This is a genomic window from Pseudomonas fluvialis (assembly GCF_002234375.1).
GTDB lineage: Bacteria > Pseudomonadota > Gammaproteobacteria > Pseudomonadales > Pseudomonadaceae > Aquipseudomonas > Aquipseudomonas fluvialis.
Genome location: NZ_NMQV01000027.1, coordinates 1 through 55765, shown reverse-complemented (window position 1 = coordinate 55765; position 55765 = coordinate 1). Strand labels below are relative to the sequence as shown.

The 55765-nt window shown below is 61.5% G+C and carries 58 protein-coding genes and 1 tRNA gene (1 of these 59 cut by a window edge); 40 read left to right on the top strand and 19 right to left on the bottom strand.

The window, feature by feature from the left end:
• The 6 genes from CFY91_RS14085 to CFY91_RS14060 form a co-directional block, all read left to right on the top strand.
• Positions 1–248, top strand: partial view of a hypothetical protein gene (locus tag CFY91_RS14085; RefSeq protein ID WP_093987020.1) — the 3' portion only. It extends 121 nt beyond the left edge of the window; the window shows 248 of its 369 coding nt (coding positions 122–369); the start codon falls outside the window, past its left edge; its stop codon occupies positions 246–248.
• A gap of 399 nt (positions 249–647) precedes the next feature.
• Entirely contained in the window at positions 648–905 is a 258-nt protein-coding gene (locus tag CFY91_RS14080) for a type II toxin-antitoxin system Phd/YefM family antitoxin (protein WP_093987018.1), read from the top strand.
• Positions 893–1195 carry a type II toxin-antitoxin system RelE/ParE family toxin gene (locus tag CFY91_RS14075; protein ID WP_093987016.1) on the top strand — a complete coding sequence of 101 codons (303 nt, stop codon included), beginning with the start codon at positions 893–895 and terminating at the stop codon, positions 1193–1195. The genes CFY91_RS14080 and CFY91_RS14075 overlap by 13 nt, the downstream gene beginning before the upstream one ends.
• Positions 1196–1343: 148 nt before the next feature.
• Positions 1344–1715, top strand: coding sequence for a hypothetical protein (locus tag CFY91_RS14070; protein ID WP_133063694.1), 372 nt, complete (start codon positions 1344–1346; stop codon positions 1713–1715).
• Positions 1716–1867: 152 nt separating this feature from the next.
• Positions 1868–2323: a nucleoside deaminase gene (locus tag CFY91_RS14065; protein ID WP_093987013.1), complete on the top strand. Its 456-nt coding sequence runs from the start codon at positions 1868–1870 to the stop codon at positions 2321–2323.
• A 256-nt stretch (positions 2324–2579) separates the two neighbouring features.
• Positions 2580–4028, top strand: coding sequence for a diguanylate cyclase domain-containing protein (locus CFY91_RS14060; RefSeq protein WP_093987012.1), 1449 nt, complete (start codon positions 2580–2582; stop codon positions 4026–4028).
• Between the two features lie 35 nt (positions 4029–4063).
• Here CFY91_RS14060 and CFY91_RS14055 read toward each other — a convergent pair whose 3' ends face one another.
• Positions 4064–4633, bottom strand: a complete 570-nt coding sequence (locus CFY91_RS14055) for a YqaA family protein (protein ID WP_093987011.1) — start codon at positions 4631–4633, stop codon at positions 4064–4066.
• 272 nt (positions 4634–4905) lie between these two features.
• Here CFY91_RS14055 and CFY91_RS14050 point away from each other — a divergent pair, with 272 nt between their 5' ends.
• From CFY91_RS14050 to CFY91_RS14035, 4 genes are all read left to right on the top strand, one after another.
• Positions 4906–5193, top strand: a complete 288-nt coding sequence (locus CFY91_RS14050; protein ID WP_165765331.1) for a YceK/YidQ family lipoprotein — start codon at positions 4906–4908, stop codon at positions 5191–5193.
• 129 nt (positions 5194–5322) lie between these two features.
• Positions 5323–5925: a hypothetical protein gene (locus CFY91_RS16120; RefSeq protein ID WP_207759397.1), complete on the top strand. Its 603-nt coding sequence runs from the start codon at positions 5323–5325 to the stop codon at positions 5923–5925.
• Positions 5926–6034: 109 nt separating this feature from the next.
• Positions 6035–7462 (top strand): hypothetical protein, encoded by a 1428-nt coding sequence (locus tag CFY91_RS14040; RefSeq protein WP_133063693.1) that lies wholly within the window; start codon positions 6035–6037, stop codon positions 7460–7462.
• Between the two features lie 12 nt (positions 7463–7474).
• Positions 7475–7780 (top strand): hypothetical protein, encoded by a 306-nt coding sequence (locus CFY91_RS14035; RefSeq protein ID WP_133063692.1) that lies wholly within the window; start codon positions 7475–7477, stop codon positions 7778–7780.
• Here CFY91_RS14035 and CFY91_RS14030 read toward each other — a convergent pair.
• The 10 genes from CFY91_RS14030 to CFY91_RS13985 form a co-directional block, all read right to left on the bottom strand.
• Positions 7777–8946 (bottom strand): ABC transporter substrate-binding protein, encoded by a 1170-nt coding sequence (locus tag CFY91_RS14030; protein WP_093987004.1) that lies wholly within the window; start codon positions 8944–8946, stop codon positions 7777–7779. The two genes, CFY91_RS14035 and CFY91_RS14030, sit on opposite strands and share 4 nt — an antisense overlap.
• An 18-nt stretch (positions 8947–8964) precedes the next feature.
• Complete coding sequence (locus CFY91_RS14025; protein ID WP_093987003.1) at positions 8965–9750, bottom strand: substrate-binding periplasmic protein; 786 nt, start codon at positions 9748–9750, stop codon at positions 8965–8967.
• 70 nt (positions 9751–9820) lie between these two features.
• Positions 9821–10801, bottom strand: a complete 981-nt coding sequence (rlmF, locus tag CFY91_RS14020; RefSeq protein WP_093987001.1) for a 23S rRNA (adenine(1618)-N(6))-methyltransferase RlmF — start codon at positions 10799–10801, stop codon at positions 9821–9823.
• A gap of 71 nt (positions 10802–10872) precedes the next feature.
• Positions 10873–12708, bottom strand: a complete 1836-nt coding sequence (locus CFY91_RS14015; protein WP_093987000.1) for an SLC13 family permease — start codon at positions 12706–12708, stop codon at positions 10873–10875.
• Complete coding sequence (locus CFY91_RS14010) at positions 12708–13004, bottom strand: winged helix-turn-helix domain-containing protein (protein ID WP_093986999.1); 297 nt, start codon at positions 13002–13004, stop codon at positions 12708–12710. The genes CFY91_RS14015 and CFY91_RS14010 overlap by 1 nt, the downstream gene beginning before the upstream one ends.
• Positions 13005–13072: 68 nt before the next feature.
• The gene (gene nhaD, locus CFY91_RS14005; RefSeq protein WP_093986998.1) at positions 13073–14428 is read right to left on the bottom strand and encodes a sodium:proton antiporter NhaD; all 1356 of its coding nucleotides are present in this window, start codon (positions 14426–14428) and stop codon (positions 13073–13075) included.
• A 213-nt stretch (positions 14429–14641) separates the two neighbouring features.
• On the bottom strand, positions 14642–17473 hold the full coding sequence (locus tag CFY91_RS14000; RefSeq protein WP_093986996.1) for a valine--tRNA ligase: 2832 nt from the start codon (positions 17471–17473) through the stop codon (positions 14642–14644).
• Between the two features lie 84 nt (positions 17474–17557).
• Positions 17558–17896: a DNA polymerase III subunit chi gene (locus tag CFY91_RS13995; RefSeq protein WP_093986994.1), complete on the bottom strand. Its 339-nt coding sequence runs from the start codon at positions 17894–17896 to the stop codon at positions 17558–17560.
• A gap of 8 nt (positions 17897–17904) precedes the next feature.
• A complete protein-coding gene (locus tag CFY91_RS13990) occupies positions 17905–18348 on the bottom strand; it encodes a DNA polymerase III subunit chi (protein WP_093986993.1) in 444 nt (147 codons plus the stop codon).
• Positions 18348–19835, bottom strand: coding sequence for a leucyl aminopeptidase (locus tag CFY91_RS13985; RefSeq protein WP_093986992.1), 1488 nt, complete (start codon positions 19833–19835; stop codon positions 18348–18350). Before CFY91_RS13985 ends, CFY91_RS13990 begins: the two co-directional genes overlap by 1 nt.
• Positions 19836–20055: 220 nt before the next feature.
• On the opposite strand from CFY91_RS13985, the gene lptF reads away from it, so the two are divergent.
• Positions 20056–21174: an LPS export ABC transporter permease LptF gene (lptF, locus tag CFY91_RS13980; protein ID WP_093986991.1), complete on the top strand. Its 1119-nt coding sequence runs from the start codon at positions 20056–20058 to the stop codon at positions 21172–21174.
• Positions 21167–22228: an LPS export ABC transporter permease LptG gene (lptG, locus tag CFY91_RS13975; protein WP_093986990.1), complete on the top strand. Its 1062-nt coding sequence runs from the start codon at positions 21167–21169 to the stop codon at positions 22226–22228. The genes lptF and lptG overlap by 8 nt, the downstream gene beginning before the upstream one ends.
• A 9-nt stretch (positions 22229–22237) precedes the next feature.
• Here the strand turns inward: lptG and CFY91_RS13970 are convergent, their stop codons facing one another.
• Complete coding sequence (locus tag CFY91_RS13970; protein ID WP_093986989.1) at positions 22238–22735, bottom strand: RDD family protein; 498 nt, start codon at positions 22733–22735, stop codon at positions 22238–22240.
• 97 nt (positions 22736–22832) lie between these two features.
• Positions 22833–23045 (bottom strand): cold-shock protein, encoded by a 213-nt coding sequence (locus tag CFY91_RS13965; RefSeq protein ID WP_084335705.1) that lies wholly within the window; start codon positions 23043–23045, stop codon positions 22833–22835.
• Between the two features lie 707 nt (positions 23046–23752).
• Here CFY91_RS13965 and CFY91_RS13960 point away from each other — a divergent pair.
• Together CFY91_RS13960 and CFY91_RS13955 are read left to right on the top strand one after the other, a co-directional pair.
• The gene (locus CFY91_RS13960) at positions 23753–25906 is read left to right on the top strand and encodes an adenosylcobalamin-dependent ribonucleoside-diphosphate reductase (protein WP_093986988.1); all 2154 of its coding nucleotides are present in this window, start codon (positions 23753–23755) and stop codon (positions 25904–25906) included.
• A 62-nt stretch (positions 25907–25968) separates the two neighbouring features.
• Positions 25969–26673 (top strand): TSCPD domain-containing protein, encoded by a 705-nt coding sequence (locus CFY91_RS13955; RefSeq protein WP_093986987.1) that lies wholly within the window; start codon positions 25969–25971, stop codon positions 26671–26673.
• 117 nt (positions 26674–26790) lie between these two features.
• On the opposite strand, the gene CFY91_RS13950 is transcribed toward CFY91_RS13955, so the two are convergent.
• Positions 26791–26877: transfer RNA gene (locus tag CFY91_RS13950), tRNA-Leu, on the bottom strand.
• A gap of 141 nt (positions 26878–27018) precedes the next feature.
• On the opposite strand from CFY91_RS13950, the gene CFY91_RS13945 reads away from it, so the two are divergent.
• The 7 genes from CFY91_RS13945 (at position 27019) to CFY91_RS13915 (ending at position 33967) form a co-directional block, all read left to right on the top strand.
• Complete coding sequence (locus tag CFY91_RS13945) at positions 27019–27771, top strand: substrate-binding periplasmic protein (protein WP_229727114.1); 753 nt, start codon at positions 27019–27021, stop codon at positions 27769–27771.
• A 66-nt stretch (positions 27772–27837) separates the two neighbouring features.
• Positions 27838–28881 carry a tRNA preQ1(34) S-adenosylmethionine ribosyltransferase-isomerase QueA gene (gene queA, locus CFY91_RS13940; RefSeq protein WP_093986986.1) on the top strand — a complete coding sequence of 348 codons (1044 nt, stop codon included), beginning with the start codon at positions 27838–27840 and terminating at the stop codon, positions 28879–28881.
• 20 nt (positions 28882–28901) lie between these two features.
• Positions 28902–30017, top strand: coding sequence for a tRNA guanosine(34) transglycosylase Tgt (gene tgt / locus CFY91_RS13935; protein ID WP_165765333.1), 1116 nt, complete (start codon positions 28902–28904; stop codon positions 30015–30017).
• 41 nt (positions 30018–30058) lie between these two features.
• Positions 30059–30397 (top strand): preprotein translocase subunit YajC, encoded by a 339-nt coding sequence (gene yajC, locus CFY91_RS13930; protein ID WP_093986984.1) that lies wholly within the window; start codon positions 30059–30061, stop codon positions 30395–30397.
• 78 nt (positions 30398–30475) lie between these two features.
• Entirely contained in the window at positions 30476–32338 is a 1863-nt protein-coding gene (gene secD / locus CFY91_RS13925) for a protein translocase subunit SecD (protein WP_093986983.1), read from the top strand.
• An 11-nt stretch (positions 32339–32349) separates the two neighbouring features.
• On the top strand, positions 32350–33258 hold the full coding sequence (gene secF / locus CFY91_RS13920) for a protein translocase subunit SecF (RefSeq protein WP_093987033.1): 909 nt from the start codon (positions 32350–32352) through the stop codon (positions 33256–33258).
• Positions 33259–33424: 166 nt separating this feature from the next.
• Positions 33425–33967, top strand: coding sequence for a glycine zipper 2TM domain-containing protein (locus tag CFY91_RS13915; RefSeq protein WP_093986982.1), 543 nt, complete (start codon positions 33425–33427; stop codon positions 33965–33967).
• A gap of 53 nt (positions 33968–34020) precedes the next feature.
• Here CFY91_RS13915 and suhB read toward each other — a convergent pair whose 3' ends face one another.
• On the bottom strand, positions 34021–34836 hold the full coding sequence (gene suhB / locus CFY91_RS13910) for a type III secretion system regulator SuhB (RefSeq protein ID WP_093986981.1): 816 nt from the start codon (positions 34834–34836) through the stop codon (positions 34021–34023).
• Between the two features lie 143 nt (positions 34837–34979).
• Here suhB and trmJ point away from each other — a divergent pair, with 143 nt between their 5' ends.
• The 19 genes from trmJ (at position 34980) to der (ending at position 51608) form a co-directional block, all read left to right on the top strand.
• A complete protein-coding gene (gene trmJ / locus CFY91_RS13905) occupies positions 34980–35753 on the top strand; it encodes a tRNA (cytosine(32)/uridine(32)-2'-O)-methyltransferase TrmJ (protein ID WP_093986980.1) in 774 nt (257 codons plus the stop codon).
• Complete coding sequence (gene cysE, locus CFY91_RS13900) at positions 35753–36535, top strand: serine O-acetyltransferase (RefSeq protein WP_093986979.1); 783 nt, start codon at positions 35753–35755, stop codon at positions 36533–36535. Before trmJ ends, cysE begins: the two co-directional genes overlap by 1 nt.
• Before the next feature lie 169 nt (positions 36536–36704).
• Positions 36705–37196 (top strand): Fe-S cluster assembly transcriptional regulator IscR, encoded by a 492-nt coding sequence (gene iscR / locus CFY91_RS13895; RefSeq protein WP_093986978.1) that lies wholly within the window; start codon positions 36705–36707, stop codon positions 37194–37196.
• A 30-nt stretch (positions 37197–37226) separates the two neighbouring features.
• On the top strand, positions 37227–38441 hold the full coding sequence (locus CFY91_RS13890) for an IscS subfamily cysteine desulfurase (RefSeq protein ID WP_093986977.1): 1215 nt from the start codon (positions 37227–37229) through the stop codon (positions 38439–38441).
• 48 nt (positions 38442–38489) lie between these two features.
• Entirely contained in the window at positions 38490–38876 is a 387-nt protein-coding gene (gene iscU / locus CFY91_RS13885) for a Fe-S cluster assembly scaffold IscU (RefSeq protein WP_093986976.1), read from the top strand.
• Between the two features lie 15 nt (positions 38877–38891).
• Positions 38892–39215 carry an iron-sulfur cluster assembly protein IscA gene (iscA, locus tag CFY91_RS13880; RefSeq protein WP_093986975.1) on the top strand — a complete coding sequence of 108 codons (324 nt, stop codon included), beginning with the start codon at positions 38892–38894 and terminating at the stop codon, positions 39213–39215.
• Positions 39216–39222: 7 nt separating this feature from the next.
• Positions 39223–39744 (top strand): co-chaperone HscB, encoded by a 522-nt coding sequence (gene hscB / locus CFY91_RS13875; protein ID WP_093986974.1) that lies wholly within the window; start codon positions 39223–39225, stop codon positions 39742–39744.
• A gap of 42 nt (positions 39745–39786) precedes the next feature.
• Entirely contained in the window at positions 39787–41649 is a 1863-nt protein-coding gene (gene hscA, locus CFY91_RS13870) for a Fe-S protein assembly chaperone HscA (protein WP_093986973.1), read from the top strand.
• A gap of 2 nt (positions 41650–41651) precedes the next feature.
• Positions 41652–41990, top strand: coding sequence for an ISC system 2Fe-2S type ferredoxin (fdx, locus tag CFY91_RS13865; RefSeq protein WP_093986972.1), 339 nt, complete (start codon positions 41652–41654; stop codon positions 41988–41990).
• Between the two features lie 9 nt (positions 41991–41999).
• Positions 42000–42200 carry a Fe-S cluster assembly protein IscX gene (gene iscX, locus CFY91_RS13860; RefSeq protein WP_093986971.1) on the top strand — a complete coding sequence of 67 codons (201 nt, stop codon included), beginning with the start codon at positions 42000–42002 and terminating at the stop codon, positions 42198–42200.
• 141 nt (positions 42201–42341) lie between these two features.
• Positions 42342–42773, top strand: a complete 432-nt coding sequence (gene ndk / locus CFY91_RS13855) for a nucleoside-diphosphate kinase (protein WP_093986970.1) — start codon at positions 42342–42344, stop codon at positions 42771–42773.
• A 21-nt stretch (positions 42774–42794) separates the two neighbouring features.
• A complete protein-coding gene (rlmN, locus tag CFY91_RS13850) occupies positions 42795–43943 on the top strand; it encodes a dual-specificity RNA methyltransferase RlmN (protein WP_093986969.1) in 1149 nt (382 codons plus the stop codon).
• 17 nt (positions 43944–43960) lie between these two features.
• Positions 43961–44719, top strand: a complete 759-nt coding sequence (gene pilW / locus CFY91_RS13845) for a type IV pilus biogenesis/stability protein PilW (protein ID WP_093986968.1) — start codon at positions 43961–43963, stop codon at positions 44717–44719.
• Complete coding sequence (locus tag CFY91_RS13840; protein ID WP_093986967.1) at positions 44716–45813, top strand: RodZ domain-containing protein; 1098 nt, start codon at positions 44716–44718, stop codon at positions 45811–45813. Before pilW ends, CFY91_RS13840 begins: the two co-directional genes overlap by 4 nt.
• Before the next feature lie 2 nt (positions 45814–45815).
• Positions 45816–46925 carry a flavodoxin-dependent (E)-4-hydroxy-3-methylbut-2-enyl-diphosphate synthase gene (gene ispG, locus CFY91_RS13835; protein ID WP_093986966.1) on the top strand — a complete coding sequence of 370 codons (1110 nt, stop codon included), beginning with the start codon at positions 45816–45818 and terminating at the stop codon, positions 46923–46925.
• A gap of 16 nt (positions 46926–46941) precedes the next feature.
• Positions 46942–48234, top strand: coding sequence for a histidine--tRNA ligase (gene hisS / locus CFY91_RS13830; protein ID WP_093986965.1), 1293 nt, complete (start codon positions 46942–46944; stop codon positions 48232–48234).
• Between the two features lie 23 nt (positions 48235–48257).
• The gene (locus tag CFY91_RS13825) at positions 48258–48896 is read left to right on the top strand and encodes a YfgM family protein (RefSeq protein ID WP_093986964.1); all 639 of its coding nucleotides are present in this window, start codon (positions 48258–48260) and stop codon (positions 48894–48896) included.
• Position 48897: 1 nt separating this feature from the next.
• On the top strand, positions 48898–50040 hold the full coding sequence (bamB, locus tag CFY91_RS13820; protein WP_195807304.1) for an outer membrane protein assembly factor BamB: 1143 nt from the start codon (positions 48898–48900) through the stop codon (positions 50038–50040).
• Positions 50041–50132: 92 nt separating this feature from the next.
• The gene (gene der / locus CFY91_RS13815) at positions 50133–51608 is read left to right on the top strand and encodes a ribosome biogenesis GTPase Der (RefSeq protein WP_093986962.1); all 1476 of its coding nucleotides are present in this window, start codon (positions 50133–50135) and stop codon (positions 51606–51608) included.
• 41 nt (positions 51609–51649) lie between these two features.
• Here the strand turns inward: der and CFY91_RS13810 are convergent, their stop codons facing one another.
• From CFY91_RS13810 to xseA, 4 genes are all read right to left on the bottom strand, one after another.
• Entirely contained in the window at positions 51650–52021 is a 372-nt protein-coding gene (locus CFY91_RS13810; RefSeq protein WP_093986961.1) for a YidH family protein, read from the bottom strand.
• Positions 52022–52026: 5 nt separating this feature from the next.
• A complete protein-coding gene (gene leuA / locus CFY91_RS13805; protein ID WP_093986960.1) occupies positions 52027–53697 on the bottom strand; it encodes a 2-isopropylmalate synthase in 1671 nt (556 codons plus the stop codon).
• A gap of 270 nt (positions 53698–53967) precedes the next feature.
• Positions 53968–54789, bottom strand: coding sequence for a peptidoglycan DD-metalloendopeptidase family protein (locus CFY91_RS13800; protein WP_093986959.1), 822 nt, complete (start codon positions 54787–54789; stop codon positions 53968–53970).
• 16 nt (positions 54790–54805) lie between these two features.
• Positions 54806–55765 (bottom strand): exodeoxyribonuclease VII large subunit (gene xseA, locus CFY91_RS13795; RefSeq protein WP_093986958.1); only part of this gene is annotated, 960 nt, incomplete at its 5' end.

Below are 55765 nucleotides of genomic sequence, written 5' to 3'. Positions count from 1 at the left end.
AGGCGGTTTCGCGACTAGATGATCCAAGTGAGTATTGCCAAGACGACTATGATGATAAAACTGTCACAGGCTTTTTCCTCTACATCGATTTCATAAGTGCATTGCTAATTAACTTGGGAGAGCCAGCTACAAAATTGCTCTCTAAATATGCCGGATATAAACATCCGTACATTCCATGGATAATAAAATACGCCGAAGACTCCAGATTTCATAATGATATTATGGCAAAATTTAGTGATGTTTTCTGAGCGTCATTTTTTTGCTAACAACTGTATATGAACTCTCCCCACAAGTAGTGAGCAAAGCATTGCTTGTGCACCTGTCGTCAGCGCGGTTGCATTCGTATATCCGGCCTGTTGTGGGCTTTTCCGCCCTGGCCAATCTGTAGTTCGCGCAGCGGGGGCCAAGCGTTCAATCGATCACGCGGATCATGATTGTTATCGGCCTTATTCCGCTGCAGGACTCGCCTGTTCCGACAGTGCTGCTGTTCACCACAACCACCAGAAAACCATCTTGCCGTTCTGACAAATCGCTCGCTTCACTCACTGGGAGCGGCTAAAACCCGCCCCTTGACCAAGCTTGGCTCTGCTTGCGTCGCCCGAAAAGTGACACTATAGTGTCACTTTGATCTGGTCTAGGGTGCCACCATGAAAGTTGAGCTCGTCACCAATCTCAAGCGCCAAGCCACGAAAATCCTGGCAGACCTCCATGTTTCAAAAGAGCCGGTACTGATCACCGAGCATGGCCAACCCTCTGCGTATCTCGTCGATGTAGAGGATTACGAGTTCATGCAGCGTCGACTGGCACTGCTTGACGGGCTATCACGTGGAGAGCGCGCTGTACTTGAAGGAAGAACGTACAGCCACAGTGAGGCCAAGGAGAAAATGAGCAAATGGCTGAAGTAATCTGGACGGAGCCCGCCCTCCAAGAGCTGGATGCCATTGCTGAGTACATTGCCCTAGATAATTTCACAGCAGCAAGTCAGTTAGTCAGCGCTGTTTTCGAAAAAACCAAGCGCCTAGAAAGCTTTCCCCAATCGGGGCGAACTCCGCCAGAGCTTCCGAACTCCGTTTATAGAGAGCTGGTGGCACCACCCTGCCGAGTTATTTATCGTGAAGATGACAAACACGTTTTCATCCTCTTTGTTATGAGAGAAGAACGGCAGCTTCGCGCTTATATGCTTGGAAATAGCTAACACCTATATGGACCTTCCTCACAAGCAGTGAGTAAAACGTTGCTTTTGCACTTGTCGTCAGCGCGGTTGCATTTGACTATCCGGCCTGTTGTGGACTGCTCGCCCTGGCCACTTTGTAGTTCGCGCAGTGGGGAAGGCTTTTTTCACCATGTATAGAGATAAGCGGAACAGGTCTTTCCTGTCGGCGCTTGCTGCGTTGGCGCGTGGCCTGGGTGTCACCCTGCTTTATAGCCTGGTGTTTACGGTGGCGTTAACGGCTGCCTGCATGGCCTGGCTGTCTGGCGCCGGAGGCGAGCATCTGTGGGTAGACCTGCTGGCCATGCTGGCGGGGTTTGTTCTCACCTGGAAAAGCAGCTATGCCATGTATTTGCTGGCGCGTTATGCGCTGAGCGAGTCGGAGGACTGGGCGCTGAGCATTCGCTGGCAGCCGCAAGGGCGGATGCTGCGTGACATTGTCCTGAGCATCGCGGTTATTTGGCCGTGCAAGGTAGCCCTCAATGCCCTTGTGGGGTTTTTCTAGCGTGCTGGGCGACGGCGCATGCTGGCGCGACTCACCGGGGGCAGCCGGGTGTTGGGCGGTTTTCCAGTTATACGCTTTGCCCGGTCACGCGCAGCCATGCCGTTCTTGGGCGCTGCTGGGGACGTCGGGCAGGTCTTGCAGGAGGGAGCAATGTGAGCAGCACACTTGATTATCCGGCCATGTTGCAGGTAGCGCTGGATGAGGCGCGCCAGGGGCTTGCGGAAGGTGGCATTCCGATTGGCGCGGCACTGTTCAACCGTGCTGGCGTGCTGCTCGGCGCTGGCCACAATCGGCGTGTGCAGGAAGGTGATCCGTCCGTGCATGCGGAAACGGATGCCTTCAGGAAGGCGGGTCGGCAGCGTACCTACAAAGACACGATCATGGTGACCACGCTGGCGCCCTGCTGGTATTGCAGCGGCTTGATTCGCCAGTTCGGCATTGGTGCTGTGGTGGTGGGGGAGTCGGCGACCTTCTCCGGGGGGATCGACTGGTTGCGCGAGTGCGGCGTTGAGGTGATTGACATGAACTCTGCCGATTGCGCCCGACTGCTGACCGATTACATTCACCGCCATCCCGAGGTCTGGCACGAGGATATCGGCGAGGACTGATCGTCGCCGTGTGCTTTGCGGAGTGGGCTCGGCGCAGTGCGGTGTGCGGACGGGTAATACGGCTGTTAGCTGCTGGATAGGCGCGAACGTGTCGGTAATACGCGGTAAAACTCGATAGGTCTGCTGGCCGTGCCTAGGGTTGACGCGGCGCTGTGCAGCACTCATGGCGATGCGGCATCATGCGTGCTATTCACCCTTGCCGAGGGGCTGCTGACGCTGACCCCTGCTATCGCCCCGACCAGGATGTATCCGCACCATGCAGCAGGACCGCCAGCGCCTCATCCGTGAGCTGTTCGACGAGTACATCGAGATGTACGCCGCCCGCGATGAGCGGCTGACCCGGCGTTTTAGCCAGAACTTCACCGGCTACGCCGGCAGTGGGCAGAATCTGGTGCGTGACCATGATGAGTGGGTGCGTATCACCCGCCAGGATTTTGCCCAGGTGCCGGGGCGCATTGGTATCGAGATGCTCGACCTGGCTCTGCAAGACCTGGCCGATGACCTGGTGCTGGCGCTCGGCTTTTTCCATATCCATCTGCCCGAGGATGGCCAGCAGTTGTCGCAGGAGGTGGCGCGGCTGGTGTTGGTGTTTCGCCTGGAAGGCACGGCATGGATGATCGCCCACAGCAGTATTTCCATCCCGTATCGCAGTGTGCAGCACAGTGAGGTCTATCCGCTGCAAAGCCTCAGGGAGCAGAACAATGCCTTGCAGGCGCTGGTGGTGGAGCGTACCCGCGCGTTGCATGAGAGCCAGGCGTTTTACCGCATGCTCACCGAGGATGCCGAGGATGTGCACTGGCGCATGGACAGCCATTTCATCATTACCTACATCAGCCCGGCCGATGAGCGGCTGCGCGGTTTCCCGGCTGACGAGGTGATCGGTCGGCCGGTGTTTGAGCTGCTGACCGACGAAGCCAGTGCGCGTGTCCGCGCGGTGTTGAATGCCTCGTTGCTGGATGAGTCGGGCGCAGGTTCCACGCAGTTTCGTACGTTCGAGATACAGCAGCGCTGCAAGGATGGCCGGCTGGTGTGGGGCGAGGTGCTGGCCAAGGTTGATCGTAACGAACAGGGCGTGATTGTCGGTTATCACGGGATTACCCGGAATATCACCGAGCGCAAGCGCCTGGAGGCGCAGATCCGCCAGTTGGCCTTCCATGACACGCTGACCCAGTTGGCTAACCGGCGCTTGTTGCTGGAGCATCTCGACCAGGCAATGGGGGCCAGCAAGCGCAGCGGTCACTTTGGCGCATTGCTGTATCTGGACCTGGATAACTTCAAACCCCTTAACGATACCCATGGGCATGGCGCCGGTGACCTGTTGCTGATGGAGGTGGCGCTGCGTCTGAAAGGCTGTGTGCGCGAAGCCGATACGGTGGCACGTATAGGGGGTGACGAATTCGTGGTGTTGCTGCGTGCGCTGGATACACACGCGGAGTGCGCGGCACAGCAGGCGCTGGGCGTGGCGGAGAAGATTCGTCTGCGTCTGGCTGAATGCTATGTGCTGCAGGCTGCGGCGGGGGTGGCGCCGATCGAGCACCGTTGCACGGCGAGTATCGGTGTGGCGCTGTTTCAGGGGCATGCCGAGAGCCAGAACAGCCTGATGAGTCGGGCCGACCAGGCGATGTACCAGGCCAAGGAGCAAGGGCGCAATCGGGTGCGCCTTGTGGAGGCCGCCCTGGCCGATGCGTTGACTGGCCGACGTTAAGTACAGCGATTACCGTGCGGGCTGTGCGGCGCCGTTCAGGCGACCGACAAGAGCTTGCCGGTGCTGGAGAGCAGCCAGTAGAACAGGTACAGGCGCGGAATGCGGAAGAGCAGGGAGGCGGCCAGGACGACGCTCCAGCGCAGGTTGAGTACGCCGGCTGTCCAGCAGGTGACGGAGTAGGGCAGGGGCGTTACCGCCCCAATGACGATGGCCCAGAAGCCATATTTGCGAATGAACGCATGGTGTTCTTCCTTGAAGCGTCCGAACAGGCGCTGCGCCCAGGCAAAATGTCCGAGCCAGCGGCCAATGCCGTAGCCGGTCATCCCGGCCAGTACGGAAATCCCGCCCAGAATGCCCACATAGACAGGCCAGTGCTCCGCCAGCGGGCTGTTGGCGATCACCACCAGGAGGATGTCTGGCGGAAACGGCGTAACCAGGGTGTCGGTCACCATGAGGATCGCTGCCAGCCCGGCAAAGCCGATGCGTTCGACAATCCAGGTGGTGATGACCACCAGCTCTTCTTCCAGCGCCATACCCAGCAGGCCCATGGCGACGATAAACAGCATGAGTCCAATGAGGGCTTTGATCAGGTTTTGCTTAATCATGCGGGGGGCTTCTGTTGCAAAAGGCTATGCAGCTTGCGCGGGGCTGAACGGACGCTGTCGCGTTGCGGGGCGGCTGCCCTGTGGCGAGTGCCGGCCAGCATGCCACAGTGCGCACGGATTATGAGTCTGGTTTTGTTGCAATAATCGTCTGGCCGATTGCCGTGGAGGCTGGCCGCATGCGCTCCGGCGAGGGCGCCGTCTGGCAATGCCCGGCGGGCTGGTGTGGGGGAAGATGGCTGCTATGGAGAAGCGCTATGCGCAGGATAGGTGGGATGCTCAGGCTGGTGGGACTGGTAGCGCTATTGAACGGTTGTGCAACGACCCTGACCACCGCGTCGGGTGTCGCGCCCGATGGGCACCTGATGTATGCCGGTACGCGGCTCAACAGCAGCATTATCAGTCAGGCGTCCTGTGAGTCAGGGGTTCCTGACAATCATGGCTGTGCCTACGACAAGGTACTGGCGCCCCTGAGCGTGGTGGATTTCCTGCCCAGCCTGCTGCTCGACACGTTGCTGCTGCCATTCACGGCGCTGCATGCGCTGCTGCAGGCGGATGGCTAGTGCAGGCTGTTGTGTGCTGTTTCACAGGCTGCTCGGGCTGGCTCGACCGTTTGCCGGCACTCGGGTATATATCCGCGCCGCTGGCGAAATGCCCACTACCCTGGGGCGCAGCCCTGGCAGGAGAAACGCATGACGCTGGCGAGTGCCGAGGATGTGTATGTACGGCTGCTGGGGCTGCCCAGCGAGCAATGGCGTATCGTCGCGGCGCAGCGTCTGGGCGATGACCACTACCTGTTGCAGGGTGAGGTACCGGCCGGCGAGCGTTGGGAGTTTCAGCCCGGTGAGCGGGTGTGGGTAGAGGAGTGTGTGTTGACGCTGGGAGGTTATGGCCTGTTGGCGGTGGCGCGCATGGATACGCCGGAAGTGCCGGCACAAGCGGCTCATTCAACCAAGGAAAAGGCCATGCAAGAACTGAAACACTCGGGATTGGGTATCGCGTCGTTTGCCAGCAGTATCGCTGCGGCTGTGCTGATCTTCATCCTGGTCATGGCGGCGGGCTTCATGGAACTGTCCACGCCGGGCGGTATTGATGAGGAGTCGGCCGAGGCGCTGCTGATCGGCCTGCTGCTGTTTACCTTCATGGGGCTGACCCTGGTGGCTTTTGGATTGGGAGTGGGCGGGCTGTTCCAGGCGCAGCGCAAGAAGGTATTCGCGGTCCTCGGTACGGTATTTTCCGTGTTGGTACTGCTGGGGACCGGCCTGCTCCTGCTGATGGGCATGGCTATGGACTGAACCTGGCCCTGCCTGGTGGGATGACTGAGGGAGCGGGCGTCCGATGAAGCGAGGATCAACAGCCAGGCCCTGGCTGAGTGTGACAGGTGGCGTTGCAGGGCTCGTGGGCGTGGCACTGCTTGCGCTGGTGCTCGGCTACCTGCTGCCACTGCTGCGTGGCGTGGGCGTGCTGGAGGGGGCGTCGCTGCCCAGCCAGCCACTCGGTCGGCTGCTGTTTGCCGAGCAGATGGCCCGCGAGTTCGACTGTCAGGGGGTGCAGCATACGCGGCACGGCACCTGGCTGGTGGCTAGCCAGAATGATGCGGGCTATGCGGTCGATTTGCCGCATGACGAAGCGCCGCCGTTGGCGCTGGAGAGCCTGCTGCCGCAGCCGCCGCAGAACACGGCTGCCTTTGCCGCGCGTCGCGCGCGCAGTTTTGTATCCCGTCTGGATGAGCAGGGGGTATTCCGTCTGTTGGCCAGTGTGCCGGCCACGGCGTGCCTGCTGGCCAGTACGGCGGATGACACCTTGTGGCTGCTGACCGACCTGCCGCGTCCGGCGAACAGCCCTGTTGATCAGACGGTGATCTTCCGCTCGGTTGACCAGGGGCGTACCTGGCATTGGCTGGAGCGTGGGCTGTTTCCCGGTGTGAGCGCATTTGCCCTGGACCTGGCACCGCAGCAGGTTGGCCAGGCGCTCTGGCAGTGGGGCGATGCCATGTCGATGAGCATGCGCCATGCCACGGCCGAGCTGATGGCCGAGATGGGCGGCGAGCAACCGGAAGCCTTCAGTGTGCCGCTGTATTACTCGCCGGATGCGGGAGAAACGGTGGAGCAGCTGGCCTTGCCAGAAGAGTTGTTCGTTGACGAGGCATACGCGCGCAGCCGTTTGCCTGCCGGAGCGCAGCTGGCTAGCGCCGGCTATGACGATATCCGCCTGTACACGGTGCCCTTGGCGAACGATCGTGCCGTGGCTTGGGTCAGCCAGCGCTTTCCCTACGGCTATCCCGACGAGCCATACATCCGGGGGGTGGTGGCGCTGAGCAGTGCATTGCCTGTGCAGCGCCAGGATGGTCGTTGGCAGGTGCAGGCGCTGCGCCGTTATGAGGGGGTGTTCATCGAACGTCTGGCACAGGCTGAGGGGCGTCGTCTGGCGATTCTCGGGGAAAGCAGCCTGATGGGCGAAGCGCAACTGGTCGAGTTGACGGCCAGTGGCCTGGATTGGCGCACCTTGAGTGCGTTGCCGCGGCCCTTTGCCGACTTGCCGGCGCGCAATGGGGTGGCTTCGCTGCAGGTGGGCAAACGGGCCATCGTGCTCGGCATGCGTGCCTCCCATCAGGTGCCGCGCTGGCTGCAGCCCTGGCGGCGTCAGGCAGCGAGTATTTCCGGTGGTGGCGACTACCTGTCGCTGGATGGCGGGATGAGCTGGACGCGTGTGGCGCTGCCCTATGTGCTGGGGCATGTGGCAAACAGCGATCAGTTGGTGGCCAGCGATGCGCCCTGGTTCAGTTCGCGTGATCTGACCCTGCGGCAGATTACCCTGGCCCCTGAGCAGTAGAGGCCCATGCCCATGGCGCGTCGTAGAGAGGTTGTGTGGCGTGTGGCGGTCGGCTTGCTGTGCCTGCTGGCCGGGGTGCTGGTGGGGCTGGCCTGCCTGTTGCTGCTGGGCGCGCTGTGCCTGTGGGGCCTGGGCTGGCTGGCTGAGCAGTGGCGGCTGGACACGGCCAATGGCTATTACCTGATGTATCTGGCGGTGCCGCTGGGCCTGGCCTTGCTGGCGCTGGGCCTGGCCTTGTTGGCGGCGGCGCTGGGCAGCGGCCTGGGTACGGGGCGTTGGCTGTGGCGGCGCCTGTCGCGGCTATTGCCGCTTGCTTAGGGCAGCGGCAGGGCGCGCCCCTGGCTGACTCGCGTGAGGTAGACGGTGCTGGAGGCCTGGTGGCTGTCTGCTGCGAAGCTCACGGTAAAACCGCCAAAGTCCTTATGTAGCGTGCTGAGTTCGCGGATGAAACGTTGGCGCTGCAGCTGTGGGCCGCTGCGGCGCAGGGCTTCTACCAGCACTTGGGCGGCCAGGTAGCCTTCCAGCGACGCATAGCCTGGGGCGCTGTCGCCCATGTCGCGCTGGTAGCGGCGCACCAGCGGCAGGCGGGTGTCGTAGGGCGAGGGCATCACCTGGCTGATATACACCCCTTCGGCCAGCGCACCGGCGTGTTCGATGAACGGTTCGGTACCCACGAAGGAAACCGTCAGGAAGGGGGCTTGCAGGCGCTGCGCACGCGCACTGGCGATTGCCTTGGCCAGCTGTCGGTAGGTGCCGATGAAGACGATGGCGTCCGGCTGTCCCTGGGCCAGTTGCGTGATGGCCGGTTCGATACCGTCCAGCGCATTGCGGCGAATACGCGCTTCCACGGCAAGGCCCTGTTGCTGCCCTTGCAGTGCGGCGACCAGGCCGCTTTTCACGGTTTCACCAAAGGAGTCGTCCTGCATCAGCAGGCCGATGCGTTGTGCCTGCAGGGCTTGCTGTAGGTGTTTGGCGAGTGCGGCTGTTTCGTCAAAGTAGGCTGCGCGCAGGTTGAATACGCCAGGACGTAGCGGGGTGCGCAGGAACTGTGCGCCACTGAATGGGAACAGGTAGGGCACCTGGTGGGCTTCGGCGATAGGCACGGCGGCCCGCGAGGTGGGGGTGCCGACGTAGCCGAACAGGGCAAACACCTGTGCCTGTTCGATCAGCTCGCGGGTGTGTTGCGCGGTGCGTACCGGCTCATAGCCGTCGTCGCGGCTCAATAGCAGCAGCTGGCGGCCATGTATGCCGCCGGCGGCATTGATGCGCCGCAGGTAGGCTTCGGCACCCTGGCGCATGCCCATGCCGATCTCGGCGGCGTTGCCGCTCTGCGCGTTGACCATGCCCAGCTTGATCACTTGCGCGCTGACGCCCTGTTCGGCCTGCAGGGGAGCGGCCAGCAGGAGCAGGCCCAGACTGCCGAGCAGGCTGTGCCAGAGACGCCGTGCCAGGCGTTGCGGGACGTGGAGTGGGGTTGCCTGCATAACAATCGGCCTCTGCAATTACGGCAGGTTCAGTGTGGCCTGGGGCGCACTGTATTTGCCTTGGTCCAGGTCATCGAAATAGCGTTGATAACGCCCGCTGTCGCGGTATTGCTGCAGACGCTGGTCGAAGCGCTGCCGCAACAGCTCACTGCCGGGCAGGCTTTTCGGAAACAGCAGGTAGCTCTGGTTGACCAGCAGGGGGCGCGGGTGGTGGGTGATCTGCGCCGCAGCGCCTGGCAGGTTGCGCAAGGCGGCCAGTCCGACGTTGCGTTCCTGGGGGTAGAGCTGGATGCGCCCCTTGAGGAGTTTCTCGAAATTCTGCTGGTCGCTGGAAACGCGCTCCATAGGCACCTCGCCGCGTTCGAGAAAGGCATCGAATGCCGGGCCGTAGCTGTATTCCAGACCACCGCCGAGGGTCAAGCCGCGTAAGTCTGAGAACGTTTGCCAGTCAAAGCGCACCTCGCGCAGGTGGAAGAATACGAATTGCTCATCGAGTACCGGGTCGCTGTAGAGGAAGTCCTGCTCGCGCTCGCTTTTGTGCATCCACACCGCCGTGGCGGCAAAGCGTCCGGCGGCGGCCGCCGCATAGGCGCGTGGCCAGGGCAGGAAGCGAAACTCCACCTGATAGCCTTCGTCGGCCAGGACGTCACGCAGCAGATGCGCCATTACGCCTTGCTGCGGCAACTGGCTGGACAGGTAAGGCGGCCATTCGCCGGCGCTGATGTGCAGCGTCTGGCGGGTTTCCTGGGCTGGCAGGGTCAGGCTGCAAGTCAGCAGCAGACAGAAGAGGAAACGACGTGGCATGCAACTCCCAGGCAACTACGGATGAACCTGTGTGAAGGTTTAGCAGGCCGCACGCTGCTTCGCCTGTCACTTACACGCGGCGCCAGGCGGCCTGCTGATCGTTGTCGAGAAAGCTCCAGGCGAGGAAGCGGCTTTGCTTCTGCCCCTGTGCCATATCGACCTGGCGAATCTGCCGTGCGCCGACCTGGCGCAGGCGCGCGTGCAGCATCGGCAGGTTGCCGGCCTTGGAAACCAGGCAACTGAACCACAGCACTTGCGCGGCATGCTCACGGCTTTCTTCGATCATCTGTTGGATGAAGGCCAACTCGCCGCCGGGGCACCAGAGTTCGTTATGTTGTCCGCCGAAGTTGAGGGCGGGCAGCTGCCGGCTGGGGTCGAGCTTGCCAAGGTTGCGCCATTTGCGCCGGCTGCCGCTGTGCGCTTCGCTGGCACTGGCATGGAAGGGGGGGTTGCACAGGGTCAGGTGGAAACGCTCATCGGCACGCAGCAGCCCCCGGAAGATCTGGGTGCGCTGGCTTTGCAGACGCAGCTCGATGGCCTGGTCGAGGCCGTTGGCCACCAGGTTGCGTTGGGCGGCTGCCAGCGCCTGGGGGTCGATATCGCTGCCGACGAACTGCCAGCCATAGTCGATATGCCCGAGCAGTGGGTAGATGCAGTTGGCCCCGGTGCCGATGTCCAGCACCCGGACCTGTTCGCCGCGCGGGATGATGCCGGCATTGCTGGTTGCGAGTACGTCGGCCAGGCCATGCAGGTAGTCGGCACGCCCTGGTACTGGCGGGCACAGGTAGCCTTCGGGAATGTCCCAGTGGTGCAGGCCGTAGAGCTGGGCGAGCAGGGCGCGGTTGAAGGTACGCACGGCAGCCGGGTCGGCGAAGTCGATGCTTGGCTTGCCATAGGGGTTGCGGATGACGAAACGGGCCAGCGCAGGATGGGCCTGCAGCAGGGCGGGGAAGTCGTAGCGGCCCTGGTGGCGGTTGCGGGGGTGCAGCTGCCCTTTGCCCTCGGGAGAGTGGCGGGAAGGCGGCGGGCTGGGCGGTTGGCGAGGGGGCATACGCGGCGAGTATCCGGAATTTCAGGCGGGGGATTTTCCCATAGCTGGGCCTGGCTGGCGCGTTTTCTTGTTCAGAAGGGCAGCAACCGGGGCACCAGCAGTACGCAGAGCAGCATGACCAGCAGGGTGAAAGGTACGCCCAGGCGTACGAAGTCGGCGAAGCGGTACTGCCCGGGCCCCAGTACCAGGGTGTTGACCGGCGAGGAAATGGGCGTCATGAACGCCGCCGAGGCAGCCAGGCACACGGTCATCGCGAAGGGCAGCGGCGAGGCCTGCAGGGCCTGGGCACAGGCAATGGCCACCGGGGCCATGAGCACGGCGGTGGCGGTGTTTGAAATGAACAGGCCAATTGTCGCGGTGAGCAGGAACAGGCAGGCGAGGATCAGCGGCGGGCTGGCACTGCCGAACAGGCCGACCAGCGCCTGTACGGCCAGGTCGATGCCGCCGGTCTGTTGCAGGGCCTGGGCGAAGGGCAGCATGCCGATGATCAGGATCAGGGTTGGCCAGTGAATGGCGCGGTAGGCGCTGTCCAGGTCAATGCAGCGAAAAGCGCCCATCAGCAGGCAGCCGATCAGTGCGGCGAGCACGTTGGGCACCAGGCCGCTGACCATCAGGGCCACCATCACCGCCAGGCTGAGCAGGGCGTAAGGTGCCTTGCGCGCCGCCGGTGCCACCTCGTCGACTTCTGCCGGCAGGCTGAGCACGAGGAAATCGCGGCTCTGTTGTTGCAGGCGATGAATAGCCTTCCAGCTACCGGTGACCAGCAGGGTGTCGCTGGGCTTGAGGCGCTCATCGACCAGCACGCCCTGCAGCGGCTGGCCGTGGCGGCGCAGCCCGACCACGTTGAGCTGGTGGCGCGAGCGGAAGCCCAGCTCCTGGATGGTTTTGCCGGGTAGTTGCGACTCCGGCGGCAAGGCGACTTCAGCCAGGCCCAGCTCATGGGCATGCAGGCTGTAGTAGGCGTGTTCCAGTGGCAGTGGCTGCAGGCCCAGCTGGGCATAGCTGTCGAGCAGGCCGATGGCCGGGCTGGCGATGTCCACCAGCAGTACGTCGCCGGGTTCCAGCAGGGTGTTGCCATGGGCGACCAGCAGCAGGGTGCGAAAACGCTGCTGGCGTTCCACGGCGATCACGTTGATGCCGTAGTCCTGGCGTAGTTCCAGTTCGTTGAGTGCCTGGCGCACCAGCGGCGAGTCGGCACGTACCTGCAGGCGCCGCTCGCGCTGGTCGAGCAGGTAGCGACGGGCCAGCGCGCTATGTGTCAGGCGGCCTGCCGGCTGGCGTTGCGCGGGGTTGCCCGCAGCGAGGAAACGGCGGCATAGCAGCATGTAGGCAATGCCCAGGGCCAGCACGGCCAGACCCAGCGGCGTGATGCTGAAGAAGCCGAAGCCCTCCAGTCCGGCGCGGCGCAGTTCGCCCTGCACCACCAGGTTGACCGGGGTGGCGACCAGGCTGAGCATGCCGCTGATCAGGCCGGCAAAGGCCAGCGGCATCATCAGCCGGGCTGGGGCAATCTGCAGGCGGTTGGCCACGCCCAGTACCACGGGAATGAAAATGGCCACCACGCCGGTCGAACTCATCACCGAGCCGAGGCCCGCCACCGCCAGCATCAGCAAGACCAGCAGGCGTACCTCGCTGTTGCCGGCGCGGGCCACCAGCCAGTCGCCGAGGCGATAGGCAATACCGGTGCGCACCAGGCCATCGCCGATAACGAACAGCGCGGCAATCAGCAAGACGTTGGGGTCGCTGAAGCCGGCCAGGGTGCTGGGCAGGTCGAGCAGGCCGCTGAGTGGCAATACCAGCAGCACCAGCAGGGCGACGGCGTCCATGCGCGGTTTGTTGCGGATAAACAGTATGACGGTGATCAGCAGCAGGCCGAGTACGGCCAGCAGTGGGCTGTTACCCGTCATCAGGGATAGCCCAGGGTGGCCTTGATGCTGGCCAGGTGCTCGGCCACCCAGCGCGGATTGATCGGGCCCCAGTCGTGGATGCGGTAATCACCGCTGTTGTTGCGGGCACCGTCGGCCTGAGCGAAACGGCAGTCGATATCCAGTTCGGCAAGGGCCGCCAGGGTGTCCTGGGCGGTGCGGCGGGGCATGCCCGTGGCGGCCATCAGTGCGGGAATGCTGGTGGCCTGGCCGCTGTCGATCAGCCAGGCGAGGTACAGGCGGCGCAAAAAACTGCTGCGGGTCTTGCTGGTCTGCATGGATGCTCCCTAAATGACACAGCCCGGCGAACCGGGCTGTGTGAGTGGCGTGAGCCGGGTGGGGCAGGTTATAGCGCGAACATGGCCATATAGGTAGCCGCACCGGCCAGGTAGCCGAGTAGAGCCAGGCCGCTGATGCGCTTGAGGTACCAGATGAAGTTGATCTTCTCCATGCCCATGGCCGCTACACCGGCGGCCGAGCCGATGATCAGGCAGCTACCGCCAGTGCCGGCACAGTAGGCCAACAGCTCCCAGAACTGGCCATTGACCACGAAGTGCTGCAGCCACTCGGTGTCGCTGGCGGCTGCCAGGGCTTCGGGGGTGACCAGCGGATACATTTTCATGGCGCCGGCAACCAGCGGTACGTTATCGACTACCGAGGACAGCAGGCCGATGGCGATATTGATGGCGTAGATGTTGCCGAAGGCGTCCTTCAGCGCGGTGGCAACCTGGGTCAGGTGGCCGGCGGTAGCCAGGCTGGAGACCGCCAGCAGGATGCCGAGGAAGAACAGCACGCTGGGGGTGTCTACGCGGGTCAGCACGCCGACTACGGACAGCGGATGCTTGTCTTCATCATTTTTGCTGCCGTGCATGATTTCGGTGACTACCCAGAGCACCCCGAGGCCAAGGAAGATGCCCATGTAGGGGGGCAGGCCAGTGAGGGTCTTGAATACCGGTACAAACAGCAGGGCGCTGATGCCGAGGATAAACACCAGGTTGCGTTCGAACGGCGTGGTCGGGTCCTGGTGCTCTTCGTCGTGGCCGTTGTCCGGACGCTCGAATTCGCCCTTGAGGGTGAAGCTCAGCACCAGCAGCGGCACCAGCAGGCAAACGATGCTGGGGATGATCAGCTGCACGATGATGCCCGAGGCGGTGATCTGATGGCCGATCCACAGCATGGTGGTGGTCACATCACCGATCGGCGACCAGGCACCGCCCGCGTTGGCGGCGATGACCACGATGCCGGCATAGAACCAGCGCTCGTGCTGGTCCTTGATCAGTTTGCGCAGCAGGGAAACCATGACGATGGTGGTGGTCAGGTTGTCCAGGGCGGCCGACAGGAAGAAGGTGATGAAGCCGACCATCCACAGCAGTTGCACGCGCTTGCTGGTGCGAATGCGGTCGGTGATCACCTTGAAGCCTTCATGGGCATCGATCAGTTCGACGATGGTCATCGCGCCGAGCAGGAAGAACAGGATTTCCGAAACTTCGCCCAGGTGATGGCGCAGTTCGCTAGAAATACCGTGGCTACCGCTACTGGCCAGCTCCGGCAGGATGCTGTCGGCACCCAGCACCAGTACGGTCCAGCACAGCACCGCGGTCAGGATGGCCGAGGCGGCCTTGTCGATCTTGAGTGGATGCTCAAGGGCTATGCACAGGTATCCGATGATGAATACCGTTGCCATCAGGGCATAGGCAAACATAGGCAGGTTGCTCCAAAGGTTGGTTATCGAAACGTTTTGAAAAGAATTCGTTGAGGATGTCCCATGGCCGCGCAGGATGCAAAAAGGATTGACGACTTGCCTTGATCACAGACGGTTTTTTCAGGAAAGAGGCCAGAAAGTCGCAGGGGCAGCCAACCCTCAGGGGCGCGCAGGAACTGCCCGCCCCGCCTGTTGGGCGGAGCGGGCAGGGCCTTACAGATTGGCGATCTTCTCGCGCTGCTCGACCAGTTTGGCCAGCGCCGCTTCGGCCTCGGCCAGCTTGGCGCGCTCCTTGTCGAGTACCTCGGCCGGCGCCTTGGCGACGAAGCCTTCATTAGCGAGCTTGCCGCCGACGCGCTGCACTTCGCCCTGCAGGCGCTGGATTTCCTTGTCCAGGCGCGCCAGCTCGGCGGCTTTGTCGATCAGCCCGGCCATCGGCACCAGTACCTGCATCTCGCCGACCAGGGCGGTGGCGGACATCGGCGCTTCCTCGCCAGCGGCCAGTACGCGTACCGATTCCAGCTTGGCCAGCTTGCTGAGCAGCGGCTCGAAGTCGGCCAGGCGGCGCAGGTCTTCGGTATTGGCGTTCTGCACGATGATGTCGATGCGCTTGGCCATGGAGATCTTCATCTCGCCACGGATCTGCCGTACGCCAAGCATCAGCTGCTTGACCCACTCGATGTCGCCTTCGGCAGCGGCGTCGATGCGGCTCTCGTTGGCCACCGGCCAGGCCTGCAGCATGATGGTCTCGCCGCTGACGCCAGCCTGGGGCTTGATGCGCTGCCAGATTTCTTCGGTGATGAAGGGCATGAACGGGTGGGCCAGGCGCAGGATCACTTCCAGCACGCGCACCAGGGTGCGGCGGGTGCCGCGCTGGCGCTCGATCGGCGCGTTTTCGTCCCACAATACCGGCTTGACCAGCTCCAGGTACCAGGCGCAGTACTCGTCCCAGATGAACTCGTAGAGGGCCTGGGCAGCCATGTCGAAGCGGAAGGCGTCGAGGTGGCGGGTGACGTCCTGCTCGCAGCGCTGCAGGGCGGAGATGATCCAGCGGTCGACCGGCGACAGGTCGACGGCCTCACCGTTGATGCCGGTGTCCTGGTTGTCGGTGTTCTCGATGACGAAGTTGGCGGCGTTCCACAGCTTGTTGCAGAAGTTGCGGTAGCCCTCGACGCGGCCCATGTCGAACTTGATGTCACGACCGGTGGAAGCCAGCGCCAGGTTGGTGAAGCGCAGGGCGTCGGTGCCGTAGGCGGCGATGCCTTCGGGGAACTCGGCGCGGGTCTGCTTGGCGATCTTCTCGGCCAGCTTGGGCTGCATCATGCCGCTGGTGCGCTTGGCCACCAGGGCTTCGAGGTCGATGCCGTCGACGATGTCCAGCGGGTCGAGCACGTTGCCCTTGGACTTGGACATCTTCTGGCCCTGACCGTCGCGCACCAGACCGTGCACGTACACGGTCTTGAACGGGATCTGCCCGGTCAGGTGGGTGGACAGCATGATCATCCGGGCGACCCAGAAGAAGATGATATCGAAGCCCGTTACAAGAACATCCGTGGGGTGGAAAGTCTTGAGGAAGTCGGTCTGCTGCGGCCAGCCGAGGGTGGAGAAGGTCCACAGGCCCGAGCTGAACCAGGTGTCCAGTACGTCTTCGTCCTGGCGCAGGGCGATGTCACCCAGGTTGTGCTTGGCGCGCACTTCCGCCTCGTCGCGGCCGACGTAGACGTTGCCGGCCTCGTCATACCAGGCCGGGATGCGGTGGCCCCACCACAGCTGACGGCTGATGCACCAGTCCTGGATGTCGCGCATCCAGCTGAAGTACATGTTCTCGTACTGCTTGGGCACGAACTGGATCTCGCCGCTCTCGACCACGGCGATGGCCTTCTCGGCCAGCGGCTTGGTGGAGACGTACCACTGGTCGGTCAGCCACGGCTCGATCACGGTGCCGGAACGGTCGCCCTTCGGCACTTTCAGCGCGTGGTCTTCGATCTTCTCCAGCAGACCGGCGGCCTCGAAGGCGGCGACGATCTGCTTGCGCGCGACGAAACGGTCGAGGCCGGCGTATTCGGCTGGCAGGCTGCCGTCGATCTCGGCATTGACGCTGCCGTCGATGTTGAACACCTGGGCCTTGGCGAGAACCTTGGCGTCCTTGTCGAAGATGTTGATCAGCGGCAGGTTGTGGCGCTTGCCGACTTCATAGTCGTTGAAGTCGTGGGCCGGGGTGATCTTCACGCAGCCGGTGCCGAACTCGGGGTCGCAGTAGTCGTCGGCGATAATCGGGATGCGCCGGCCCACCAGCGGCAGTTCGATGTAGCTGCCGATCAGCGCCTTGTAGCGCTCGTCTTCCGGGTGCACGGCCACGGCGGAGTCGCCGAGCATGGTTTCCGGGCGGGTGGTGGCGACGATCAGGTAGTCCAGGCCCTCGGCGGTCTTCTTGCCGTCGGCCAGCGGGTAGCGCAGGTTCCACAGGTGGCCCTTCTCGTCGTGGTTTTCCACTTCGAGGTCGGAGATGGCGGTGTGGAACTTGGTGTCCCAGTTGACCAGACGCTTGCCGCGGTAGATCAGGCCGTCCTGGTGCAGGCGCACGAAGGCTTCTTTAACAGCCTCGGACAGGCCTTCGTCCATGGTGAAACGCTCGCGCGACCAGTCCACCGAGCTGCCCAGGCGACGGATCTGCCGGGTGATGGTGCCACCGGACTGCTCCTTCCATTCCCAGACCTTCTCCAGGAACTTCTCGCGGCCCAGATCATGACGGCCGATGCCCTCGGCGGCCAGCTGGCGCTCGACCACCATCTGCGTGGCGATGCCCGCGTGGTCGGTGCCCGGCTGCCACAGGGTGTTGCGGCCCTGCATGCGGCGGAAGCGCACCAGGCAGTCCATGATCGAGTTGTTGAAGCCGTGGCCCATGTGCAGGCTGCCGGTGACGTTCGGCGGCGGGATCATGATGGTGTAGGGCTCGCCGGAACCTTGCGGGGCGAAGTAGTTGTTCGCTTCCCAGTTCTGGTACAGGGCGGTTTCGATGGCGTGGGGCTGGTAGGTCTTGTCCATGCGCGGCGGGACCCTTAGGGACGGCTAATGGGAAAGCCGGCAAGTATAACGGCAGGGGCTGATACCCGGCCAGCCACGCGCAGCTTAGCGCTGCTGTTCGCGCAGCAGGCGCTCCAGGCGCGCCTGCAGGCGACGACGCAGTTCTGCTTCGATCTGTGGAGCAAAGTCGTCCAGCACGTCCTGCAGGATCAGTTGTGCGGCGGCCCGCAGCTCGCTATCCAGGTCAATGCGTGGCGCGGTAGGCGGTACGGGCGCGGGCGGTGGCGCCACGATCTCAGAGAGCAGCGGAATGCTGTCCAGCGTGATGCTTTCGGTGAGCAGCGGTGGCTCGGCATCGGCCTGGGGTTCGTCGAGCAGAGCGCGGATCGATTCCAGATCGTGGAGCAGTTGGCTGGGGGCAGGGGCGGGTTTGAGGGTGTCCATGGCGCAGGTCAGAGTTCGACTCGGCGCGGATCATAGCCTTTCTGCCGGTAAAGACGGAAATTCTCCCGGCAGGCGGCCAGTTGTTGTGGCTCCTGGCTGACGATCTCGATGATCCGGCTGAAGCCTTGCAGGTGCTGGCAGAGCTGGCTGTGCAGGTTGATCAGCAGGCCCTGGCGGGCTTCCGGTGTTTCTTCAAGTCCCAGCACTACTGGAGCCGTCGGATTGTCGGCGTGGCGGTTGTGCGGAATGAAGGCTTCACCGCGAAAATGCCAGAGCAGTTCATCGAGGCTGGTCAGTTGCGCGTCATCCGTGCAGCGAATGAATACCGGCAGGCCGGCGCGCCAGCCCTTGCCCGCCAGTTGGCAGGCCGCGCGCAGGCGATCCTGCGCAGCAGCACTGCCCAGCACGTAGAACTCGACGCGCGGTGGCGTCAGCTGCACGGAGCTGTCCATCAGGCTTTGCAGCGTTCCAGCAGGTACTGGGTGAGCAGGGGTACCGGGCGACCTGTCGCGCCCTTGTCCTTGCCGCCGCTGATCCAGGCTGTGCCGGCGATATCCAGATGCGCCCAGTGGACGTTCTTGGCAAAGCGCGAGAGGAAGCAGCCGGCAGTGATGGTGCCGGCTTTCGGCCCGCCGATGTTGGCAATGTCGGCGAACGGGCTGTCCAGTTGCTCCTGGTATTCGTCGAGCAGCGGTAGCTGCCAGGCGCGGTCATCGGCGGCTTCACCGGCCTTGAGCAGTTGCTTGATCAGTGTGTCGTTGTTGCCCATCAGGCCGGAAACCTGGCTGCCTAGGGCGACGATACAGGCGCCCGTGAGGGTGGCGATGTCGATCACTGCCTGCGGCTTGAAGCGCTCGGCGTAGGTCAGGGTGTCGCACAGCACCAGACGGCCTTCGGCGTCGGTGTTGAGGATTTCCACGGTCTGTCCGCTCAGCGTGGTGACGATGTCGCCGGGGCGCGTGGCATGGCCGCTGGGCATGTTTTCGGCGCAGGCCAGCAGGCACACCAGGTTGATCGGCAGTTGCAGTTCCAGTACAGCCTTGAGGGTGCCGAGCACGCTGGCGGCGCCGCACATGTCGTACTTCATCTCATCCATGCCCAGGCCGGGCTTGAGGCTGATGCCACCGGTATCGAAGGTGATGCCTTTGCCGACCAAGGCGTAGGGGCGCTCATCCTTGCTCCCACCCTGGTAGTGCAGGGCGATCAGCCGCGGCGGTTGGGCGCTGCCCTGGCCTACGGCGAGGAAAGCTCCGGCGCCGAGCTTTTTCAGGTCTTTTTCGTCGAGTATCTCGACTTTTAGCTGCTTGTGAGTCTTGCCGAGGGCCTTGGCTTGTTCGGCCAGATAGCTGGGGTGGCAGACGTTGGGGGGCAGGTTGCCGAGGTCGCGGGTATAGGCCATGCCCAGGGCAATCGCCTGGGCATGCTGCAGGGCACGCTGGCTGTCGGCGAGGTGTTCGGCACTGCTCAGCAGGGTCAGTTTCTTGAGTTTGCTGGCGGCGGCCTTTTCGCTCTTGAACTGTTCGAAGAGATAACGGCCATCCAGCAGGCTTTCCGCGAGCAGACGAACCTTGCCGTAGACCTGGCGTCCCTTGACCTTGATGTCGTCGAACGCCAGCGTGGCATCACTGCCCGCCAGGCTTTTCAGTGTGCCGAGGGTGGCGCTGGCCAGCTTGCGCCATTGCCGGTCGGACAGTTCGCCCTTGCCGCTGCCAACCAGCAAAACACGCTCGGCCTTGCAGCCTGGCAGGTCGTGCAGCAGCAGGGTCTGCCCCGGCTTGCCAGCAAGATCGCCGCGCTTGAGCAGGCGGCTCAGTGCGCCAGCGCTGGCCTGGTCGACGCTGGCGGCCAGGCTGCCCAGTTTGCCGCCCTCGGCAATGCTGAGCACCAGTGTGGCGGTCTTCACGGTTTCCGGGCGGGCATGTTTGGCAAGCAGTTGCATGATGAGGAGTCCCCAAGACAAACGGTCGGGATTGCAGGATAATGCCGGTCTTTTTCGCGCTGCCCTGTATGGGCTATGGCGCTGCGGCTGCGCTGATGCGGCTGTGCTGTCCCCCGGCAGGAAGGTGCTGGCCTGGAAGGCTGGCGCCTGTCGTGTAGGGCAGTGCGAGCCTAGTTTGAGCGCAGCGGCCCGAGCCTGACAACCCTGGAGTGTCACCGCGTTGATCGTCTTTCGTTACCTTGCCCGTGAAGTGCTCTTGACCCTGGCTGCCGTCTCGGCGGTGCTGTTGGTGATCATCATGAGTGGGCGCTTCATCAAGTACCTGGCCCAGGCTGCTCAGGGATTGCTCGATCCCGGTGTGCTGCTGCTCATCATGGCCTACCGGATTCCCGGTTTTTTGCAGCTCATTTTGCCGCTGGGGCTGTTTCTCGGCATTCTGCTGGCCTACGGTCGCCTCTATCTGGATAGCGAAATGACTGTATTGTCGGCGACCGGCATGAGCCAGCAGCGCTTGCTCGGCTACAGCCTGGCGCCGGCATTGCTGGTCGCGCTGCTGGCCGGCTGGTTGAGCATGGGGCTGGCGCCACAGGGCGTGGCAAGCGTGGCGCGTATCCTCAACGAGCAGGAGGCCATGACCGAGTTCGATACCCTGGTGCCAGGGCGTTTCCAGGCGATGAAAAATGCTACGCGGGTAACCTATAGCGAATCGCTTAGCGAAGACCGGCAACTGCTCAATGATGTGTTCATCTCGGAGAAGCGTCTGCAGAGTGACGGCAAGGATGGCGGGATTGCCGTGCTGGTTGCCGAGCAGGGTTACCAGGAGGTGCGCGCCGATGGTCAGCGCTACCTGATCCTGCAAAATGGCTATCGCTATGATGGGCAGCCCGGGCAGGCGGACTACCGGGTGATTCGCTATGACACCTACGGTGTATTGCTGCCCAAGCCCGAGGTGGCAGGTGAGTTGAGTGAGCGCGAAGCCCTGCCGACCCGTGCGCTGTTGCAGAGCGACAACCTGCGTGAGCAGGCCGAACTGCAGTGGCGCTTGTCCATGCCGCTGCTGGTGTTTGTCGTGACGTTGCTGGCGGTCCCGCTGTCGCGGGTCAATCCGCGGCAGGGACGATTCCTCAAGTTATTGCCGGCCATTCTGCTGTACATGGCCTACCTGGCTTTGTTGATTGCCGCGCGCGGTCAGCTGGACAAGGGTAAGCTGCCGTTGGCGCTGGGCCTGTGGTGGGTTCATGGCCTGTTCCTCATGGTGGGTTTGCTGCTGTTGTACTGGGAGCCGCTGCGCCTGAAGTGGGCGGAGCTTCGCGCGCGTCGGGAGGTGGCTCGTGGTTAAGCTGGATCGCTATATCGGTACGCAGGTGTTTTTCAGCATCCTCGCGGTGCTGGGCATTATTCTCGGCCTGGCGCTGCTGTTTGCCTTCATCGATGAGCTGGGGGATGTGCAAGGAAAGTATGGCCTTGGTGAGGCGCTCAGCTATGTCATGCTGACGGCACCGCGGCGTGCCTATGAAATGCTGCCGATGGCCGCGTTGATTGGCAGCCTGATCGGCCTGGGTAGCCTGGCCAGCAACAGTGAACTAACCATCATGCGTGCGGCCGGGGTGTCCATCGGGCGTATTGTCTGGGCCGTGATGAAGCCTTTATTGGTGTTGATGTTGGCGGGCATCCTGCTGGGCGAGTACCTGGCGCCGTGGAGTGAGAATATCGCCCAGTCGCAGCGTTCCATGGCTCAGGGTGGTGGTGATGCACAAAGTGCCAAGCGCGGGTTGTGGCATCGTCAGGGCGATGAATTCGTGCATATCAATGCCGTGCAGCCCAATGGCGTGTTGTATGGCGTGACACGTTATCAATTCGATGACGCGCGGCGCATTCAGTTTTCCAGCTTTGCCCGGCGAGCTACTTTCCAGGGTGATCACTGGCTGCTGGAGGATGTGCAGAGCACCTTCTTCCGTGAGGGGCGTACCGAGGTGGTGACGGATATCACCTTGCCCTGGGCGGTGCAGCTCAAGCCTGAGCTGTTGTCGACGGTGATCATGGAGCCGGAAAGCCTGTCGATCACAGGGCTGTGGCAATACACCCACTACCTGGCAGAGCAGGGGCTGAATAACGGTCGCTACTGGCTGGCGTTCTGGGTCAAGGTGCTGCAGCCGCTGGTGACTGCCGCGCTGGTGTTGATGGCTATTTCCTTCATCTTTGGCCCGTTGCGCTCGGTGACGCTCGGTCAGCGGGTGTTCACCGGGGTGGTGATCGGCTTCGTGGTGCGAATCAGCCAGGATCTGCTGGGGCCGGCCAGTCTGGTGTTCGGTTTCTCGCCGCTGCTGGCGGTGTTGATTCCGGCAGGGGCTTGCGCCCTGGCTGGCTTCTGGTTGTTGCGGCGCGCCGGCTAGCGCGCCGGATTACTTCTTGTGGGCATCCTTGGGGAGCTGTACCACGATGCTCTCCGAGTAGGCGTCATGCCATGTGCGCCCCTGCTTGTCCCAAAGCATCCAGAGGAAGCCCAGGCCGGCAAATAGCCATGAGCCGATCGCAACAATGAAGCGCAGCAGTGCCTGCCACAAATCAATAGCTGTGCCGTCGGTATTCTGGATGCGCAAACCCCAGGCCTGCATGCCCAGAGTCTGGCCATTGTGTGTCCAGAATTTGGCGTAGAAGGCGAAGAGTCCGAGTAACACCAGGCTGGCCAGCAGGGGGTCGCGATCCAGGGCGCCGGCTTGTGACATGGCCAATAGTTGTTCGCTGCCATAAACCAAGCGTAATACGGCCTGCTGGTAGACAAGGGTAATCACCATCATCAGTGCCACGCTGAGCAGGAAGTCATAGAAACAGGCGGCCAGGCGGCGAGCCAGGCTGGCGCGGGGGTATTGCCCGGGAGGGCGGAGCATATGCTTGGGCATGAGAAGGGTCGCTGGGGTTGCTGGTGCGCGGATTGTAAAAGGCAGCGGGCATAAAAAAACCCCTGATGTCGCCATCAGGGGTTTTTCAGACAGCGGCTTAGCCCAGGATCTGGACCTTGTCAGCCTGCATGCCTTTCTGACCTTGTACGGCTTCGAAGGAAACCTTCTGGCCTTCTTTCAGGCTCTTGAAGCCGTTACCTTCGATAGCGCGGAAGTGTACGAACAGATCCGGGCCGCTCTCGGGAGTGATGAAACCAAAGCCCTTCTCGTCGTTGAACCACTTGACGGTACCGGTTTGACGATTCGACATGTCTTATTTCCTTGAAACTAGAGTTGATGACAGCCCTCTCCGGGGATATGCGGAAAGGCTGGGACTGGTTGCAGAGAGTAAGAGAAGTCGAGCGGGATGTAGCGGATCGGGAGGATCTACTGCACCAGGTCACGATTCAACAGCGACCCATGCAAACACAGTGAGGTCACTGTACGCCAAGTGCGGAAATAAAAACAAGCCCTGCGGGCACGACAAAACCTGCCTCGCCATTCGCCGCAGGCGCACTCGGGCCGGCGGGGCTGATGAAGCAGAAATCAGGTACATAACTGTAGGCAACGCGAAACCACCGAGAAGTAGTGGTCTCGTCCGACAGGAGCGCCGGACGCCTGAATTGCGTTGCCGCACATCGTATTGCTAGGGCAAACATGAAGCTGGCTTTTAGCCAAGGGCGCGCATGTTACAGAAAAGTGCTGGCATTTGCCAGTGATCCATGCGTAGCCGACGAGTGGCATGCGGCCTTGTGAACTGTGTCGTGCAGCTGGGTTTGTAGTTCTGCATGCAGTAAAAAGCGTCGTTGTAAAGTCTTGAAAGTCACCATATGCAGGCATAGGATGCCCGCCATCTCACAACATCTAGTATTTTGCCGTTCAGCGCTCAATGCCGCGCGATACGCGGCTTTTAGCCCTGTTGCGCGCTGCTCGGTAGTGAACAACAAACACAATGGTCGCATCGATCAGGAGAGAAAGATGACTCAGTCAGCCAAGGTGCAGCGCTTGCGCGAAGGTGTCTGCGAAATTCCGATGCAGTCTGCATCCGAGGATATCTGGGACAAGAAATACCGCCTGAAAACCAAGGATGGCCAGCCGATCGACAGTACGGTCGATGCGACCTATCAGCGTGTGGCGCGTGCCCTGGCCGAGGTTGAGGACAAGAAGGTTCGTCAGCACTGGTACGAGCAGTTCCTCTGGGCGTTGCGCCATGGTGCCATTCCCGCCGGGCGTATTACCTCCAACGCCGGCGCGCTGGAGCACAAGCCTGCTACCTCGACTATCAACTGTACGGTGTCGGCGACCATCGGCGATTCCATGGACGACATCCTGGCCAAGTTGCACGAGGCGGGCCTGACCCTCAAGGCTGGTTGTGGTATCGGCTATGAGTTCTCCACCCTGCGTCCGCGTGGTGCCTACGTGTCTGGTGCCGGTGCCTATACCTCCGGTCCGCTGTCGTTCATGGATATCTACGACAAGATGTGCTTTACCGTCTCTTCGGCCGGTGGGCGACGCGGCGCTCAGATGGCGACCTTCGATGTCGGTCATCCGGATGTCATGGACTTCATCCGCGCCAAGCGTGAGGGCGGTCGTCTGCGCCAGTTCAACCTGTCGCTGCTGATCACCGAAGGCTTCATGCAGGCGGTCGAGGATGATGCCGATTGGCCGCTGGCCTTCCCGCTGACGCCCGAAGAGGCACAGGTCGACGGTATTGATGTCAATGATCCCAGTCAGGTGATCTGGCGTGAGTGGTCGACCCGCGAGCGTTATATCAGCCGCGCCGATGGCCTGGTGGCCTGTCGCATCTTCCGTACCCTGAAGGCACGGCGTATCTGGGACATGATCATGTCCTCGACCTATGACTTTGCCGAGCCGGGCTTCATTCTCATCGATCGTGTCAATGAGATGAACAACAACTGGTTCTGCGAGGAAATTCGCGCCACCAATCCCTGTGGCGAGCAGCCGTTGCCGCCGCATGGTGCCTGTCTGCTGGGTTCGGTGAACCTGACCCTGTTCGTACGCGATCCGTTTACCGACAAGGCACGTTTCGATTGGGACGAGTACCGCAAGGTCGTGGATATCTTTACCCGCATGCTCGACAACGTGGTGGAGATCAACGGTCTGCCGCTGCCTGAGCAGCGTGAGGAGATTTACCGCAAGCGCCGTCACGGCATGGGCTTCCTGGGGCTTGGCTCGGCCATGACCATGCTGCGTATGAAGTACGGCGATGCGGCGTCGCTGGAGTTCACCGAGCAGGTTTCGCGTGAAATGGCCTTGCAGGGCTGGCGTAGCGCGTTGCAGTTGGCTGAAGAAAAAGGCCCGGCACCGATCATGGATGAGGACTTCACGGTGACCGAGGCGATGCTGGCGCGTCGCCCGGAAATGGCTGCGGATGGCTACCAGGCCGGCGATACGATCAAGGGGCGCCTGCTGTGGGCACGCTATAGCCGCTACATGCAGCAGGTGGCGGCGGTGGAGCCGGAGCTGGCTCAGGCGCTGGCCGAGAAGGGGGGGCGCTTTACCCATCACAGCTCGATCGCGCCGACCGGGACCATTTCCCTGTCGCTGGCCAACAATGCCTCCAACGGCATCGAGCCGAGCTTTGCTCACCATTACTTCCGCAATGTGATTCGCGAAGGCAAGAAGTCCAAGGAAAAGGTCGATGTGTTCAGCTTCGAGCTGCTGGCCTATCGGCAGCTGATCAATGCCGATGCACTGCCGAGCATGGATGAAGCTACGCGCAACCTGCCGGACTATTTCATCGCTGCGGATGACGTGAGTCCGATGCAGCACGTTGACGTGCAGGCCGCTGCCCAGAAGTGGGTGGATTCTTCCATCTCGAAGACTGCCAACGTGCCGACCGATTATCCCTATGAGGATTTCAAGGACATCTACCGTTATGCCTGGCGCAAGGGGCTCAAGGGCTGCACTACCTTCCGTTTCAATCCGGAGGCCTTCCAGGGCGTACTGGTCAAGGAGCAGGACCTGGCCAACACCACTTACCGTTTCAAGCTGGAGGATGGCTCGGTGATCGAGGCCAAAGGCGGCGACGAAATCGAATATGACGGTGAAACCCATACCGCCGCCAACCTTTATGACGCCTTGAAAGAAGGCTACTACGGGAAATTCTGACCTGCTGGGCAGCCAGGCCATGACCGGCTGCCCGCGGCATGACGAACGATCAGGACAATAATATGGCTATCAAAATAACCAGCAAAATCGTCGACTACGAAGTGGCCAAGCCGGATGCGCAGCCGCAGCCGCCGCAGGAATTGCAGGCGGCGACGCCGCTGGAGGAAATGCACGAGAAACTCAAGCGCCCGGAAAACCTTGAGGGTGCCACTTACAAGATCAAGACACCGCACTCCGAGCATGCGCTCTATGTAACCATCAATGATGTGGTGCTCAATCCGGGGAGCGATCACGAGAGCCGGCGTCCCTTCGAGATCTTCATCAATTCGAAGAACATGGAACACTACCAGTGGATTTCGGCGCTGACCCTGATTATCTCCGCGGTATTCCGCAAGGGCGGCGATTGCACCTTCCTGGTCGAAGAGCTGCGCAGTGTGTTTGACCCCAAGGGCGGCTACATGAAACGCGGCGGGCGCTGGATGCCGTCGCTGGTGGCCGAGATCGGCGATGTGCTGGAATTGCACATGAAGAAAATCGGCCTGCTCAAGGATGAAATCGATGAGCACCAAAAGGCTTATCTGGAGCAGAAGCGTGCCGAGTTCGTGCAGGCAACCCAGCCGCCGAAAGCGGTGGATGCCGAGTGTGACGACAGCAATGCGGCTTATCCGGAAGGTGCGCAGATGTGCGGCAAGTGCCACACCAAGGCGATGATCCAGATGGATGGCTGCCTGACCTGCCTGAATTGCGGCGACAGCAAGTGCGGCTGAGCCGTTGATTGACCTTAGCAGCCGGCCCATGTGGCCGGTTTTGCTTTCTGCAGACATGAAAAAACCGGCTCATGGCCGGCTTTCATGTTCAGCCTGTATAGGCTGGGTGTGGCTGTATGGTGCCCCGGGAGAGACTCGAACTCTCACGTTGTTACCAACGGCGGATTTTGAATCCGCTGCGTCTACCGATTCCGCCACCGAGGCTTGTGGCGGCGCAGTATAGGGAGGCGTCTCCGGGTGGTCAATCGTCGGGTGCGCCGTAGATGGATTTTCTGCACTCAGGTCATGCTATGCCTGCAGTGAAGCGTGCGTTGTAGCGTATGGCGGGGAATAGGGAGAGGGCGCGTGCGCAAAGGCTATGCATATGGACTGGTCCTGGGTTGGCTGGTCTTGTCGAACAGTGTGTGTGCGGAAACGCTGCGCTATGCAGTCAGTGACGAAAGCTGGCCGCCCTACTGGGTGGTGGAGGAGGGGCGTATCAGCGGCGTGTTCAGCGAGGTTATGACGGAGCTTGAGCGTCGTCTGGATGTTGAGTTGCAAGCGGCACGACCTGTGCCTCCGCTGCGCGCGCAGAAACAGTTTGCCGATGGCCAGGTGCAGTTGGAATGCTGTGTCAGTCAGGCCTGGCGAACGGCGCCCGAGCAGCAGGCCGTGACCCTGTGGAGCGAGCCTTTGTTGGAGGCGCAGGCGCTGCTGGTGTTTCCCCGAGGCAAGGCGTTTACCTATGCCGCCTTGCGCGACCTGCGTGGCAAGACGATCGCCACCGTGCGCGGCTACGGCTATGCCGGCAGTCAGTACTTTCGTCGCCTGGATGGCCCGGATGGCCTGACGTTACTGGAACAGGTCGCCAAGGGGCGCAGTCACGCGGGGATTATTGATCGCCTTGAACTGGCCTATCTGCGCCACCGACATGCTGAACTAGGCTGGTTGCTTAGTGATATCGAGGAGGGGCCGTTGGTGAGCCGTTCCGCGTTGCGAGTACGTCTGCATGTGAGTCGTCAGGCATGGTTGCCGGCGTTGAACGCGGCGATTCTTGGCATGCGTCGAGACGGTGCCCTGCAGGACATTCTGGCGCGTTATGCCGCGCCGCTACCTTGAGTGGGTGCATGGTCGCCTGACAGGCTTTCCGGTAAGCTTGCGCACCTTTTTCAAGATCTGCCTGTTATGCGCGTTGCCGATTTTCACTTTGAGTTGCCCGACGAGCTGATTGCCCGCTATCCCCTGGCTGAGCGCCGAGACAGTCGCCTGCTGGTGCTGGAGGGGCCCAGTGGGGCGCTCTCCCATCGACGCTTTCCCGACTTGTTGGATTTCCTTGCACCGGGTGACCTGTTGGTGTTCAACAACACCCGGGTGATTCCGGCGCGTCTGTTCGGACGCAAGGTCAGTGGTGGCAAGTTGGAGATATTGGTCGAGCGTGTGCTCGATGAATATCGTGTGCTGGCCCATGTGCGCTCGAGCAAGTCCCCCAAGCCGGGAAGCCTGATCGACATCGACGGTGCCGGAAAGGCGCGCATGCTGGCCCGGCATGACGCTTTGTTCGAGCTGTCCTTTGCCGAGCCGGTGCTGGGTTTGCTTGAGCGTGTCGGGCATATGCCGCTGCCACCCTATATCGACCGTGCCGATGAGGGCAGTGACCGCGAGCGTTACCAGACGGTGTACGCCGAGCGTGCCGGCGCGGTGGCCGCACCTACTGCGGGGCTGCATTTTGACCAGGCGTTGTTGCAGGCGCTGGCGGACAAAGGCGTCGAGCGCGCCTTCGTGACCTTGCACGTCGGGGCTGGGACCTTTCAGCCCGTGCGCGTCGAGCGTATTGAAGACCACCAGATGCACAGCGAGTGGCTGGAAGTCAGCCAGGCTGTGGTGGACGCCGTGGAGGCCTGTCGTGCGCGTGGCGGGCGGGTGGTTGCGGTGGGGACGACCAGTGTGCGCTCACTGGAGACCGCCGCCCGTGATGGCGTGCTGAAACCGTTCTGTGGCGATACGGATATTTTCATCTACCCCGGTCGGCCGTTCCATGTGGTGGATGCGCTGGTCACCAACTTCCACCTGCCCGAATCGACCTTGCTCATGCTGGTTTCGGCATTTGCCGGTTATGCGCAGACTATGGCGGCCTATCAGGCTGCGGTGCGCGAAGGGTATCGTTTCTTCAGTTATGGTGATGCCATGTTCATCACCCGCAATCCCGCCGCACGCGGGCCCGAGGTTTGAGTATGTCGCGCACCTGTCGCATGTCCTTCGAATTGTTGGCGACCGATGGCAAGGCGCGCCGCGGTCGTCTGAGCTTCCCGCGTGGTGTAGTGGAAACCCCGGCGTTCATGCCGGTGGGCACCTATGGCACGGTCAAGGGCATGCTGCCTCGGGATATCGAGGCGATCGGCGCGCAGATCATTCTGGGCAATACCTTCCACCTGTGGCTGCGTCCGGGCACGGAGATCATCCGTCGGCATGGTGATCTGCATGATTTCATGCAGTGGCAAGGGCCGATCCTCACCGATTCAGGTGGTTTTCAGGTGTTCAGCCTGGGGGCGTTGCGCAAGATCAAGGAGGAGGGCGTGTATTTTTCCTCGCCTGTCGACGGTGCCAAGGTCTTCATGGGGCCGGAAGAGTCGATGCAGGTGCAGCGCGAGCTGGGCTCGGACATTGTGATGATTTTCGATGAGTGCACGCCGTACCCGGCCGAGTTTGATGTGGCCAAGCGCTCCATGGAGCTGTCGCTGCGCTGGGCCAAGCGTTCCAAGGACGCGCATGGTGACAACAGCGCGGCGCTGTTCGGTATTGTCCAGGGTGGTATGCACGAGGCGTTGCGCCTGCGTTCGCTGGAGGGGCTGGAAGAGATCGGCTTCGATGGTCTGGCGATCGGTGGCTTGTCGGTCGGTGAGCCGAAAGAGGAAATGATCCGTGTCTTGGATTTTCTGCCGCCACACATGCCGGCTGACAAGCCGCGCTACCTGATGGGCGTAGGTAAGCCGGAGGATCTGGTCGAGGGCGTGCGGCGCGGCATCGATATGTTTGATTGCGTCATGCCCACGCGCAACGCGCGCAATGGTCATCTGTTCATTGATACGGGTGTGCTGAAGATTCGTAATGCCGTGCACAAACATGACGATTCGCCGCTGGACCCTGCCTGCGACTGTTACACCTGCACACACTTCTCCCGAGCCTACCTGCATCACCTGGATAAATGTGGCGAAATGCTGGGTAGCATGCTCAATACCATCCATAACCTGCGTCATTATCAGCGTCTGATGGCTGGTTTGCGTGAGGCTATTCAACAAGGTACATTGGCCGCCTTCGTTGAAGCCTTCTACGCCAAGCGGGGGCTTCCCGTGCCGCCGCTGGACTGAAAAATTCCAACACTTCCAATATCTTGCAACAGGAGCAAGTCATGAGCTTTCTGATTCCCGCCGCCTATGCCGACGCAGCCGCCCCGGCTGCCGCTGCCCCTGCCGGCAGTGGTTTCGAGTGGGTATTCCTGCTGGGCTTCCTGGTCATCTTCTATCTGATGATCTGGCGTCCCCAGGCCAAGCGCGCCAAAGAACACAAGAACCTGATTGGTGGCTTGCAGAAGGGTGATGAGGTGGTCACCAGCGGTGGTATTGCCGGTAAGGTCATCAAGGTCAGCGACGACTTCGTGGTGATCGAAGTGTCCGATACCGTGGAACTGAAGATCCAGAAAGTGGCCATTGCCGCAGCGCTGCCCAAAGGTACGCTGAAAGCCATCTGAGTTCCGGGCAGGTTGTGACCGGCTTCAAACTCATTCCCCGGGGCGCACAAGCGCCCCGCTTCATAAGTGGATAGTGGCATGCTCAACAAGTTTCCTCTGTGGAAATACCTGCTGATCCTGGCGGTGCTGGTGATTGGCTTTATTTATTCGGCACCCAACCTGTATCCGGATGATCCGGCTATCCAGATCAGTGGCAACAGCACGGCGCTGCAGGTCGAGGAAGCGGATCTGCAGCGCGCCAGCCGTGCCTTGCAGGAGGCGGGTATCAGCGTCAAGGCCAGCGAACTGAGCCCGCGTGGCGGCTTGTTGCGCCTGACTGACATGGCTGATCAGTTGCCGGCCAAGGACATCGTGCGTCGCGCCCTCGGGGACGACTATGTGGTGGCGCTTAACCTGGCGCAAACCACGCCGGACTGGCTGCGCAACCTGGGTGGCAGCCCGATGAAGCTGGGTCTGGATTTGTCGGGCGGTGTGCACTTCCTTCTGGAAGTCGATATGGACAAGGCAGTCAGTACGCGTCTTAAGGTCTACGAAAGCGAGATCAAGACCCTGTTGCGCAAGGAGCGCCTGCGTTATCGCAGCCTGCCGGCCCATGAAGAGGGATTCCAGTTGGGCTTTACCGACAGTGCCACGCTGGAAAAGGCGCGTGACCTGGTGCGCAAGAGCTTCAATGACTTTGAGCTGACCACTCTGGAGCGCAACGGTCTGCAAGTGCTGAATTTCCAGCTGAGTCAGCTCAAGTTTGCGGAGATTCGTGAGTACTCGATCAAGCAAAACCTGACCACCGTGCGCAATCGGGTTAACGAACTGGGGGTCGCTGAACCACTGGTGCAGCGCCAGGGTGGCAACCGTATCGTGGTCGAGTTGCCGGGGGTGCAGGATACCGCTGAGGCCAAGCGTATTCTCGGCAAGACCGCCAACCTGGAGTTTCGCCTGGCGGCTGAGCTGGATGCGCCGCGCGCTACCACCGAGTCCTTCGAGTTTCGTCAGGAAGGGCGTGCGCCGGTACTGCTGGAGCGCAGCCTGATCATCACGGGTGATCAAGTGACCGATGCGCAGGCCAGTTTCGATGAAAATGGTCGTCCGCAGGTGAATATCCGTCTGGATGGGCATGGTGGCGAATTGATGAATCGCGCCACGCGTAACAACGTTGGGCGTAGCATGGCGGTCATCTTCATCGAGCAACGCCCGGTTACTCGTTACAGCAAGGAAGTGGTCGACGGCGTCGAGCGCGAAGTTGCTGTGCAGGCGTTCAAGGAAGAAAAGAAAATCATCAGCCTGGCCACCATTCAGTCAGCACTGGGGAGCCAGTTCCGTATTACCGGACTGGATGGTCCGGGCGAGTCTTCCGAGCTGGCCTTGCTGTTGCGAGCCGGCGGCCTGGCTGCACCGATGTATTTTGTCGAAGAGCGCACCATTGGCCCAAGCCTGGGCGCAGAGAACATTACCCTTGGTGTACAGGCTGCGCTGTGGGGCTTCCTGTTCGTCGCGCTGTTCATGATGGCGATCTACAAGAGTTTCGGCCTGCTGGCCAATATTGCCCTGGGCTTCAACATGGTGCTGCTGGTAGCCTTGATGTCGCTGTTCGGCGCCACGCTGACCTTGCCGGGGATCGCCGGGGTTGTGTTGACCATGGGCATGGCGGTGGATGCCAATGTGCTGATTTTTTCGCGGATTCGCGAAGAAATCGCCAATGGCATGAGTATCCAGCGGGCCATTCATGAGGGTTTTGATCGGGCCTTCTCGGCGATCCTGGATGGCAACCTGACCACCTTGCTGGTCGGCGCCATCCTGTTTGCCATGGGTACCGGGCCGATCAAGGGCTTCGCGGTGACCTTGTCGATCGGCATCCTGACGTCGATGTTTACGGCGATCTATGTGACGCGTGGCATGGTCAACCTGATCTACGGTGGTCGTGATCTCAAGAAGCTGTGGATCTAAGGGGCGCAATGATGAATCGTGTTATTAATTTCATGGGCATACGCCATGTGGCGGCTGTCGTGACTTTGTTGCTGACCCTGGCGGCAGTGGGCAGCCTGGCGGTTAAAGGCCTGAATTTTGGTCTGGACTTCACGGGCGGCACCCTGATTGAGCTGGGGTATGAGCGGCCAGCCGATCTGCAGAGCATTCGTGGACAGTTGCAGCGCAGTGGTTACGGTGATGCGGTGGTGCAGAGCTTTGGCGCGACCACCGATGTGCTGGTGCGTATGCCGGGTGACGATCCTGAGTTGGGGAATCGTGTTGCCCAGGCCTTGGAAAAAGCGTCGAGCGATGCCTTTGTAGTCAAGCGTGTCGAGTTCGTTGGGCCGGCAGTGGGTGAAGAGCTGCGCGATCAGGGTGGCATTGCCATGCTGCTGGCGCTGGCCGGCATCCTGGTCTACGTGGCATTCCGCTTCCAGTGGAAGTTCAGTCTGGGGGCCATCCTCTCTCTGGTGCATGATGTGATCATGGTGCTGGGGGTCTTTGCCCTGTTCCAGATTCCCTTCGATCTCACGACGCTGGCTGCAGTGTTGGCGATCATCGGCTATTCGCTCAACGATACGATCGTGGTGTTTGACCGTATCCGTGAGAACTTCCGTCTGCTGCGCAAGGCAGAGTTGATCGAAAACATCAACATTTCCACAACGCAAACCCTGTTGCGTACCTTGGCTACGTCGATCTCTACGCTGTTGGCAGTCGTGGCGTTGATGGTGTTTGGCGGTGAAAGTCTCTGGGGTTTCTCCTTTGCGCTGTGCATCGGCGTGTTGTGTGGCACTTATTCCTCGGTGTACATCGCCAGTATTCTGCTGATTTGGGTGAAGCTCACGCGGGAGGATCTTATTCCGCCTGTGGAGGCTGAAGCGGTCGACGAGCGCCCCTGAGAAGCTGTCATTAACAAGGCCCGGAATATCCGGGCCTTGTGCTATCTGCAGGCTGTGAAACGCTGCGCACTTTGCGGATTTGCCTGGAACATTGTGGCGCGCTGCCGCTCCAAGCCGCTAAGCAGGATAAGCCTGTGCGTGCAGCGATTGAGTGGAGCCAAACAAGATGAACAAATCTATTTTACTAGGTGCCGTGCTGGGTGCTGTAGGTGTCACAGCCGGCGGCGCGATGGCTACCTATGGCTGGGTTTCCGGTCCGCAGTACGCCGAGGTGCTGGCGGTGGCGCCTGCGCTGGAAACGGTAAAAACACCGCGTGAAGTGTGTGAGGATGTGCAGGTCACGCGGCGACGGGCCGTTCAGGACCAGCATCAGATTGCCGGAACGGTGATTGGTGCGGTGGCGGGCGGTTTGCTGGGCAACCAGGTGGGTGGCGGTAATGGCAAGAAACTGGCGACCGTAGCCGGGGCGGCGGCGGGTGGCTATGCCGGTAACAAGGTTCAGGAAGGTATGCAGGCACGTGACACCTATGTCACTACTGAGCGGCGTTGCAAGCAGGTGGTCGATAGTGAGCAGCGTCAGGTCGGTTTCGATGTGCAGGTGCAGCACAAGGGGGCTTTGCGTCAGTTGCGTTTGTCCTACGATCCGGGCAAGCGTATTCCGTTGGATGAGCAAGGCGAATTGCTGCTGGTGCAGCCAGCACAGGGGTGAGCAGGTGTGGTGGTATAAAAAAGCACCCCGAGGGGTGCTTTTTTGTGCCTGGCTCAGCGCTTCAGGCTGGGTGAGAGGTGTGGCTGTATGGCGGTGAGCACCGCCTTGAAGCACTTGGTATTGCCTGCCACGATCTGGCCTTTCTCAAGGAATTCATGGCCGCCGCTGAAGTCACTGACCAGTCCGCCAGCTTCCTGAATCAACAGGGCGCCTGCGGCCATGTCCCACTCGCTCAGGCCGAACTCCCAAAAGGCATCGAAGCGTCCGGCGGCAACATAAGCCAGATCCAGGCTGGCTGCGCCGGCGCGCCGGATGCCGGCAGTCTGGCCGACCAGGCTGCGGAACATGCCCAGGTAGTTGTCCAGGTTGTCCAGCTGGCTGTCGCGGAACGGGAAGCCGGTGCCGAGCAGTGCGCCTTCCAGGCTTTTGCGCTTGCTGACACGCAGGCGACGGCCATTGAGTGCTGCGCCGCGTCCGCGGCTGGCGGTGAACTCTTCCTGGCGTACCGGGTCGACGATGACCGCGTGTTCCAGTCGGCCACGGTACTTGCAGGCGATGCTGACCGCATAGTGGGGGATGCCGCGCAGGAAGTTGGTGGTGCCATCCAGCGGGTCGATGATCCAAAGGTAGTCGGCCCCTTCGCCCTGGCCTTCGCGCAGGCCGCTTTCCTCGGCAAGGATGCCGTGGGTTGGATAAGCCTTGCTCAGTACAGCAATGATGCTTTGCTCGGCAGCGCGGTCGACTTCGCTGACGTAATCCCGGGCGTCTTTTTCACTGACGGCCAGGGCGTCAAGGCGCTCGACGGAACGGATGATCAGTTCGCCGGCGCTACGGGCCGCGCGCAGCGCTATATTCAGCATGGGCTGCATGGGAATCTACCTGGGGTGTTAAAGAAAGCCGATTATTCTACCAGAAAACTCCCTGCCATGTTGAACGGCAGGTGTTTGCGTGGTGTTTGCCGGGGGGCTTGGGTAAGATTTCGCTCCTTTGATCTGCCAGGCGGGCGTACAAGGTGCTGCAGAACATACGTATTGTGCTGGTTAATACCAGCCATCCCGGCAACATCGGCGGTGCTGCCCGGGCCATGAAGAACATGGGGATCAGCAAGTTGGTGCTGGTCGATCCGGTCGAGTTCCCCAGCGGCAAGGCGGTGGCGCGTGCTTCCGGGGCAACCGATGTGCTGGATGCCGCACAGGTCGTGGCGACCCTGGAAGAGGCTTTGGTGGGGTGTAATCTGGTGTTTGGCACCAGCGCCCGAGAACGGCGAATTCCCTGGCCGCTGCTGGATCCGCGGGAAAGTGCCAGTAAGGGGCTTGAAGAGTTGCAGCAGGGTGGAGAAATCGCCCTGGTGTTCGGGCGCGAATATGCCGGGCTGACCAACGAGGAGTTGCAGCGTTGTCAGTACCATGTGCACATCCCTTCGGATCCCGAGTTTGGTTCGCTGAATCTGGCGGCGGCGGTGCAGGTGCTCACCTACGAAATGCGCATGGCCTACCTGGCGGCGCAGGGACAGCCGACCAAGATGAACAAGCTGGAAACCACGGCGATGCTCAATGCTCAGCCTGTGACTGCCGATGAGCTGGAGCGTTTTTATGGGCACCTGGAAAGCACGCTGGTACAGATCGGCTTCCTTGATCCGCTGAAACCGCGCCATTTGATGTCGCGATTGCGTCGTCTGTATGGGCGGGCCGGCATCAGCAAGCTGGAAATGAATATCCTGCGCGGCATTCTCACCGAGACGGAAAAAGTTGCTCGGGGTGAGCCACACAAGCGGAGAGACGATTGATGTTCGAACGTATGCGCGAAGATATCCAGAGCGTGTTCCATCGCGATCCTGCGGCGCGCAGTGCCTTCGAGGTGTTGACCTGCTATCCCGGACTGCACGCGGTCTGGCTGCATCGCCTGGCGCATGCCCTGTGGCGCCATGGCTGGAAGTGGCTGGCGCGGGTGGTGTCGAACTTTGGTCGTTGGTTGACCGGTATCGAAATTCATCCGGGGGCGCGTATCGGGCGACGTTTTTTCATCGATCATGGCATGGGTATCGTGATCGGCGAGACGGCCGAGATTGGTAATGACGTCACCCTGTATCAGGGGGTTACCCTGGGGGGGACCAGTTGGAACAAGGGTAAGCGCCATCCCACCCTTGAAGATGGCGTGGTAGTGGGGGCTGGCGCCAAAGTGCTCGGTCCTTTTACCGTGGGGGCGGGGGCCAAGATTGGCTCCAATGCGGTGGTCACCAAGGCGGTGCCGGCCGGCGCCACGGCGGTGGGTATTCCGGGGCGGATCATTGCCAAGCCTACGGATGAGCAGGAGGCCAAGCGGCAGGCCATTGCTGAGAAGTTTGGCTTCGATGCCTATGGTATGGGGCAAGATATGCCGGACCCGGTGGCTCGTGCGATTGGTCAATTGCTGGATCATCTGCAGGCTGTGGATGATCGTCTGGAGGGCATGTGCAAGGCGCTCACGGCGTTGGGTAGCGACTATTGCGCCAAGTCGTTGCCGCAGTTGCGCGATGAGGATTTCGTGGCGATCAAGGAAGAAGAGCCGACTGCGCCGCGTGCCGAGTGAGTGTTGTTTTGCAGGGTGGGCGTTTTGCTGCGCCTGCTCTGTTATCATGGCGACGTTTCTAGTTGGCGCTTTTGCTTTAATTCCTACTATTTTGCTTGGTCTTATAGTTGACTCAAATGCTGGGGAATTGCATAATCGGCACAACTTAGCGACTCCCCTGGTGCTTGCCATGCGATTGACAACCAAAGGCCGTTACGCTGTCACCGCCATGCTTGATCTGGCGCTGCACGGCCAGCAAGGGCCGGTTTCCCTGGCCGACATCTCCGAGCGCCAGGGTATTTCCCTGTCTTATCTCGAGCAGCTGTTTGCCAAGCTGCGTCGTGGCAATCTGGTTTCCAGTGTGCGTGGGCCGGGCGGTGGCTACCAGTTGGCGCGCGAGCTGGACGGTATTCATGTGGCCCAGGTGATTGATGCCGTGAATGACTCTGTGGATGCCACCCGCTGCCAGGGGCAGGGTGACTGCCAGGGTGGCAATACCTGCCTGACCCATCATCTGTGGTGTGATCTGAGTGATCAGATCCACGCGTTTCTCAGCAATATCAGCCTGGCTGATCTGGTCGCCCGGCGTGAGATTCAGGAAGTGGCCAAGCAGCAGGATACGCGCCACTGTCATGGCAGGATGCCGCACCTGGAGAAGATTCAAGCCTCAGCCATTGACTGAAGGCGCGCCTGCCTGATTTAGGAGAGTTTCATGAAGCTGCCGATCTACCTCGACTATTCCGCTACAACACCGGTTGATCCGCGTGTGGCGGCCAAGATGATGGAATGCCTGACCCTGGATGGTAATTTTGGCAATCCGGCCTCGCGCTCGCATCTGTTTGGCTGGAAGGCCGAGGAGGCTGCCGAAAACGGTCGTCGCCAGGTTGCCGAGCTGGTCAATGCTGATCCGCGCGAGATCGTCTGGACCAGTGGTGCGACAGAGTCCAACAACCTGGCGATCAAAGGTGTGGCGCACTTCTATAGCAGCAAGGGCAAGCACATTGTTACTTCGAAGATCGAGCACAAGGCAGTACTGGATACTTGCCGTCAGCTGGAGCGTGAGGGTTTCGAAGTCACTTATCTGGAGCCGGGCGAGGATGGCCTGATCACTCCGGCGCTGGTCGAGTCGGTGTTGCGTGATGACACCATTCTGGTCTCGATCATGCACGTCAACAATGAAATCGGCACCATCAACGACATCGCGGCGATTGGCGAGCTGACGCGTTCGCGTGGCATTCTGCTGCACTCCGATGCGGCACAGTCAACTGGCAAGGTGGCCATCGACCTGGAGCAGATGAAGGTCGACCTGATGTCCTTCTCGGCGCACAAGACCTATGGCCCCAAAGGTATCGGCGCGCTGTATGTGCGTCGCAAGCCGCGTGTGCGCCTGGAAGCGCAGATGCATGGTGGTGGTCATGAGCGCGGCATGCGTTCGGGTACCCTGGCAACCCATCAGATTGTCGGCATGGGTGAGGCCTTCCGTATCGCCAAGGAAGACATGGCTGCTGACAATCAGCGTATCGCCGCCTTGCGTGATCGCTTCTATCGCCAGGTTGAAGGCATGGAAGAACTGTATCTCAATGGCAGCGCCACGGCGCGCATCCCGCACAACCTGAACCTGAGCTTCAACTACGTCGAAGGCGAGTCGCTGATCATGGCGCTCAAGGACCTGGCGGTATCCTCCGGCTCGGCCTGTACGTCGGCCTCCCTGGAGCCTTCCTATGTGCTGCGCGCCCTGGGGCGCAATGATGAGCTGGCACACAGTTCGATTCGCTTCACTTTTGGCCGTTTCACCACCGAGGAAGAAGTCGATTACGCCGCTGCCAAGGTGCGCGAGGCGGTAGCCAAATTGCGCGAGCTGTCGCCGCTTTGGGATATGTACAAAGAAGGGGTCGATCTGAGCAAGGTCGAGTGGCAGGCACATTAACCAGCAAGTCGCCTGTAGAGCGGCCCTGATGAGTGAGGAGTAAGCAACATGGCATACAGTGAAAAGGTCATCGACCACTACGAAAACCCCCGTAATGTCGGCAAGCTGGATGCTGAAGATCCCCATGTCGGTACCGGTATGGTAGGTGCGCCGGCCTGTGGTGATGTGATGCGTCTGCAGATCAAGGTCAGCGACGAGGGCATCATCGAAGATGCCAAGTTCAAGACCTATGGTTGCGGCTCGGCTATTGCCTCGAGCTCTCTTGCCACTGAGTGGATGAAAGGCAAGACTCTGGACGAGGCTGCGCAGATCAAGAACACCACGATTGCCGAGGAGCTGGCTCTGCCGCCGGTAAAAATCCACTGCTCGGTGCTGGCCGAAGATGCCATCAAGGCAGCGGTGCAGGACTACAAGCAGAAGAACGGCCTGGCCTGAGGCGCGGAGAAGATTATGGCGATCAGCATGACCGAAGCCGCGGCGCGCCATGTGCAGCGTTCGCTGGAGGGGCGCGGCAAAGGGGCTGGCATTCGTCTCGGGGTGAAGACCACGGGTTGTTCGGGGCTGGCCTACGTGCTGGAGTTCGTTGACGAACTGGCTGCTGAAGACCTGGTGTTCGAGAGCCATGGTGTGCGCGTCATCATCGACCCGAAGAGCCTGGTGTACCTTGATGGCACCGAGCTGGACTTTGTCCGCGAGGGGCTGAATGAGGGGTTCAAGTTCAATAACCCCAACGTGCGTGGCGAGTGCGGCTGCGGCGAAAGCTTCAACGTCTGAGGTGTCTGTGGGGCGTCCCTGTCATTTCGCCTTGTTTGAGCTGCAGCCTGCGTTTACGGTGGACCTGCAGCAACTGGCTGCGCGCTATCGTGAGCTGGCGCGCGCCGTGCATCCCGACCGGTTTGCCGATGCGGGCGAGCGCGAGCAACGCCTGGCCTTGCAGCGCGCGGCGGAGCTCAACGAGGCCTATCAGGTGCTCAAGAGTGCGCCGCGGCGTGCCCACTACCTGCTGGGGCTGCAGGGGCATGAGTTGCCCATGGAGGCGACCGTGCAGGATCCGCAGTTTCTTCTGCAGCAGATGGAGCTGCGTGAAGAGCTTGAGTCGCTGCACGAGACGGCCGACTTGGCCGGTGTGGCTGCTTTCAAGCAGCGCCTCAAGGCGGCCCAGCTACATCTGGAAGAACAGTTTGCCCACTGCTGGCAGGATGCCGCGCAACGAGACATGGCTGAGCGCCTGATGCGCCGCATGCAGTTCCTCGACAAGTTGGCGCGTGAAGTGCGTCAGCTGGAAGAACGCCTCGACGATTAATCCAGGCCTGCTCAGGCAGGCTGCTCGATAGACTAGACAAGCATGGCCCTATTGCAGATTGCCGAACCCGGACAGACCCCGCAGCCGCATCAGCGACGCCTGGCCGTAGGCATAGACCTGGGTACCACCAATTCGCTGGTGGCAACCGTGCGCAGTGGCCTGGCAGAGCCCCTGGCCGATGAACAGGGGCGCCTGCTCCTGCCTTCTGCGGTGCGCTATCACGCCGACCGTGTCGAGGTGGGTGTCAGTGCTCGTGAAGCAGCAGCGCAGGATCCGCTCAACAGTATTCTGTCGGTCAAGCGCCTGATGGGGCGTGGTCTGGCCGACGTCAAGCAGCTTGGCGAGCAATTGCCTTACCGTTTCAGTGCTGGTGAATCGAGCATGCCCTTCATCGAGACGGTGCAGGGCGCCAAGAGCCCGGTGGAGGTCTCGGCGGATATCCTCAAGGTGCTGCGCCAGCGCGCCGAGGCCAGTCTGGGTGGTGAGTTGGTGGGGGCGGTGATCACCGTGCCCGCCTACTTCGATGATGCGCAGCGCCAGGCGACCAAGGATGCTGCACGGATTGCCGGTCTCAATGTGTTGCGCCTGCTCAATGAGCCTACCGCGGCGGCAGTGGCCTACGGTCTGGACAAGGGGGCCGAAGGTGTCGTGGCGATCTACGACCTGGGTGGTGGGACGTTTGATATTTCCATCCTGCGCCTGAGTCGCGGCGTTTTCGAAGTGCTGGCTACGGGGGGGGATAGTGCCCTGGGTGGCGATGATTTCGATCACGCCATTGCCGCTTGGATTGTCCAGCAAGCTGGCGGCTCCATGGATCTGTCGCCCGCCGAGCAGCGTTCGCTCCTGCAATGCGCCTGTGCTGCCAAAGAGCGACTCACCGATAGTGAGCAAGTCAGCCTGAGCTATGCGGGTTGGTCGGGTGAGCTGAGCAGAGATGCCTTCAATGTGTTGATCGAGCCCTTGCTGGCGCGCACGCTCAAGGCCTGTCGGCGCGTCGTGCGGGATGCCGGCATCGAGGTGGAAGACGTCGAGGCGGTGGTGATGGTCGGTGGCTCGACGCGCGTGCCGCGCGTGCGTGAAACAGTCGGCGAGCTGTTTGGGCTAACCCCGCTGACCGATATCGATCCTGATCAGGTGGTGGCCATTGGTGCGGCTATCCAGGCTGATACCTTGGCCGGTAACAAGCGCGCCGGTGATGAATTGCTGCTGCTCGACGTGATCCCCCTGTCGCTAGGGCTGGAGACCATGGGTGGGCTGCTGGAAAAAATCATTCCGCGCAATACCACCATTCCTATTGCGCGTGCTCAGGATTTCACGACCTACAAGGATGGCCAGACGGCCATGATGATTCATGTCCTGCAGGGTGAGCGTGAACTGGTCAAGGACTGTCGCTCCTTGGCGCGCTTCGAGTTGCGCGGTATCCCGCCGATGGTGGCGGGAGCAGCGAAGATTCGTGTGACTTTCCAGGTGGATGCCGATGGCCTGCTCGGGGTAAGTGCGCGCGAGCTGTCCAGTGGTGTCGAGGCGAGTATCCAGGTCAAGCCTTCCTATGGCCTGACTGATGGCGAAATCGCCCGTATGTTGCAGGATTCCTTTGCCTACGCGGGTGACGACAAGGCCGCGCGTGCCTTGCGTGAGCAGCAGGTTGAGGCGCAGCGCTTGCTTGAGGCGGTCCAGGCTGCGCTGGATGTGGATGGTGAACGGTTGCTCGACGCTCAGGAACGTGAGGTGATCGAGGTGCATATGCAGCAATTGCGCACGCAGGCGACAGGCAGCGATGTGGCTGCGATCGAGGCGCAGATCAAGCGCCTCTCGCAGATCACCGATGCCTTTGCCGCGCGCCGCATGGATGCCAGTATCAAGGCCGCCCTGGCAGGGCGCCGACTCAACGAAATCGAGGAATAGACATGCCGCAGATCATCTTCCTGCCCCATGCCGAGCATTGCCCGGAGGGGGCGGTGGTTGAAGCCGTTGCTGGCGAAACCGTATTGGATGCGGCCTTGCGCCATGGCATTGACATCGAGCATGCCTGCGAGAAGTCCTGTGCCTGTACGACCTGTCATATCGTGGTGCGTGAAGGCTTTGCGTCGCTGGAGCCTTCCGATGAGCTCGAGGATGACATGTTGGACAAGGCCTGGGGGCTCGAGCCGCAGTCGCGGCTGTCCTGCCAGGCGCAGGTGGCTGACAAGGATCTGGTGGTGGAGATTCCCAAGTACACCATCAACCAGGTATCGGAAGGTCATTGAGGAGTTGCCATGAGCCTGCGTTGGACTGATGTGCTGGAAATTGCCATCGCGTTGTGCGAGGCCCGTCCCGAGGTTGATCCGCGCTACGTCAACTTCGTCGATCTGCATAATTGGGTGCTGGCCCTGCCGGAGTTTGCCGACGACCCGCAGCGCGGCGGCGAGAAGGTTCTGGAAGCCATCCAGATGGCCTGGATCGAAGAACTCGACTAAATCGCTTAGTCCCTGAAGATTATCTCTATCTATCGGCGTCCGTGGCTTGTGCTGCAGACGCCGGTACGCTTTTGCCTGCGAGCTGCGTATAATTCGCGGGTTTTATTTCCTGTGTAACTCTTACTCTTTTGGGAGCTTTCCATGGCTGTTCAACGTACTTTCTCCATCATCAAGCCTGACGCCGTCGCCAAGAACGTCATCGGTGAAATCACCAGCCGCTTCGAGAAGGCCGGCCTGCGTATCGTGGCTTCGAAAATGGTGCAACTGTCCGAGCGCGAAGCGGCTGGCTTCTACGCTGAGCACAGCGAGCGCGGCTTCTTCAAAGATCTGGTGGTCTTCATGACCTCCGGTCCGGTCATTGTGCAGGTTCTGGAAGGCGAAAATGCCATTGCCAAGAACCGTGAACTGATGGGTGCAACCAACCCGAAAGAAGCCGCTGCAGGCACTATCCGTGCTGACTTCGCCGTATCCATCGATGAAAACGCTGTGCATGGTTCCGACTCGGAAGCTTCTGCCGCGCGCGAAATTGCCTATTTCTTCTCCGCCACTGAAGTGTGCGCGCGTATTCGCTAAGCGCGGCGCGAGGGTGAAGCCATGAACACGCAAACGGCAAAGGTCAATCTGCTGGGGCTGACCCAGCAGCAACTGGAAGCGTTCTTCGAACAGCTGGGAGAGAAGCGCTTCCGTGCCGGGCAGGTGATGAAATGGATTCACCATTTTGGTATCGATGACTTCGATGCCATGAGCAATCTCGGCAAGGCTCTGCGCGAAAAGCTCAAGGCCTGTGCCGAGATTCGCGGGCCGGAAGTGGTCAGTCAGGACATTTCCAGCGACGGTACGCGCAAGTGGGTAGTGCGCGTAGCTTCCGGTAGTTGCGTGGAGACCGTCTATATCCCCCAAGGTGGGCGAGGCACGCTGTGTGTGTCGTCGCAAGCCGGTTGCGCCCTGGATTGCAGCTTTTGCTCCACTGGGAAACAAGGTTTCAATAGCGATCTGACCAGTGCCGAGATCATTGGTCAGGTATGGATCGCCAACAAATCGTTTGGCACGGTGCCCGCCAAGATCGATCGCGCCATCACCAATGTGGTGATGATGGGCATGGGCGAGCCGTTGCTGAACTTTGATAACGTGGTCGATGCCATGCAGATCATGATGGATGATCTGGGGTATGGCATCTCCAAGCGCAAGGTTACCCTGTCGACTTCAGGGGTTGCGCCGATGATCGACAGGCTTGCCGAAGTCATCGACGTTTCCCTGGCGTTGTCCCTGCACGCGCCCAACGACGAGTTGCGCAATCAGTTGGTGCCGATCAATCGCAAGTATCCGCTGGCGGTCGTTCTGGATGCCTGCAAGCGCTATATCTCGCGTTTGGGTGAAAAACGTGTGCTGACCGTCGAGTACACCTTGCTCAAGGATGTCAACGATCAGCCAGAGCACGCTGCACAGATGATCGCATTGCTGAAGGATTTTCCTTGCAAGATCAATCTTATTCCGTTTAATCCTTTTCCTTTCTCCGGTTATGAGCGGCCGAGCAACAATGCCATCCGTCGTTTCCAGGATCAGCTGCATCAGGCCGGACACAATGTTACGGTGCGCACCACGCGTGGCGAGGATATCGACGCGGCCTGTGGTCAACTGGTCGGCCAAGTGATGGACCGTACCCGGCGCAGCGAACGTTATATCGCCGTGCGTCAGCTGAGTGACGACGAGGCGGCAATGGGCGAAGCCCTTCGGCATTCCTGAACAAGAAAGGAGCTCCAATGATTGCGCGTGGCAGTTTGTGCTTAGTGGCCGTTCTCTTGGCGGGTTGCACGACCAGTGGCCAGCAGAACCCCCTGCGCACCGCAGAGGGGCGTCAGGAGGCGGTCAGCGCCTATATCCAGCTAGGCATCGGCTATCTGCAGCAAGGCAGTACGGAAAGCGCCAAGGCCCCCTTGAGTGAAGCGCTCAAGCTGGATGCCAGCAATGCCGATGCGCATGTCGCGCTGGCTCTGGTCTACCAAACCGAACTGGAGCCCAAACTGGCGGAAGAGCACTACCGCAAGGCGCTTTCCCAGCGCAAGGGCGATCCGCGTATTCTCAATAACTACGGTAGCTTCCTGTTTGAACAGGAACGCTATGCAGAGGCCTATGAGCGTTTTCAGGAAGCCGGTGCCGACCCGATGTATGGCGAGCGCTCGCGGGTCTTTGAAAATCTCGGCCTGACCGCCCTCAAGCTCAACCAGCGCGAGCAGGCTCGTGAGCATTTCATTCGCGCTACGCGCCTCAATCGTAATCAGCCGCGCTCATTTTTCGAGCTGGCTCAGATGTACTACGCCGATGGCGACTATGTCAGTGCGCGCAGTTATTACCAGTGGTTCTCCAATATTGCCGAACAGAATGCAGCCAGCCTCTTGTTGGGCGTTCGTTTGGCCAACGTCTTCGAGCAGCGTGACCAGGCGGCGACCCTGGGGCTGCAACTGCGTCGTCTTTACCCAGGTACGGCGGAGTACAAGCAATACCTTTCGGAGCAGAAATGAATACGCCGCAAGCGCCTGAACAGGCCGTCGTACGCAGCAATCCCGGGGATACCCTGCGCCAGGCTCGCGAAGCTGCCGGCTTGCGTGTGGCAGATATCGCCCGCGATCTCAACCTGACCGAGCATGTGCTGCGCCTGGTCGAGGCCGGCGAGTTTGAACGCCTGCCGGGACACACCTTCGCGCGTGGCTACGTGCGTGCCTATGCCAAGCGCCTGGGGCTCGATCAGAACCGCCTGGCGCTGGAGTTTGACCAGTACACCGGCACCGATGCCAGCGGCAGTGCCGTGCACAGTATTACCGCGATTAGCGAGCCGGCGCGCCGCTCCCAGCATGTCATGCGTGCGGTGACCTTTATCCTGCTGCTGTGCCTGGCAGGCCTGGCGTTCTTCTGGTGGCAGGAGCAGCGTCCGCAACGCCAGGAGCAGCCGGACGCTCTGGCACAGATTGAAGTCGAAGCGGCTGACGGTACCCTGGAAATCCACAGCCTGGATGCCGAGCCGGAAAACGAGGCGCTGGCCAGCGAACTGGAAGATCAGGCCCAGGCAGCTGCCATGCTGCTTCCGGAGCAGCCTACGCCGGCCAGTGTCGAAGCGTTGACCCAGGATTCCAGCGAGCCGGCGACGCCGCCAGCCAGTGCACCGACACCTGTGGTGGTGGCTGCAGCGCGCCAGGAAGCGCCGGTAACCTTGCCTGTGGCACCTGTGGCACCTGTGGCACCTGTGGCACCTGTGGTCGCCGCACAGCCCGCGGTATCCCCGGCCGCTGCCTTGATCGCCGCCGATCAGGCGCAGAACCAAGCTGCTGCGCCTCAGGTGTCGGTGAGCGAGCCTGTGGTGCCTGCTCTTCCGGCTGGGCATGGTCAGGTAAGCCTGCAGTTTGCCGCAGATTGCTGGATTCAACTGAGTGACGCTCAAGGGCAGGTACTGGCCAGCGGCCTCAAACGTGCCGGTGAGCAGCTGAACCTGACTGGTCAGGCTCCACTGGAGTTGCGTCTGGGCTACGCGCGGGGTGCCAGCGTCAGTTACAACGGCCAGGCCATCGACCTGGCTCCCTTTACCCATGGCGAAACAGCCCGTGTGCGGCTGGGGCAGTAAGCATGCACTGTGAGTCTCCGATCAAACGTCGTGTGTCACGGAAAATCTGGGTAGGCAAGGTGGCCGTGGGTGGCGATGCGCCGATTTCCGTACAGAGCATGACCAATACCAACACCTGTGATGTAGCCGCCACCGTGGCGCAGATCCAGCGCTTGCAGGATGTGGGGGCCGATATCGTACGTGTCTCGGTACCTGACATGGAGGCTGCCGAGGCCTTCGGCAGAATCAAGCAGCAGGTTCAGGTGCCGCTGGTGGCCGACATCCACTTCGACTACCAGATCGCCCTGCGTGTGGCCGAGCTGGGCGTCGATTGCCTGCGCATCAACCCGGGCAATATCGGCCGGGAGGATCGCGTCAAGGCCGTGGTCGAAGCGGCTCGCGACAAGGGCATTCCGATTCGCATCGGGGTCAACGCCGGCTCGCTGGAAAAAGACCTGCAGAAAAAATACGGTGAGCCGACCCCCGAGGCCCTGGTTGAGTCGGCGCTGCGTCACGTCGAGCATCTTGACCGGCTGAACTTCCCCGATTTCAAGGTCAGCGTTAAGGCCTCGGACGTGTTCATGGCCGTTGAGGCCTACCGCCTGCTGGCCAGGCAGATCGAACAGCCCCTGCATCTGGGTATTACCGAGGCCGGTGGGCTGCGCTCCGGAACGGTGAAGTCTGCGGTGGGCCTGGGTATGCTGCTGGCCGACGGGATTGGCGATACCATCCGGGTGTCACTGGCGGCTGACCCGGTGGAAGAGATTCGCGTGGGCTTCGATATTCTCAAGTCATTGCGCCTGCGCTCGCGTGGCATCAACTTCATCGCCTGCCCGAGCTGTTCGCGGCAGAACTTCGATGTGGTGAAGACCATGAACGAGCTGGAGAGCCGTGTCGAAGACCTGCTGGTGCCCATGGATGTGGCGGTGATCGGTTGTGTGGTCAACGGCCCGGGCGAGGCCAAGGAAGCCCATATCGGACTGACCGGCGGCAGCCCCAACCTGATCTACCTGGATGGCAAGCCGGCACACAAGCTGGGTAACGACAATCTGGTGGATGAGTTGGAAAAGCTCATCCGGCAAAAGGCGGCGGAAAAAGCGGCTGCCGATGCCGCGCTGATCGTGCGCGGCTAATCGCTAAGGAATTTTTGTGAGCAAGACCCTGCAAGCCATTCGTGGCATGAATGACCTCCTGCCCGAGCAGACGCCGCTCTGGCGCTATTTCGAAGGGCAGGTAGCCCGCCTGCTGGATGGCTATGGCTATCGCCAGATACGCACGCCGATCGTTGAGTTCACCGAGCTGTTCAAGCGTTCGATTGGTGAAGTCACCGATATCGTCGAAAAGGAAATGTATACCTTCGAGGACCGCAACGGCGACTCGCTGACCCTGCGCCCGGAAGGGACCGCGGCGACGGTGCGGGCGATGATCGAGCACGGTCTGACCGGTGGTGGGCAGCCGCAGAAGCTCTGGTATATCGGTCCGATGTTTCGTCATGAGCGCCCGCAGAAAGGCCGCTACCGGCAGTTCCACCAGATCGGTGTCGAGCTGTTCAATTTTACCGGGCCGGATGTGGATGCCGAGCTGATTGCCCTGACCTGGCGCCTCTGGCAGCAACTGGGGCTGGCTGAGTCGGTGACCCTGGAGCTGAACAGCCTGGGTACTGCACAGTCGCGTGCACGTTACCGCGACGCGCTGGTGGCTTACCTGAGCGAGCGCCTGGATCAGCTGGATGAAGACAGCCAGCGTCGCCTGAAAAGCAATCCGCTGCGTATTCTCGACAGCAAGAATGCCCAGACGCAGGCGCTGCTGGTCGACGCCCCCCGTCTGGAAGACTATCTGGACGAAGAGTCCCGTGCGCATTTCGCCGGCCTGCAGGCGCGTCTGCAGGCGCTGGACATTCCCTATACGCTGAATCCGCGGCTGGTGCGTGGCCTGGACTACTACAGCAAGACGGTCTTCGAGTGGGTCACTGACCAGCTGGGTGCCCAGGGTACGGTATGTGCCGGTGGCCGTTATGACGCGCTGGTCGAGCAGATGGGCGGTAAGCAGACCCCGGCGGTTGGCTTTGCCATGGGTATCGAGCGTCTGGTTCTGTTGCTGGAAACCCTCGGCAAAGTGCCCGACGAACTGGCTCGCCAGGTGGATGTCTACTTCTGCGCTTTTGGCGAGGCGGCCGAGCTGGCTGCCCTGCAGCTCTCTGAACGCCTGCGCGATGCGTTGCCTGGCCTGCGTTTGGCGGTGAACGCCGGGGGCGGTAGCTTCAAGAGCCAGTTCAAGAAAGCCGACAAGAGTGGCGCACATTTCGCGTTGATTCTTGGCGATGAGGAGCTGGCGGCACGTCAGGTGGCGCTCAAGCCGCTGCGCGATGACAGCGAACAACAGACGATCGGCTGGGAGGCTCTGCCTGAGCACCTGGCGGCCTGCCTGGCGCAGGTCAAGTAATTACCTAAGGAGTTTGGCGCAGCATGCAAACCGAAGAAGAACAGATCGCGCAGCTCAAGGAATGGTGGCAGCGCAACGGCAAGCCCCTGTTGGCGGGTGGTGTCCTGGCCGTTGCCGGGGTATTCGGCTGGCAGTACTGGCAGAACTACCAGGCCAGCCAGGCCGCTGCAGCGTCCTATACCTACCAGCAGTTGCTGGAGAACGTGCTGAGCCCTGAAGTGGAGCGTGATACGGCAGAGGTTGTGGAGCTGAGCAACAAGCTGAAGAGCGAGTTTGCCGGTTCGCCCTACAGCCAGTATGGCGCCCTGTTGGCGGCCAAGCTGGCGGTAGAGGCAGGCAAGCTGGACGATGCAGCCGCCGAGTTGCAGGCCGTCGTCGACAAGCCGGCCGATGCCACCCTGGGCGAGTTGGCTCGTCAGCGCCTGGCGCGTGTGCTGGCTGCCCAGGACAAGGCGGAGGAGGGGCTGACCCTGCTCGACGGTGAGGCACCGGCCAGCTATCAGGCCAGTCGCGAAGAGCTGCGTGGCGATCTGCTCAAGCAATTGCAGCGTCCTGCCGAAGCGCGCGAGGCTTACCAGAAGGCACGTGCCGTGCTGGCCGATGATGCGGCGCAGGGTACTTTGCAACTCAAGCTGGATGACCTGGCCGAGGGAGACGCCTGACATGCTGTCGATGAAAAATGCGCTGGTACTGGCGCTGGCCTTGGGTGTCGTGGGGTGTGGCAGCAACAGCAAGAAAGAGCTGCCTCCGGCTGAGTTGCCCAAGTTCGAGCGTGAGGTAAGCCTGAAGAAAGAGTGGAGCCGCTCGATCGGCGTAGGTCAGGGCCGCCTGTATACCCAGCTGACACCTGCGGTGGACGGTGGGCAGATCTTCGCGGCGGATGCTGAAGGGCTGGTCGTCGCCATGGACCGACTGACTGGCAAGGTGCTGTGGAAGAGCGAACTGGATAGCGCCGTGTCGGGCGGCGTCAGCGCCGGTTATGGCCTGGTGTTGTTGGGAACGCTCAAGGGCGATGTAATCGCTCTGGACAGCAGCACCGGCGAAGAGAAATGGCGTGCCAAGGTGCCCAGCGAAGTGCTGGCCGCGCCGGTCAGCAACGGTGATGTGGTGGTTGTGCAGACCCAGGATGACCGTGTGGTGGCATTCGATGCCTACAGCGGCAACCAGCGCTGGATTTTCGACAACACCCCGGCCGTGCTCACCCTGCGTGGTACCGGTGCGCCGCTGGTGACCAACCGCTTTGTGGTGGTCGGCTTGTCCAGCGGTCGCGTGTTGGCCCTGGATGCCCAGCGCGGCTTGCCACTGTGGGAACAGCAGGTCGCGGTTCCGCAGGGCCGCTCTGAACTGGATCGCATCGTGGATATCGACGGTGGACTGCTGATGTCCGCCGGCACCCTCTATGTCTCGACCTACCAGGGGCGTGTCGCCGGTCTGGAACTTGAGTCCGGGCGTATTCTCTGGCAGCGCGAGGCGTCCAGCTATGTGGGCGTAGCCCAGGGCTATGGCAACGTGTATGTCAGCCAGGCCAACGGCACCCTGGAAAGCGTCGATGAGCGCTCCGCCTCGGCGTTGTGGAGCAACGAAGCACTGGCGCGTCGCCAGTTGTCGGCGCCAGAAGTGTTTTCCAGCTACGTAGCGGTCGGTGACCTGGAAGGTTACCTGCACCTGATCAGTCAGGTGGACGGACGCTTTGTCGGTCGTGAGCGGATCGACAGCGCCGGCCTGCGTGCACGTCCGCTGGTGGTGGATGGCTGGTTGTATGCCTATGGTAATGACGGCAAGCTGGTGGCTCTGACCATCAAGTAAGTCGGGCGGGGTGCCTGTAGGCGCCCGGCAATTGTGGCCGCTGCCCTCGCAGCGGCCTTTGTGTTTTCTGGATTCAATGCTGGAGGAGCCCCATGGTTCCGGTAATTGCCCTGGTGGGCCGCCCCAATGTCGGCAAGTCGACGCTGTTCAACCGTCTGACCAAGAGCCGTGATGCCATCGTCGCGGAATACGCCGGCCTGACCCGTGACCGTCAGTATGGCGAGGCCAAGTGGCAGGGTCGCACGTTCATCGTCATCGACACCGGGGGGATTTCCGGCGACGAGGAAGGTATCGACGCCAAGATGGCCGAGCAGTCGCTGTTGGCCATCGAAGAGGCCGATGCCGTGCTGTTCCTGGTCGACGCCAAGGCTGGGCTGACGGCCTCCGATCAGATGATTGGCGAGCACCTGCGCAAGCGCAACAAGCGTTGTTTCGTGGTGGCCAACAAGGTCGACAGCATCGACCCGGATATTGCCCGTGCCGAATTCAGCCCGCTGGGACTGGGTGATGCGGTGCCGATTGCCGCTGCCCATGGTCGCGGCATCAATCCGCTGCTGGAGCTGGCGCTGGGCGAGTTCCCGCGCGATAACGCCGACGCCGAGGAAGAGGGAGCTGAGGAACTGGTGGCTGAAGGCCAGGAAGCCAAGCGTATTCCCGGGCCGAGCGAGAAGGATGGCATCAAGATCGCCATCATCGGCCGGCCGAATGTCGGCAAGTCGACCCTGGTCAACCGCATGCTCGGTGAGGAACGGGTCATCGTCTATGACCAGGCCGGTACGACGCGCGACAGTATCTACATCCCCTTTGAGCGGGGCGAAGAAAAGTACACGCTGATCGATACGGCAGGCGTGCGGCGGCGCGGCAAGATCTTCGAGGCGGTGGAAAAGTTTTCGGTGGTCAAGACCCTGCAGGCCATCCAGGACGCCAACGTGGTGATCTTCGTGATGGACGCTCGCGAAGGGGTGGTTGAGCACGATCTCAACCTGCTCGGCTTCGTGCTGGAAAGTGGCCGCGCACTGGTCATTGCGTTGAACAAGTGGGACGGCATGGAGCAGTCCGAGAAGGATTACGTGAAGACCGAGCTGGAGCGTCGGTTGATGTTCGTCGACTTTGCCGATATCCACTTCATCTCGGCCAAGCATGGCACCGGTGTTGGGCATCTCTACAAGTCGGTACAGACGGCCTTTGCTTCGGCGGTTACCCGCTGGCCAACCAGCCGCCTCACACAAATTCTTGAGGATGCGGTGCGCGAGCACCAGCCGCCGCTGGCCAATGGCCGACGCATCAAATTGCGTTATGCCCACCTGGGCGGGGCCAATCCGCCTATTATCGTCATCCACGGCAATCAGACGGACGCGGTGCCCAAGTCGTACAGCCGTTACCTGGAAAATACCTATCGACGGGTCTTGCGCCTGGTGGGAACGCCGCTACGCATCGAGTACAAGGGCGGGGAAAACCCCTTCGAAGGCAAGAAGAACACCCTTACCGATCGCCAGGTGAACAAGAAGCGCCGTCTGATGAGTCATCACAAGAAGGCCGAGAAGAAGCGCCGCGACAAGAAGCGCTGAGTACAAAAAAGGCTGCCCCAGGGCAGCCTTTTTTGTACGGGTCAGCCGCGCCAGTAGACCAGCCCGCCGGCCAGAGCTAGGCCGAACAAGGCCACCAGGCCGTTGACCCACAGCCCCCAGCGCGCCGCATAGCCGGGTGGAAACTCCTCGGCTGACAGGCTGCGCAGCACGCCCTGGTATTGCCAGGCCGAGTGTGCGCTGCACAGGGCGCCCAGCGCGATGAACAGCACGCCCAGCCAGAAATTCAGGGCCAGGTGGGAAGCTGCCACGCGACCTGGCGAAAGCACCTGGAGCAGCAGGCCGGCGCGTTCAACCACGAAGCCGAAGGCAATCAGCGACAGGCTGGTGCGGTTCCAGGCGAGCAGGGTGCGTTCGGCGGCGAACAGCACCCGTGGATCCTGCAGGTAGGACATGCTGCTCAGGCCGCCTGTGCGTCGGCCTGGCGCAGGCTACGGTTGAGCGCGCTGAACAGGGCGCGGAAACTCGCCGTGGTGAGGTTTTCGTCGATGCCGATACCGTGCAGCGCACGCCCACCGGCGACGCGCAGTTCAATGTAGGCCACGGCTTTGGCATGGCTGCCCGAGCCGATGCTGTGCTCGTGGTAATCCATGATCTCCACGGCTACTGGCAGGCCAGCCACCAGCGCTTCCAGTGGGCCCTTGCCGATGCCGCGCCAGTGACGCAGTTCGCCCACTTCGTCAACGCTGACATCGACCGCCGTGGTGCCGTGTTCTTCTTGCAGGCGATGGCTCTTCAGCAGGTACGGGCTGTCTGCCTGCAAGTACTCGCGCTCCAGCAGGGCGTAGATTTGCTGGGCGGTCATTTCCAGGCCGAGACGATCGGTTTCCTTCTGCACCACCTGGCTGAATTCGATCTGCAGGCGGCGCGGCAGGCTGATGCCGTATTCCTGCTCGAGCAGGAAGGTGATGCCGCCCTTGCCGGACTGGCTGTTGACGCGAATCACCGCCTCATAGTCGCGGCCGATGTCGGCCGGGTCGATCGGCAGGTAGGGCACTTCCCAGATCGCATCGGCCTGCTGCTGGGCGAAGCCCTTGCGGATCGCGTCCTGGTGCGAGCCGGAGAAGGCGGTGTGCACCAGATCACCGACGTAGGGGTGGCGCGGGTGTACCGGCAGCTGGTTGCAGTCCTCCACCAGCTTGCGCACGGCATCGACGTCGGAGAAGTCCAGTTCGGGGTCGACGCCCTGGGTGTAGAGGTTCAGGGCCAGGGTCACCAGGCAGACGTTGCCGGTGCGCTCGCCGTTACCGAACAGGCAGCCTTCCACACGGTCGGCACCGGCCATCACCGCCAGCTCCGAGGCAGCTACGCCGGTGCCACGGTCGTTGTGGGTATGCACGCTGATGATCAGGCTGTCGCGCTGTTTCACCTGGCGGCAGAACCACTCCACCTGGTCGGCGTAGTTGTTCGGCGTGGCGCACTCAACGGTGGCCGGCAGGTTGAGGATCAATTTGTTCGCCGGAGTCGGCTGGAACACCGCGATCACCGCGTTGCACACCTCGACGGCAAAGTCGGTCTCGGTGGAGCTGAACACCTCGGGGGAATATTCGAAGCCCCACTGGGTCTCGGGCGCAGCGGCAGCCAGGCGTTTGATGATCTGCGCGGCGTTGACGGCGATGTCGATCACTCCGGCCTTGTCTTGGTTGAAGACAATCTTGCGAAAGCTCGGCGCGGTAGCGTTGTAGTAGTGGACGATGGCGCGCTTGGCGCCCTTGAGTGACTCGAAGGTGCGGGTGATCAGGTCCTCGCGGGCCTGGGTCAGCACCTGAATGGTCACGTCATCGGGGATGTGGCCGCCTTCGATCAGTTCGCGGACGAAGTCGAAATCGGTCTGCGAGGCCGACGGGAAGCCAACTTCGATTTCCTTCAGGCCGACGGCGACCAGGCACTTGAAGAAGCGCATCTTCTTCTCGGCATCCATCGGCTCGATCAGCGACTGGTTGCCGTCGCGCAGGTCGGTGGACAGCCAGATCGGCGCCTGGGTGATGAGCTTGTCCGGCCAGGTGCGGTCGGGAAGCTGGATCGGGGTAAAGGGGCGGTATTTCTTCGACGGGTCTTTCAGCATGGTCATGGCAAATCCTTGGGCGCGGGGCCTGGTAAAACTCGATAGAGGGCGCAGCGGGGAGGGGTTAGCCACGCAGTCGCGGACTGACCAGGCGCTGGCAGGCGTATTGGCGCAGGAGTATCAGGGTATGGGTCGCGTTCATGCTGGCAACCCTAATGACTTGGGTTAAAGCTGGCAAGTAATGCGGAAAAATTGGAATTATTGATCGCTTTGGTCGTTTTGTTGGATTTTAATGCTTGGAAATTATGGCTTTTAGCGATTTGATTGCGCGAGCGTTCAGGGCTGGAACTGGCCGATAAAAATCGCTGGGTCGACCCGGGCGTCATTCAGACTGACGTTCCAGTGCAGGTGTGGCCCGGTGGCGCGGCCGGTGGCGCCCACTTTGCCGATATGGCCGCCGCGGGCGATCTCGTCACCCAGTTGCGCGTCGATGGCAGATAGATGGCAGAACATGCTGATCAGGCCCTGGCCATGGTCGAGAAACACGGTTTTGCCATTGAAGAAATAGTCGCCGATCAGGATCACCTTGCCGGCCGCCGGCGCCTTGATCGGCGTGCCGCTATTGGCGGCAAAGTCCAGGCCCGAGTGCGGGTTGCGTTCCTCGCCATTGAAAAAGCGGCGCAGGCCGAACGGGCTGGACAGCGGGCCGTTGACCGGTCTGTCGAACAGCAGGTTGCTCGGCTGACGAGGGCTGAACTGCTGGTAGGCACGGGTCTGCTCGGCCAGTTCGCGTTCGATACGCCGCAGGTTGTCGGCATTGGGCGTGACCTGCTGCTGGTTTTTCAGGGTGATGCGTTGCTCGCGGTAATGCTTGCTGCCCACCTGGAAGCTCAACGCCTGGTTGCCATTGACGATGACCTGCTGCGTGCCGGGCTGCACGCTGAGCGGGATGCCAACGATGGCGATCCAACGCTGTCCTTCTTCGCGGATCACCAGTACGGGCTTGTTCTGGTAGTGCACGCCGGGAGGCTGGGCCTGCTCCGGCAGCGCCAGCACCGCTACGCCGCCGGGTACCGGCTTGTGCAGCAGACGAGTTAGAAAGCCTTCGGCCTGAGCGGGCAGGGCGAGACAGAGCAGCAGCAGGCAAAGCAGGCGCATAGGCGGTCCGGTGGGGCTAGTCGAGCAGCGACAGGGTCGCCGGGTGTATGTGGTTGTCCTCGACACGCAGGCTCAGCTGGCCTTCGCCGAGGCGCGCAGTGACACGCTGGCCGGGCTGGGTGTGCTGGGCGCTGCGAATGGCCTGGCCGCGTTCGTCAAGGAGGATGCTGTAGCCGCGGCCGAGGGTAGCCAGTGGGCTGACAATATGCAGTTGTTGGCCAAGGGCCTGCAGTTGCTGGCGCTGCTGGCGCAGCTGGCTGTGCATGGCACGCGGCAGACGGCTGGCCAGGCTGTCCAGTTGCTGGCGCAGCAAGGCCAGGCTACGCCGTGGGTGCTGGGCGGCCAGGCGGGTATCCAGGCGGGTGAGCAGGGCCTGGCGCTGTTGCAGGTGCTGTTGCTGGGCGCGGCGCAGGCGCATGTCCAGGTCGTCGAGACGCTGGGCCTGCTGACGCAGGCGCTCGCCGGGATGGCGCAGACGGCGGGCCAGCCCGTCGAGACGCAGGCGTTGCTGGGCCAGCAGGCCTTGCATGCGCAAGAGCAGGCGGCGCCGCAGGTTATCCAGGCGGCGTTGCAGATCGGCACTGTCCGGGGCCAGCAGTTCGGCGGCAGCCGAGGGCGTTGGTGCGCGCACATCGGCGACGAAGTCGCTGATCGATACATCGGTTTCGTGGCCTACGGCGCTGACCACAGGGGTGATACAGGCCGCCACGGCGCGCGCGACAGCCTCTTCGTTGAAGCACCAGAGGTCTTCCAGTGAGCCACCGCCGCGAGCCAGGATGATCGCATCGAAACCGGCGCGGTCGGCCAGTTGCAGGGCGCGGACGAGCTGTGCGGTGGCCTCGCGGCCCTGCACGGCGCTGGGCACCAGGGTCAGGGCGACCTGCGGGGCACGGCGACGGAATACGCTGATGATGTCGCGGATTACCGCGCCGCTCGGTGAACTGACAATGCCGATGTGCTGCGGGTGGGCGGGTAG

Bases quoted from the DNA above. Each gene is read 5' to 3' on its own strand.
- CFY91_RS14075 (WP_093987016.1), top strand. From the start codon at position 893: ATGGCTGAAGTAATCTGGACGGAGCCCGCCCTCCAAGAGCTGGATGCC.
- CFY91_RS14060 (WP_093987012.1), top strand. From the start codon at position 2,580: ATGCAGCAGGACCGCCAGCGCCTCATCCGTGAGCTGTTCGACGAGTAC.
- cysE (WP_093986979.1), top strand. From the start codon at position 35,753: ATGTTCGAACGTATGCGCGAAGATATCCAGAGCGTGTTCCATCGCGAT.
- CFY91_RS13915 (WP_093986982.1), top strand. From the start codon at position 33,425: ATGAACAAATCTATTTTACTAGGTGCCGTGCTGGGTGCTGTAGGTGTC.
- iscR (WP_093986978.1), top strand. From the start codon at position 36,705: ATGCGATTGACAACCAAAGGCCGTTACGCTGTCACCGCCATGCTTGAT.
- yajC (WP_093986984.1), top strand. From the start codon at position 30,059: ATGAGCTTTCTGATTCCCGCCGCCTATGCCGACGCAGCCGCCCCGGCT.
- suhB (WP_093986981.1), bottom strand. From the start codon at position 34,836: ATGCAGCCCATGCTGAATATAGCGCTGCGCGCGGCCCGTAGCGCCGGC.
- CFY91_RS13995 (WP_093986994.1), bottom strand. From the start codon at position 17,896: ATGGACACCCTCAAACCCGCCCCTGCCCCCAGCCAACTGCTCCACGAT.
- CFY91_RS13955 (WP_093986987.1), top strand. From the start codon at position 25,969: ATGGCTATCAAAATAACCAGCAAAATCGTCGACTACGAAGTGGCCAAG.
- CFY91_RS14030 (WP_093987004.1), bottom strand. From the start codon at position 8,946: ATGCAGGCAACCCCACTCCACGTCCCGCAACGCCTGGCACGGCGTCTC.
- iscX (WP_093986971.1), top strand. From the start codon at position 42,000: ATGAGCCTGCGTTGGACTGATGTGCTGGAAATTGCCATCGCGTTGTGC.
- CFY91_RS13970 (WP_093986989.1), bottom strand. From the start codon at position 22,735: ATGCCCAAGCATATGCTCCGCCCTCCCGGGCAATACCCCCGCGCCAGC.
- nhaD (WP_093986998.1), bottom strand. From the start codon at position 14,428: ATGTTTGCCTATGCCCTGATGGCAACGGTATTCATCATCGGATACCTG.
- iscA (WP_093986975.1), top strand. From the start codon at position 38,892: ATGGCGATCAGCATGACCGAAGCCGCGGCGCGCCATGTGCAGCGTTCG.
- CFY91_RS13800 (WP_093986959.1), bottom strand. From the start codon at position 54,789: ATGCGCCTGCTTTGCCTGCTGCTGCTCTGTCTCGCCCTGCCCGCTCAG.
- iscU (WP_093986976.1), top strand. From the start codon at position 38,490: ATGGCATACAGTGAAAAGGTCATCGACCACTACGAAAACCCCCGTAAT.
- CFY91_RS14080 (WP_093987018.1), top strand. From the start codon at position 648: ATGAAAGTTGAGCTCGTCACCAATCTCAAGCGCCAAGCCACGAAAATC.
- CFY91_RS14015 (WP_093987000.1), bottom strand. From the start codon at position 12,708: ATGACGGGTAACAGCCCACTGCTGGCCGTACTCGGCCTGCTGCTGATC.
- queA (WP_093986986.1), top strand. From the start codon at position 27,838: ATGCGCGTTGCCGATTTTCACTTTGAGTTGCCCGACGAGCTGATTGCC.
- rlmN (WP_093986969.1), top strand. From the start codon at position 42,795: ATGAACACGCAAACGGCAAAGGTCAATCTGCTGGGGCTGACCCAGCAG.
- CFY91_RS13960 (WP_093986988.1), top strand. From the start codon at position 23,753: ATGACTCAGTCAGCCAAGGTGCAGCGCTTGCGCGAAGGTGTCTGCGAA.
- CFY91_RS13890 (WP_093986977.1), top strand. From the start codon at position 37,227: ATGAAGCTGCCGATCTACCTCGACTATTCCGCTACAACACCGGTTGAT.
- bamB (WP_195807304.1), top strand. From the start codon at position 48,898: ATGCTGTCGATGAAAAATGCGCTGGTACTGGCGCTGGCCTTGGGTGTC.
- CFY91_RS14010 (WP_093986999.1), bottom strand. From the start codon at position 13,004: ATGCAGACCAGCAAGACCCGCAGCAGTTTTTTGCGCCGCCTGTACCTC.
- CFY91_RS14035 (WP_133063692.1), top strand. From the start codon at position 7,475: ATGGCGCGTCGTAGAGAGGTTGTGTGGCGTGTGGCGGTCGGCTTGCTG.
- ndk (WP_093986970.1), top strand. From the start codon at position 42,342: ATGGCTGTTCAACGTACTTTCTCCATCATCAAGCCTGACGCCGTCGCC.
- leuA (WP_093986960.1), bottom strand. From the start codon at position 53,697: ATGACCATGCTGAAAGACCCGTCGAAGAAATACCGCCCCTTTACCCCG.
- CFY91_RS14055 (WP_093987011.1), bottom strand. From the start codon at position 4,633: ATGATTAAGCAAAACCTGATCAAAGCCCTCATTGGACTCATGCTGTTT.
- CFY91_RS13990 (WP_093986993.1), bottom strand. From the start codon at position 18,348: ATGGACAGCTCCGTGCAGCTGACGCCACCGCGCGTCGAGTTCTACGTG.
- tgt (WP_165765333.1), top strand. From the start codon at position 28,902: ATGTCCTTCGAATTGTTGGCGACCGATGGCAAGGCGCGCCGCGGTCGT.
- rlmF (WP_093987001.1), bottom strand. From the start codon at position 10,801: ATGCCCCCTCGCCAACCGCCCAGCCCGCCGCCTTCCCGCCACTCTCCC.
- hscA (WP_093986973.1), top strand. From the start codon at position 39,787: ATGGCCCTATTGCAGATTGCCGAACCCGGACAGACCCCGCAGCCGCAT.
- secD (WP_093986983.1), top strand. From the start codon at position 30,476: ATGCTCAACAAGTTTCCTCTGTGGAAATACCTGCTGATCCTGGCGGTG.
- CFY91_RS14025 (WP_093987003.1), bottom strand. From the start codon at position 9,750: ATGCCACGTCGTTTCCTCTTCTGTCTGCTGCTGACTTGCAGCCTGACC.
- CFY91_RS14050 (WP_165765331.1), top strand. From the start codon at position 4,906: ATGCTCAGGCTGGTGGGACTGGTAGCGCTATTGAACGGTTGTGCAACG.
- ispG (WP_093986966.1), top strand. From the start codon at position 45,816: ATGCACTGTGAGTCTCCGATCAAACGTCGTGTGTCACGGAAAATCTGG.
- pilW (WP_093986968.1), top strand. From the start codon at position 43,961: ATGATTGCGCGTGGCAGTTTGTGCTTAGTGGCCGTTCTCTTGGCGGGT.
- secF (WP_093987033.1), top strand. From the start codon at position 32,350: ATGAATCGTGTTATTAATTTCATGGGCATACGCCATGTGGCGGCTGTC.
- CFY91_RS14070 (WP_133063694.1), top strand. From the start codon at position 1,344: ATGTATAGAGATAAGCGGAACAGGTCTTTCCTGTCGGCGCTTGCTGCG.
- CFY91_RS14000 (WP_093986996.1), bottom strand. From the start codon at position 17,473: ATGGACAAGACCTACCAGCCCCACGCCATCGAAACCGCCCTGTACCAG.
- CFY91_RS13965 (WP_084335705.1), bottom strand. From the start codon at position 23,045: ATGTCGAATCGTCAAACCGGTACCGTCAAGTGGTTCAACGACGAGAAG.
- der (WP_093986962.1), top strand. From the start codon at position 50,133: ATGGTTCCGGTAATTGCCCTGGTGGGCCGCCCCAATGTCGGCAAGTCG.
- CFY91_RS13810 (WP_093986961.1), bottom strand. From the start codon at position 52,021: ATGTCCTACCTGCAGGATCCACGGGTGCTGTTCGCCGCCGAACGCACC.
- CFY91_RS13825 (WP_093986964.1), top strand. From the start codon at position 48,258: ATGCAAACCGAAGAAGAACAGATCGCGCAGCTCAAGGAATGGTGGCAG.
- fdx (WP_093986972.1), top strand. From the start codon at position 41,652: ATGCCGCAGATCATCTTCCTGCCCCATGCCGAGCATTGCCCGGAGGGG.
- CFY91_RS13985 (WP_093986992.1), bottom strand. From the start codon at position 19,835: ATGCAACTGCTTGCCAAACATGCCCGCCCGGAAACCGTGAAGACCGCC.
- CFY91_RS13840 (WP_093986967.1), top strand. From the start codon at position 44,716: ATGAATACGCCGCAAGCGCCTGAACAGGCCGTCGTACGCAGCAATCCC.
- CFY91_RS16120 (WP_207759397.1), top strand. From the start codon at position 5,323: ATGACGCTGGCGAGTGCCGAGGATGTGTATGTACGGCTGCTGGGGCTG.